The organism is Micromonospora sp. NPDC023814 (genome assembly GCF_040639595.1).
Taxonomy (GTDB): Bacteria; Actinomycetota; Actinomycetes; order Mycobacteriales; family Micromonosporaceae; genus Micromonospora.
The window spans coordinates 1-57,671 of the sequence record NZ_JBFAAF010000025.1 but is presented as its reverse complement, the minus strand read 5'-3'; the positions used below and the strand labels follow the sequence as shown (position 1 = coordinate 57,671).

43 protein-coding genes and 1 pseudogene (1 of these 44 running past the window's edge) are annotated in these 57,671 nt (G+C 73.7%); 21 read left to right on the top strand and 23 right to left on the bottom strand.

Translation table 11 applies throughout. The features are described from left to right. Both eccE and AB0G14_RS15785 read right to left on the bottom strand, forming a co-directional pair. A protein-coding gene (eccE, locus tag AB0G14_RS15790; protein WP_357697803.1) for a type VII secretion protein EccE crosses the window boundary here: on the bottom strand, nucleotides 1–622 show its 5' portion. Its footprint begins 854 nt before the window's first position; the window shows 622 of its 1,476 coding nt (coding positions 1–622); its start codon is at nucleotides 620–622; its stop codon lies beyond the left edge, outside the window. Nucleotides 623–710: 88 nt separating this feature from the next. Beyond that, nucleotides 711–2,390 carry a right-handed parallel beta-helix repeat-containing protein gene (locus tag AB0G14_RS15785; RefSeq protein ID WP_357697801.1) on the bottom strand — a complete coding sequence of 560 codons (1,680 nt, stop codon included), beginning with the start codon at nucleotides 2,388–2,390 and terminating at the stop codon, nucleotides 711–713. Nucleotides 2,391–2,700: 310 nt separating this feature from the next. On the opposite strand from AB0G14_RS15785, the gene AB0G14_RS15780 reads away from it, so the two are divergent. The 3 genes from AB0G14_RS15780 to AB0G14_RS15770 are packed head-to-tail and all read left to right on the top strand — an operon-like array spanning nucleotide 2,701 to nucleotide 4,807. Further along, complete coding sequence (locus AB0G14_RS15780) at nucleotides 2,701–3,069, top strand: YwqJ-related putative deaminase (RefSeq protein WP_357697898.1); 369 nt, start codon at nucleotides 2,701–2,703, stop codon at nucleotides 3,067–3,069. Further along, the gene (locus AB0G14_RS15775; protein WP_357697799.1) at nucleotides 3,066–3,551 is read left to right on the top strand and encodes an SUKH-3 domain-containing protein; all 486 of its coding nucleotides are present in this window, start codon (nucleotides 3,066–3,068) and stop codon (nucleotides 3,549–3,551) included. Before AB0G14_RS15780 ends, AB0G14_RS15775 begins: the two co-directional genes overlap by 4 nt. Continuing rightward, nucleotides 3,545–4,807, top strand: a complete 1,263-nt coding sequence (locus AB0G14_RS15770; RefSeq protein ID WP_357697797.1) for an SseB family protein — start codon at nucleotides 3,545–3,547, stop codon at nucleotides 4,805–4,807. Before AB0G14_RS15775 ends, AB0G14_RS15770 begins: the two co-directional genes overlap by 7 nt. Before the next feature lie 69 nt (nucleotides 4,808–4,876). On the opposite strand, the gene AB0G14_RS15765 is transcribed toward AB0G14_RS15770, so the two are convergent. The 6 genes from AB0G14_RS15765 to AB0G14_RS15740 all read right to left on the bottom strand — a co-directional run bounded on the left by AB0G14_RS15765 (nucleotide 4,877) and on the right by AB0G14_RS15740 (nucleotide 13,624). Continuing rightward, a complete protein-coding gene (locus tag AB0G14_RS15765) occupies nucleotides 4,877–5,389 on the bottom strand; it encodes a hypothetical protein (RefSeq protein WP_357697795.1) in 513 nt (170 codons plus the stop codon). A gap of 15 nt (nucleotides 5,390–5,404) precedes the next feature. Next, nucleotides 5,405–6,760: a type VII secretion-associated serine protease mycosin gene (mycP, locus tag AB0G14_RS15760; protein ID WP_357697793.1), complete on the bottom strand. Its 1,356-nt coding sequence runs from the start codon at nucleotides 6,758–6,760 to the stop codon at nucleotides 5,405–5,407. 100 nt (nucleotides 6,761–6,860) lie between these two features. Then, nucleotides 6,861–8,630 carry a hypothetical protein gene (locus tag AB0G14_RS15755; RefSeq protein ID WP_357697791.1) on the bottom strand — a complete coding sequence of 590 codons (1,770 nt, stop codon included), beginning with the start codon at nucleotides 8,628–8,630 and terminating at the stop codon, nucleotides 6,861–6,863. Between the two features lie 35 nt (nucleotides 8,631–8,665). After that, nucleotides 8,666–9,283, bottom strand: coding sequence for a hypothetical protein (locus AB0G14_RS15750; protein ID WP_357697789.1), 618 nt, complete (start codon nucleotides 9,281–9,283; stop codon nucleotides 8,666–8,668). 108 nt (nucleotides 9,284–9,391) lie between these two features. Continuing rightward, nucleotides 9,392–13,348, bottom strand: a complete 3,957-nt coding sequence (gene eccCa, locus AB0G14_RS15745) for a type VII secretion protein EccCa (RefSeq protein WP_357697787.1) — start codon at nucleotides 13,346–13,348, stop codon at nucleotides 9,392–9,394. Between the two features lie 138 nt (nucleotides 13,349–13,486). Continuing rightward, nucleotides 13,487–13,624, bottom strand: coding sequence for a hypothetical protein (locus tag AB0G14_RS15740; RefSeq protein WP_357697900.1), 138 nt, complete (start codon nucleotides 13,622–13,624; stop codon nucleotides 13,487–13,489). Between AB0G14_RS15740 and eccD the strand changes: the two genes are divergently transcribed. Continuing rightward, on the top strand, nucleotides 13,562–14,878 hold the full coding sequence (gene eccD / locus AB0G14_RS15735; protein WP_357697896.1) for a type VII secretion integral membrane protein EccD: 1,317 nt from the start codon (nucleotides 13,562–13,564) through the stop codon (nucleotides 14,876–14,878). The two genes, AB0G14_RS15740 and eccD, sit on opposite strands and share 63 nt — an antisense overlap. 49 nt (nucleotides 14,879–14,927) lie before the next feature. Here eccD and AB0G14_RS15730 read toward each other — a convergent pair whose 3' ends face one another. Beyond that, entirely contained in the window at nucleotides 14,928–15,674 is a 747-nt protein-coding gene (locus tag AB0G14_RS15730) for an SUKH-3 domain-containing protein (protein ID WP_357697785.1), read from the bottom strand. Nucleotides 15,675–15,814: 140 nt separating this feature from the next. Here AB0G14_RS15730 and eccB point away from each other — a divergent pair, with 140 nt between their 5' ends. The 3 genes from eccB to AB0G14_RS15715 all read left to right on the top strand — a co-directional run bounded on the left by eccB (nucleotide 15,815) and on the right by AB0G14_RS15715 (nucleotide 18,042). Next, nucleotides 15,815–17,242 (top strand): type VII secretion protein EccB, encoded by a 1,428-nt coding sequence (gene eccB, locus AB0G14_RS15725; RefSeq protein ID WP_357697783.1) that lies wholly within the window; start codon nucleotides 15,815–15,817, stop codon nucleotides 17,240–17,242. A gap of 165 nt (nucleotides 17,243–17,407) precedes the next feature. After that, nucleotides 17,408–17,737, top strand: a complete 330-nt coding sequence (locus AB0G14_RS15720; RefSeq protein ID WP_357697781.1) for a WXG100 family type VII secretion target — start codon at nucleotides 17,408–17,410, stop codon at nucleotides 17,735–17,737. Nucleotides 17,738–17,754: 17 nt separating this feature from the next. Continuing rightward, nucleotides 17,755–18,042 (top strand): WXG100 family type VII secretion target, encoded by a 288-nt coding sequence (locus AB0G14_RS15715; RefSeq protein WP_357697780.1) that lies wholly within the window; start codon nucleotides 17,755–17,757, stop codon nucleotides 18,040–18,042. 156 nt (nucleotides 18,043–18,198) lie between these two features. Here AB0G14_RS15715 and mycP (AB0G14_RS15710) read toward each other — a convergent pair whose 3' ends face one another. Beyond that, a complete protein-coding gene (mycP, locus tag AB0G14_RS15710; RefSeq protein ID WP_357697779.1) occupies nucleotides 18,199–19,494 on the bottom strand; it encodes a type VII secretion-associated serine protease mycosin in 1,296 nt (431 codons plus the stop codon). A 153-nt stretch (nucleotides 19,495–19,647) separates the two neighbouring features. Here mycP (AB0G14_RS15710) and AB0G14_RS15705 point away from each other — a divergent pair, with 153 nt between their 5' ends. The 6 genes from AB0G14_RS15705 to AB0G14_RS15680 are packed head-to-tail and all read left to right on the top strand — an operon-like array spanning nucleotide 19,648 to nucleotide 37,484. After that, entirely contained in the window at nucleotides 19,648–20,040 is a 393-nt protein-coding gene (locus AB0G14_RS15705; protein WP_357697777.1) for a YbaB/EbfC family nucleoid-associated protein, read from the top strand. Next, nucleotides 20,037–20,378: a hypothetical protein gene (locus tag AB0G14_RS15700; protein ID WP_357697775.1), complete on the top strand. Its 342-nt coding sequence runs from the start codon at nucleotides 20,037–20,039 to the stop codon at nucleotides 20,376–20,378. Before AB0G14_RS15705 ends, AB0G14_RS15700 begins: the two co-directional genes overlap by 4 nt. Before the next feature lie 45 nt (nucleotides 20,379–20,423). Continuing rightward, nucleotides 20,424–35,294: a toxin glutamine deamidase domain-containing protein gene (locus tag AB0G14_RS15695; RefSeq protein ID WP_357697773.1), complete on the top strand. Its 14,871-nt coding sequence runs from the start codon at nucleotides 20,424–20,426 to the stop codon at nucleotides 35,292–35,294. Nucleotides 35,295–35,347: 53 nt separating this feature from the next. After that, nucleotides 35,348–36,205, top strand: coding sequence for a DUF6406 domain-containing protein (locus AB0G14_RS15690; RefSeq protein ID WP_357697894.1), 858 nt, complete (start codon nucleotides 35,348–35,350; stop codon nucleotides 36,203–36,205). After that, complete coding sequence (locus tag AB0G14_RS15685; RefSeq protein WP_357697771.1) at nucleotides 36,202–36,834, top strand: hypothetical protein; 633 nt, start codon at nucleotides 36,202–36,204, stop codon at nucleotides 36,832–36,834. Before AB0G14_RS15690 ends, AB0G14_RS15685 begins: the two co-directional genes overlap by 4 nt. 23 nt (nucleotides 36,835–36,857) lie before the next feature. Next, nucleotides 36,858–37,484, top strand: a complete 627-nt coding sequence (locus tag AB0G14_RS15680) for a hypothetical protein (protein WP_357697892.1) — start codon at nucleotides 36,858–36,860, stop codon at nucleotides 37,482–37,484. 149 nt (nucleotides 37,485–37,633) lie between these two features. On the opposite strand, the gene AB0G14_RS15675 is transcribed toward AB0G14_RS15680, so the two are convergent. After that, nucleotides 37,634–38,170, bottom strand: a complete 537-nt coding sequence (locus AB0G14_RS15675; RefSeq protein WP_357697769.1) for a hypothetical protein — start codon at nucleotides 38,168–38,170, stop codon at nucleotides 37,634–37,636. A 671-nt stretch (nucleotides 38,171–38,841) separates the two neighbouring features. Further along, entirely contained in the window at nucleotides 38,842–39,108 is a 267-nt protein-coding gene (locus AB0G14_RS15670; RefSeq protein ID WP_357697767.1) for a hypothetical protein, read from the bottom strand. 287 nt (nucleotides 39,109–39,395) lie between these two features. Here AB0G14_RS15670 and AB0G14_RS15665 point away from each other — a divergent pair, with 287 nt between their 5' ends. The 5 genes from AB0G14_RS15665 (at nucleotide 39,396) to AB0G14_RS15645 (ending at nucleotide 43,504) form a co-directional block, all read left to right on the top strand. Beyond that, a complete protein-coding gene (locus AB0G14_RS15665) occupies nucleotides 39,396–39,755 on the top strand; it encodes a hypothetical protein (RefSeq protein WP_357697765.1) in 360 nt (119 codons plus the stop codon). A gap of 154 nt (nucleotides 39,756–39,909) precedes the next feature. Continuing rightward, nucleotides 39,910–40,791 (top strand): hypothetical protein, encoded by an 882-nt coding sequence (locus AB0G14_RS15660; RefSeq protein WP_357697763.1) that lies wholly within the window; start codon nucleotides 39,910–39,912, stop codon nucleotides 40,789–40,791. 124 nt (nucleotides 40,792–40,915) lie between these two features. Further along, nucleotides 40,916–41,248: a YkvA family protein gene (locus tag AB0G14_RS15655; RefSeq protein WP_357697761.1), complete on the top strand. Its 333-nt coding sequence runs from the start codon at nucleotides 40,916–40,918 to the stop codon at nucleotides 41,246–41,248. A gap of 467 nt (nucleotides 41,249–41,715) precedes the next feature. Continuing rightward, nucleotides 41,716–42,402: a C39 family peptidase gene (locus tag AB0G14_RS15650; RefSeq protein ID WP_357697759.1), complete on the top strand. Its 687-nt coding sequence runs from the start codon at nucleotides 41,716–41,718 to the stop codon at nucleotides 42,400–42,402. Between the two features lie 217 nt (nucleotides 42,403–42,619). Further along, complete coding sequence (locus AB0G14_RS15645) at nucleotides 42,620–43,504, top strand: aminoglycoside phosphotransferase family protein (RefSeq protein WP_357697890.1); 885 nt, start codon at nucleotides 42,620–42,622, stop codon at nucleotides 43,502–43,504. A 71-nt stretch (nucleotides 43,505–43,575) separates the two neighbouring features. On the opposite strand, the gene AB0G14_RS15640 is transcribed toward AB0G14_RS15645, so the two are convergent. The 3 genes from AB0G14_RS15640 to AB0G14_RS15630 all read right to left on the bottom strand — a co-directional run bounded on the left by AB0G14_RS15640 (nucleotide 43,576) and on the right by AB0G14_RS15630 (nucleotide 45,397). Further along, nucleotides 43,576–43,812, bottom strand: a complete 237-nt coding sequence (locus AB0G14_RS15640; RefSeq protein WP_357697757.1) for a ferredoxin — start codon at nucleotides 43,810–43,812, stop codon at nucleotides 43,576–43,578. Between the two features lie 4 nt (nucleotides 43,813–43,816). Beyond that, nucleotides 43,817–45,022, bottom strand: coding sequence for a cytochrome P450 (locus tag AB0G14_RS15635; RefSeq protein ID WP_357697755.1), 1,206 nt, complete (start codon nucleotides 45,020–45,022; stop codon nucleotides 43,817–43,819). A gap of 192 nt (nucleotides 45,023–45,214) precedes the next feature. Then, complete coding sequence (locus tag AB0G14_RS15630) at nucleotides 45,215–45,397, bottom strand: antitoxin (protein WP_357697753.1); 183 nt, start codon at nucleotides 45,395–45,397, stop codon at nucleotides 45,215–45,217. Nucleotides 45,398–45,667: 270 nt separating this feature from the next. On the opposite strand from AB0G14_RS15630, the gene AB0G14_RS15625 reads away from it, so the two are divergent. Further along, on the top strand, nucleotides 45,668–46,804 hold the full coding sequence (locus AB0G14_RS15625; protein ID WP_357697751.1) for an AI-2E family transporter: 1,137 nt from the start codon (nucleotides 45,668–45,670) through the stop codon (nucleotides 46,802–46,804). Between the two features lie 87 nt (nucleotides 46,805–46,891). On the opposite strand, the gene AB0G14_RS15620 is transcribed toward AB0G14_RS15625, so the two are convergent. Beyond that, nucleotides 46,892–47,557 carry a dienelactone hydrolase family protein gene (locus AB0G14_RS15620; RefSeq protein ID WP_357697749.1) on the bottom strand — a complete coding sequence of 222 codons (666 nt, stop codon included), beginning with the start codon at nucleotides 47,555–47,557 and terminating at the stop codon, nucleotides 46,892–46,894. Between the two features lie 210 nt (nucleotides 47,558–47,767). Here AB0G14_RS15620 and AB0G14_RS15615 point away from each other — a divergent pair, with 210 nt between their 5' ends. After that, nucleotides 47,768–47,944, top strand: a complete 177-nt coding sequence (locus AB0G14_RS15615) for a hypothetical protein (protein WP_350701680.1) — start codon at nucleotides 47,768–47,770, stop codon at nucleotides 47,942–47,944. Nucleotides 47,945–47,983: 39 nt separating this feature from the next. Here the strand turns inward: AB0G14_RS15615 and AB0G14_RS15610 are convergent, their stop codons facing one another. The 3 genes from AB0G14_RS15610 to AB0G14_RS15600 form a co-directional block, all read right to left on the bottom strand. Continuing rightward, nucleotides 47,984–50,356 carry a glycosyl hydrolase family 65 protein gene (locus AB0G14_RS15610; RefSeq protein ID WP_357697747.1) on the bottom strand — a complete coding sequence of 791 codons (2,373 nt, stop codon included), beginning with the start codon at nucleotides 50,354–50,356 and terminating at the stop codon, nucleotides 47,984–47,986. Continuing rightward, on the bottom strand, nucleotides 50,353–51,105 hold the full coding sequence (locus AB0G14_RS15605) for an HAD-IA family hydrolase (RefSeq protein WP_357697745.1): 753 nt from the start codon (nucleotides 51,103–51,105) through the stop codon (nucleotides 50,353–50,355). The genes AB0G14_RS15610 and AB0G14_RS15605 overlap by 4 nt, the downstream gene beginning before the upstream one ends. 63 nt (nucleotides 51,106–51,168) lie before the next feature. Then, nucleotides 51,169–51,633, bottom strand: a complete 465-nt coding sequence (locus tag AB0G14_RS15600; RefSeq protein WP_357697743.1) for a DUF4442 domain-containing protein — start codon at nucleotides 51,631–51,633, stop codon at nucleotides 51,169–51,171. A gap of 244 nt (nucleotides 51,634–51,877) precedes the next feature. On the opposite strand from AB0G14_RS15600, the gene AB0G14_RS15595 reads away from it, so the two are divergent. Next, nucleotides 51,878–52,060 carry a hypothetical protein gene (locus AB0G14_RS15595; RefSeq protein ID WP_357697741.1) on the top strand — a complete coding sequence of 61 codons (183 nt, stop codon included), beginning with the start codon at nucleotides 51,878–51,880 and terminating at the stop codon, nucleotides 52,058–52,060. A gap of 20 nt (nucleotides 52,061–52,080) precedes the next feature. Here the strand turns inward: AB0G14_RS15595 and AB0G14_RS15590 are convergent, their stop codons facing one another. The 4 genes and pseudogenes from AB0G14_RS15590 to AB0G14_RS15575 form a co-directional block, all read right to left on the bottom strand. Next, a complete protein-coding gene (locus tag AB0G14_RS15590) occupies nucleotides 52,081–52,263 on the bottom strand; it encodes a DUF397 domain-containing protein (RefSeq protein WP_357697888.1) in 183 nt (60 codons plus the stop codon). An 89-nt stretch (nucleotides 52,264–52,352) separates the two neighbouring features. Beyond that, nucleotides 52,353–53,648: an ABC transporter ATP-binding protein gene (locus tag AB0G14_RS15585; RefSeq protein WP_357697739.1), complete on the bottom strand. Its 1,296-nt coding sequence runs from the start codon at nucleotides 53,646–53,648 to the stop codon at nucleotides 52,353–52,355. A gap of 157 nt (nucleotides 53,649–53,805) precedes the next feature. Next, entirely contained in the window at nucleotides 53,806–56,013 is a 2,208-nt protein-coding gene (locus tag AB0G14_RS15580; RefSeq protein ID WP_357697737.1) for a bifunctional glycosyltransferase family 2 protein/CDP-glycerol:glycerophosphate glycerophosphotransferase, read from the bottom strand. A gap of 16 nt (nucleotides 56,014–56,029) precedes the next feature. After that, a pseudogene (locus tag AB0G14_RS15575) lies at nucleotides 56,030–57,547 on the bottom strand (DUF5941 domain-containing protein); the annotation flags it as partial. Nucleotides 57,548–57,671: the final 124 nt, after the last annotated feature.

The following is a 57,671-nucleotide window of genomic DNA, read 5'->3' as shown; positions in this document are numbered from 1 at the left end:
GCTCCAGATGGGCCAGCAGGTGCGCGGCCGCGTCCCCACCGGCGGCGGTGAGCTGCCGGCGGCGGCCCCGGAAACCCCACCAGACCGAAATCCACTGGTACAGCCACCGGCTGCGGAACCGGATCATCGTCGGGGTGAGCAGCAGCACCGCCCCGGTGGCCACCGTGGCGGTGAGCGGCACGCCGTGCGGGGAGGCGGCGAGCACCGCCGCTGCGCCGGCCTGCCATGCCACCAGTTGGGCGACGTTGATGCCGCCGATCCCCTGGGCGGCCTGGTGTGGTCGTACTGCTTGATTGGCTGCGGCCGTGGCCGCGACCGCCACGTCGGCGGCGGCAGCGGCAGCAGCGGGCTGGGGGGCGGGAGTGGCGGCGGCCCGCGGGGGCGGCGCGGCCTGCGCCGTGGCGGCGGCCTGTGCGGCCGTCGCGGCCCGTGCCGCACTGGCCGCCTGGCTGATGTACGCGGTGCCGACGGCTGCCCGGCCCTGCCCGCGCTGTGCCATCCCGTCCTGCCGCGGGCCGCTGCCGGCCCGGCTCACCGTCGGCGCGGGCGCCGCTACGCCGGCCTGCTGCGGTGGTGCCACCCGTGGCGCGGGCGGCACCTGCCGAGCCGGTTGGGCGGCCACACCCGGATGGTGCTGCCAACCCGGTTCACCCGGCCGTGCCGCACCCGGATGCGTCACCTCGCGTCCCTCCTCACCTGGGCCGGCCCGCTCAGCGACCGATCGCGGCGCGGATGTCGGCCACCGTCACGGTACGCAGCTCGTCGAGGCTGGGCCGTTGACCGGACTGACGCAGCCGTTGCGCCTGGGCCTTGCGAACGCCCTCGAAGAGCTTGCGGGCCTCGCGGGCGTTGCCGAAGTTCTGGTCCCGCTCGATGGTGGCGAAGTGCGCCTGGAGCAGATCGGAGACCCCGTCGGCGAGCAGATACTCGTCGCCGACGGCCATCCGCTCCACGATGACGACCAGTTGCTCGGGGCTGTAGTTGCCGAACTCGATGGTCTTTGCGAAGCGGGACGCCAGACCCGGGTTGGCGTCGAGGAACTGGAGCATCTCCCCGGTGTAGCCGGCGGCGATGACGGCCACCTCGTCGCGATGGTCCTCCATCAGCTTGACGAGCGTGTCGATGGCCTCCTGCCCGAAGTCGCCACCACTGCCGAAGGAGCGGGAGAGGGTGTACGCCTCGTCGATGAAGAGCACCCCGCCCCGGGCCAGGTCGAAGGCCGCGGCCGTCTTCTCGGCCGTATGGCCGAGGTACTGGCCGACGAGGTCCCGCCGGGACACCTCCCGGAACGCGCCGCCGGGCAGCGCGCCGAGCGCCGCCAGCAGCTCGCCGTAGATGCGGGCCACGGTGGTCTTGCCGGTTCCGGGTGCGCCCGCGAAGATCAGGTGGTGGCTGACCGTGCCGACCGGCAGGCCGGCACTGCGCCGCCACTCGTTCACCTGGATCTCGTCGATGAGCGCGCGGACCTCCTCCTTCACCGACTCCAGGCCGACCATCGCCTCGAGCTCGGCGAGCAGCTTGTCGGTGCGTGCGGTGTCCTGCTGCTTCACGGCCTGCGCCGCCTCGGCCCCGAAAGTGGCCCGCCGGCTGGCCACGCCCTCCGCGACGGTCGGTGCGGCGCCCTCGGCGACCTCGATCGCCGGCAGTGCGGTGTTCTCGGTGGTGCACTCCTCGACCGTGCCCTGACACCCGCGGGCGAAGGAGACGGCCGGGCCGCGGGTGTCGCGGATCCGGCAGCGGCGCAGTACGGGCGCGCTCTGGTGCACCACGGCGACTCCGGCGTGACCGGTCTGGGAGATGTCGCAGGCCTCGATGGTCGGGCGGCCGTACTGGTAGACGTAGATGCCACGGTTGCCGCAGCGGGTGACCGTGCTGGTCCGGATCGTCGGGGCGGCGCCGATCCGGACGATGATGCCGTCCTCGCTCAGGTCGCTGAACTCGCAGCCCTCCACGGTGCCGTCGGAGTCCTCGACCACCAGCCCGTAGCGGGCGCCGGTGACGCGACAGCGGGTCAACGTGAACTCCGACCGGCTGGCCACCGAGACGGCCGGGCCGAAACCGGCGCTCAGCTCACACCCGGTCATGGTGAGCGCCGCCCGGTCGACCGCCACGACCGGCGCGTCTCCGGCCTTGAGCACCAGATCGCGCAGCTCCAGCCGACCCGAGTTGCAGGACACCGTGGGGTACGCCCCGGACGAGGCGTCGATGGTGACCGTGCCGGCGCCCTGCGCGGCGACGATGATGATCCCGCGGTCGTTGACGAACAACGCCTCGTAGTAGGTGCCGGGGCTGACCGAGACGACGGCGTCGTCGTCCGCCGCCGCGAGCGCGTCACCGATGGACGGATAGGCGCCGGGCTGGTCCGGGGAGACGAGAAGGGTGCGCGTCATGGCTCCGGTCTTCATACGGCGAAGGGGCACGCCGACGATATCCCAGGCGGTCGACACGGCGGGAGCCCCGTCGCCGCGAGCCGAACCGTGCCACCCGGGACCCGTCCGGTGCGCGTCGGCGGGACCGGGCGCGTCGGCTGCTGGCGGAGCCGATCGGCGGTGCCGGCGAAGGTTTGGCGCGGCCGGGTCAGGTCGACGACGGGTCGGGCAGCCCGGTGCCGGCCCGAGCGGCACGGCGACGGGCCGCTAGGCTCGAACCCGGACCGATGGCTGGTACGCATGTGCGGGAGGACGGATGGCGGAACTCCGGATGTTGCCGCTCGCCGCAGGCGCGCTGCTGGTCGACGGGACCGTCCACACACACACCTCGATCCGCGGCGACCTCGCGCCCGACCTGCACCCGGTGATCCGGCGCTTCCTGCACGAGCTGCCGAGCGGCCAGCGGGAGCGCTTCGCCGGCTGGTGCGCCGAGTCGGTCCTGCTCTCCGACCGGCTGTACGCGGCCGAGGCCGACGGGGGGGCGCTCAGCCCGGCCCGGGCCCGGTCGCTGCTGTGGGGCGCGAAGGTGCGGGTGACCCGGGTCCGGGAGGAGGGCGACCCCCGCCACGGTGAGGTGCAGCCACCCTGCCGCTCGTGCGCGGCCCTGCTCGACTGGTTCGGCGTGGAGGCGCTGGCATGACCGCACGCTTCCCACCCCTGGTGGCCGAGACGCTCCAGGTCGCCGGCTGGGTTCCCGGCCGGCGCGACGACGAGCGGGCCCGGCGGTGGGCGCTGAGACTGGCCGCCGTCGCCGCGCCGGACGGCCGGCAGCACACCGTCGTCCGCGCCGCCGTCGAGGCATTCGCCGAATTCGGCGGCCTGCTGGTGCGCCCGCAGGGCGACGGAGAAGAGATCGCACCGAGCACGTTCCACCTGGACCCGTTCCTGGTGAACCACTCGGCGGCCACCCTCGCCGCGTTGGCCGGGGCCATCGGCGCGCCGCTCACGCCGCTGGGCGAGGAGGGCGACGGCACCGGCATCCTCGCGGTCGACGAGCCGGGGCGCGTGTTCGTGCTGGACCACGGCGGCGACTGGTATCTCGGCGAGCACCTCGACGAGGCGATCACCGCGTTGGTGCTCGGCCGGCAGCCCCGTCGGGTACGCCAGGACGGCAGGTGGTGACCGACTGGGGGCCCGCGACCCCGACCGAGGAGGCACTGCTGGCCGCCGCCGAGGCCGGGGACCGGGACAAGCTCCTGGCGACGCTGGCCACCGGACCGCTGCTGCTGCCGGTGTCCCCCGAGGCGGCAGCCGGCCGCGCGCCGGTGGCGTGGCCCACGGCCGGGTACGACGGGCGGACCCACGTCATCGCGTTCACCTCACCCGGGGCGATAGCCGCCTGCCTGCCTGGGCAGTCGGTCAGCTACCGCGTGCTCGCCCTTGCGGACCTGGCCGCCGACTGGCCGGACGACGACTGGCTGCTCGCGATCGACGCCGGGCTGCCGATCGGCGTCCGGCTCACCGCCGGGGAGGTGCGTGCGATCGCCGCGCCCGCCCTCGATGCTGAGCGGGAGCTACGCGAAGCGATCGGCCGGCAGGAGCCGGACGCCCTGATGGCGGCCCTGCTCCGGGCGGAGCTGCTGCTGCCGCTGCGGCCGGGCGGGTCCGAGTCGCGGGACCTGTCCGATCCGGACTTTCCGTGGTGGTGCCTCCCGGATGAGCAGGGGCAGCCCTGCCTGCCGGTCTTCACCGCCGAGGCCCGCCTGCGACAGGCCCTCGGCGACCACGATTTGGTCGCGGTCAGCAGCCTCCAGCTGGCCGAGCAGTGGCCGGACCCGTCGTGGCAGCTCCTGCTGAACCCCGGCACTCCGCTGGCGGCGGCGCTGCCCGGCGAGGCCGTGCGGACCCTGCGCGACTGGCTCGGTCAGCTACGGCAGGCGGTCAACGATGCCACCGAGGAGGAGCGTCAGCGCCTGGAGACGGCCGCGTACGCCGAGCCGGCCACGGTGGGCGTACCGGCACAACGGACAGCGCCGGACGAGGACGACGCCGAGTACGAGCCGGACCCGGACCTGCCGGTGCGGCTGCAGCTGGTCATCCCGCACCGGTACCTGCCGTCGTATCTGGAGGACGGCTATCAGCGGGCCGCCGGGCTGGTGCACGCCTGGGCCGGGCCGGGCCGGGACACGCCCACCCGGCTCTACCGGCGCCTCGGCCTGCTCGGCGAGGGCTCGCCGTTCGCGGAGTCCGACGAGTGGGTGGCCGTGCTGCGTTGGGAACCCGACGAGAGCACGCCCGAAGACTGGGGGCGCGGCCAGCCGCGGATGGAGTCGTTGGTGGTACCCGACGGGACGGGCCTGCACTGCCTGCACCACGACGGCCGCGACGAGCTGCTGGCCCGCTTCGACGCGGCCAGCGGGCGCTGGCTGCCGGCCTGACCGTCGGTCGGCTCGTGGCCCTGGCGCAGCCGCAGCCCGGGACGGCCGGGGCTGCGCCGGCAGCGCGCGTCAGCGTCGGTCGCCGCCGAACCAGTCCCTGGCCGACCGGCTCTTGAGCAGGGCGAGTGCCACCCCGGCGAGCCCGCCCACGACCAGCGGCGTGACCATCGTCGGTTGGAAGCTGAGCTTGCCCTGCACGAGCAGGCCGACCAGGGCGACGACGAAGAGCCCGAAGGTGAACGTGGCCGGCGTCCGCAGCCCCGCGGCGCCCGCCCGGCGCCAGGCGAGGACCATCCCACCCACCGTCATGGCCACCAGCAGCAGGCAGAGCGCGAGGATCAGCACGGCGATGACGATCAGGAAGGTCTTGCCGTCTCCGTCGCTCCTCGCCATCGCCACGAAGAAGGCGACGCCCGCGACGAGCCAGGTGAGGGCCGTGGGCACCATCAGGAGGATCGCCGCGACCACCGTGATCGGCCGCGGGGCGGCCGTGGGCGGCACCGGCGCACCGGACGGTCCGGCATGCGGGGGTGCGGCGCCGGGCGGTGGCGGGGGTACGGCACCGGGGAACTGGGCCGACATCTCGCCTCCTGTCCGTCAGGTGCCCGGCCGGCGCCAGCCGGCGTCGCCCGTCGGGTCGGTGGGGTGGGCCGGCTGCCCGCCCGCCGGGCCCGACGGCGGCACGCCCGGCCCGGCCGGATGCGTTCCCGCCACCGGCGGGTACGGCTCGCGCGGTGCCGGCGGGTACGGGGTTCCGCTCTCGGCGGGACTGGCGACCGCGGTGCGGACCTCCTCCGAGGATGCCGCGGTCCTCCGACGGAGGCGTCGCCACACCAGCAGCACCACCGTCACCACGAGGCCGAGGAAGAGGAGCACGACCGCCAACGAGACCACGAATTCGACGGTCTTGTTCGATGTCCCTGAGTTCTCCGCGCGCGCACGGGCCAGCGTCGGGTCGAGCGTGGGCTCCCGAGGTGCCTGTGTGCGGCTCAAGCGGTTGTCCGGCTCGCCGGTCAACGCCCGGCGCAGGTCGAGCTGGCCGTAGCCGTAGTCGAGGTCCTTACCCGGTTTGCCGGCGTCCCGCGTGGTCTCCAGCATCCGCTTGAACAGGTCGTGCGAGTTGAGGTTCGGGTACTTCGACTTCACCAGGGCGACCGCGCCGGAGACGAGCGCGGCAGAGCCGCTGCTCCCGGTGCTCATCGTGTACTGCCCGTCGGGCAGCGCGGCGAACAGGTCGTCGCCGGGTGCGGCGAGGTCGGTCTCCTCGGCGGGGATGGCGGCGATTCGGCTGGGGCGACCGTTGCGGTCGGTGCCGGTCACCGCGAGCGCGCCGGGGTGCCGGGCCGGGCTACCGATGATCGCGTCCTGCTTGTTGCCGACAGCGGCGACGACGATCACGTTCTTCTGGTACGCCCGTTTCACCGCCCGGTCCAGATCGGCGTCGGTCGAGCTGCCCAGGGAGACGTTGACGACGTCGGCGCCGTGGTCCACCGCCCAGTCGATCCCGGCCGCGAGCGCGTCCGGCGCGATGATCGCCTTGCCCTCGGCACCCTGCACGGTCACCGGCAGGAGCTTGGCCTTCGGGGCGACGCCGAGCACGCCCTCGCGGCCGCCCGGGCCGTGCCCGTGCCCGGCGATCAGGGACGCCATCGCGGTGCCGTGCCCCTGCCGGTCCTGGTGCCCCTTGCTCCGGTCGTCGTAGAGATCCACGCCGGGGAGCACGTTGTTCCTCAGGTCCGGGTGCCGGGCGTCCACTCCGGTGTCGACGACCGCGACCGTGATGCCCTCACCCTGGCTGACCTTGTGCAGCTCGGTCAGTTCGAGGGCGTCGAGGTGCCAGGCGTCCTTGCGGCTGTCGGCGGCCTGGGCCGGCGTGCCCGCCAGGGCCAGGGCCGCCAGGACGCTCAGCGCGGCCGTGGCCAGCGTGGCCGCCGGGCGGGGGGCGAGGAGCATCTGTGCGTACCTTCCTCTGTGGGCCGTCGATCGGCCGATGCACGGTCACCGCATGGTACGGGCCGGCCACCCATGGTGTGGTGACCGGCCCGCCCGTGTGTCAGCCCTGACCGAGCGCCTTGCCCTGCTGCCGCGGTCGGTGCTCCACCGGCGCCTCGATGGCGCCGGCCGCGGCCGACTCGGTGGCCCAGAGCTCGTCGTCGCCCTCGCCGTACTCCCAGGTCTCCGGCTCGTCCTCAGCCCGGTGTGCGACGCTGCGGGAGCCTGGGACGGCCGGGCCTCCCCGGCGTCCACCCAGCGACGGCGCCGGCCCGGTGGTGGGGGCCGGACGCGCCGCGCCCCCCGCGCCACGGCCCGTGAGATCCGGACGGGCACCCGTGCCAGGGGTGAGCAAACCACCGGCACGGGTGCCGCCGGTGCTCGGCGTGGCCGGGCGACCGGCACTCGGCGGTGTGCCGGGACGGCCGGTGGTCGGGGACCCGGCGCGCGGGCCGGACGTGGCGGGCGTGGCCGGGCCGGTGCCGCGCTGGCCGCCGAGGCTCGGCGGCGGCGACGCCGGCCGGGCCGGAGTGCTCCCCGCGCGCTTGGGGCCGGCGGTGCTGCCCGGCAGACGCGGGCTGGACGGCGGGGTCGCCGGACCGGTCGGCCGAGTGCCGAGGCCCGGCGCGCCGGAGCGGGGGCCACCCGGCCGGCCGGTGCCGGTGTTGCCGGGCAGGGTGGGTCGGTTCGGCGCGGCGCCGCGATTCGCCGGGTTCCCGCCGGGGCCGGGGTTGCCGGTGCCCGGCAGGGTGGGCCGGTTCGGCGCCGAGCTGCGGGTGCCCGGGGTGGGTGCCCCGGCACCCGGCAGGGTGGTGCGCGGGGTGCCCGGCCGGCTGGTGTTCGGCGCGTTCGGACGCAGGTTGCCCTGGCCGCCGGTCACCGGCAGCACCGGGGTGGGCGGGGGCGGGGGCGGGGTCGCCGGCGTGCCGGTGACCGGCGGCGCGGCGGGCGGGGGCCCGGGCGGCGCGGGAGGCACGGTCACGGTGCCGGCGAGCCTGACGTCGTCGGGCAGGCCGGGCGGCGGCGGCGTGGCGGTGGGCGTGGTGGTCGTGTCGGGCCGGTTGGGCATGTCCGGCCGGGTCGGCCGGTCGCCGGACATGGTCGGGGCGACCGGCTTCGGCCCGGCCGGTGCGCCGGGCCGAGTGGGCCGCGGGGCCAGCGAGGGGGTGTGCACGACCGCGTTCGTCGGCCCCTTGTACATGCCGCCGCGCGAGATGTTCGAGATGTAGACGTCGATGTAGAGGTCCGCGAGCGGCTTGACGATGTTCTTCGCCCGCTCGTGGAATTCCTTCTGCACGTCCTCGTACGACTTGGCGTTGTTGATCCCGAAGAGGTCGCTTACCTGGACGCCCTCGTCGTCCTTGCGCTTGTTGGCCTGGTGCTCCTGCTCGGCCTTGTACTCCAGCCAGAGCTCGCGCATGTCCCGCTGGGTCTGCGCGATCTTGCCGGCGATCTGCTCCAGACCGCTGGCCGTCTTGTCGGCGACATCCTTCCACTCGTCCAGCGAGTAGAGGGCCGCGCCCACCTTGCCCATGAAGACCCGGCCCGCCGGCGACCGCCACTTGGCGTCCAGCGCGTCGGCGTGCCGCTTGAGGTTCTCCCGCGTGGTCTGCAGCAGGCTGCTGGCGCGCCGCCAGGTTTCGGCGAGGGCGACGGTGCGCTCGTCGCTCTCCTTGCGGGCGTACTCCCACATCTCCTCGACGGTGACCCCGTCCCACGCCGTGGGTTCGTAGGGTGCGGCCTGGGCAGACCGCTCGGCGGCGTAGTCGTCGACGACGCCGGCGTAACCCGGGATGTACGTCGGCGTCCATCCGTAGTAGTTGTCACTCATCCCCGCTCCTCAGCGTTCCCGTCCCCTGCCCACCGTCAGGACCGCACGTCCGGGCGTGCCACCTCGTCGCCGTACATCTGCTCGTTGTCACCCTGGACCCGGTAGGAGCCGGAGCCCTCGCCGATGGTCTCCGGCTTGTCCACGTCCGGCGTCTCCTCCGAGTCGTCGTCCACAGTGCAGACGTCCGGGCCGTAGTAGGTCGCCGGGTCCGTGGCTTCCGGCGGGACCGCGTTGGCCGGGTCGGTTTGCTCGTTCCCGCCCTGCTGCCAGTAGTCGTTGAGCGTCTTCTGCCCGTCGACACCCGAGAAGGCGTTGTAGACGTCGTCGTTGGTGGCCTGGGCCAGCGCGTCCCCGGTGAGGTACTCGGCGGAGATCGACATCGCGGCCGTGCTGAGCGAGATCAGGCCCTTCATCGCGTCGCCGAGCATGTGCGCCACCGCCGAGCGGCTCTCGTCGTGCCGGCCCCGGAAGAACTTGCCCTCCTTGAGCCCACCTCCGCCGAACGGCGCCTGCACGGTGAGCATGGGGCGTACGCCGTTCTCGAAGCTGGGCCGGAAATTGGTGTCCAGCTCGTCCTGGATGGCCTTCGCGAAGTCCTTCAGCTGCTGGATGTCGACGTCGATGTTCTCGTCGACGAGCCACTCGTCGCCCATCTGCCTCCCCGTTCGCTCACACGCCAGCGGCGCGGCTGTGCCCCCAGCCGCGACCCCATACTTCCACTCTGGTGGACGATAGCCTCATCGGGCAACCCCGCGTGGTGCTCACGTCCGTGGCGGCAGGTTCACCAACTGCACGAGGCGGGTGCCCTCCCGCCGCGTGACCAGCCAGCCTCGGCCCGGCGGCAGCGGCCCGGGGCGGACGGTGCCGAGCAGCACACCCTCGTCCCGGTTGCCGGACATCACGATGCCCGGCGTGCTGATCTCCCGCAGCCGCATCAGCACCGGCTCGTACAGCGCCCGGCTCGCGCCGCCGGTGCGGCGGGCGATGACCAGGTGCAGACCGATGTCCCGGGCCTGCGGCAGGAACTCCAGCAGCGGGGTCAGCGGGTTGCTGCCCGCGCCCGCCACCAGGTCGTAGTCGTCGACCAGGACGTACAGGTCCGGCCCCTTCCACCAACTGCGGGCGCGCAGTTGGTCCGGCGTCACGTCGTTGGGTGGCAGCCGGTCCCGCATCACCCCTGCGACCTCGGCGATGATGCCCTCGGTGAGCTGGGCCGACGAGCCGTACCCGATCAGGTGCGGGGTGTTGATGTCGCCGAGCATGCTGCGGCGGTAGTCGACGATGACCAGCCGGGCCTCGGTCAGCTCGTTGCGGTCGACGATGGTCTGCGCCAGCGCCCGCAGGAACGTGCTCTTGCCGGACTCACCGTCGCCGAAGAGCAGGAAGTGCGGGTCGGCGGAGAAGTCCAGGTGCACCGGCTGGAGGTCCACCTCGGCGATGCCGATCGGCACCCCGGGCCGTCCGGTGGCCGGCAGGCTGTTGTACGGGACCACCGGCGGAAGCAGCCGGATCGGCGGAGCGCCCGGCCCCTGCCAGGCGCCGGCCAGGTCGTTGACCAGCTTGCGGGCCCCCTCGGGCAGGGTGTCCGTTTCCTGTGCGCCGTCGGTGCGGGGCAGGGCGGCGAGGAACTGCTGCCCGTCGGCGGTGATGCCCCGGCCGGGCGACTTCTCCGGCACGTTCATCGCGGCCCGACGGTCCAGGATGGAGTCCCCCGCGTCGGCCAGCCAGAGCTCCAGCCGGGTGCCGAAGACGTCCCGCACGGCAGGGCGCAGGTCCATCCAGCGGCCGGCGGTGACGACCAGGTGGATGCCGAAGGAGAGACCCCGGTTGGCGATGTCGTTGATGGTCGACTCGAGGTCCTCGAACTCGGCGCGGATGGTGGACCAGCCGTCGATGACCAGGAAGACGTCGCCGAACGGATCGTCGGTGTGCTGGCCGTGCCGGCGGGCCCGCCGGTACTCGGCCATCGAGTCGATCCCCCGCTCGGCGAACCGCCGCTCCCGCTCGCCCATCAGCAGTTGCATCTCGGCGACGGTCCGGCGGACCAGACCGCCGTCGAGCCGGGTGGCGACCGCGCCGACGTGCGGCAGGTCGCGCAGCGAGGAGAGCGCGCTGCTACCCAGGTCGAGGCAGTAGACCTGAGCCTCCCGGGGGGTGTGGGTCAGCGCCAGCGAGGCGACGATCGTACGCAGCAGCGTGCTCTTGCCGCTCTGCGGGCCGCCGACGACCACCGTGTGGCCGGCCGCGCCGGCCAGGTCGAACCAGAGCACGTCCCGGCGCTGGTCGAACGGCTTGTCGACGACGCCGACGGCCACCTGCAGCTCGCCCACCAGGCCGGCGTGCGCGACCGTCACGCCCCGGGCCGGGTCCGCGGTCAGCGGCGGCAGCAGCTGGTCCAGCGTCGGCGGCTCCGCCAGCGGGGGCAGCCATACCTGGTGGGCCGGCGCACCCCGGCCGGCGAGCCGGCCGACCAGGATGTCCAGCACGCTGTCGCCGCCCGTGTCGGCCGGCTCCGGTGTCGTCTCCTGGACCGTACGGGTCACCGGCGGCGCGACGTAGACGGTGCTGTACTCCCGCACGCGCTCCTCGCCGTCACCGGCGGCGACCGCCTCGGCCGTCTTGCTGCGGTAGGTGCCGGAGACGTACGCGGCCTTGAAGCGGACCAGTGGCTCGGTGCCGAAGCGCAGGTAGCCGTGGCCCGGCGAACGGGGCAGCTCGTACGCGTCGGTGGCGCCGAGCACCACCCGGCTCTCCATCGCCGAGAACGTCCGCAGACCGATCCGGTACGACAGGTGGGTGTCCAGGCCGCGCAGCCGGCCCTCCTCCAGCCGCTGCGAGGCGAGCAGCAGATGCACGCCGAGCGACCGGCCGACCCGGCCGATCTGCACGAACATGTCGATGAAGTCCGGCTTGGCGGTGAGCAGCTCGGAGAACTCGTCGCAGATGATGAGCAGGCTCGGCAGCGGCGCCAACGGGGCGCCCGCCGCCCGGGCCTTCTCGTAGTCGCGTTGCGAGGCGTAGTTGCCGGCCGCGCGCAGCAGCTCCTGCCGGCGCACCAGCTCACCGTTGATCGCGTCGGTCATCCGGTCGACCAGCGGCAGCTCGTCGGCCAGGTTGGTGATCACCGCGCTGGTGTGCGGCAGGGCGTCCAGCCGGGTGAAGGTCGCGCCACCCTTGAAGTCGACCAGGACGAAGTTCAGGCTCTCCGAGTTGTGCGTGGCGGCGAGCGCCAGCACCAGCGTGCGCAGCAGCTCGGACTTGCCGGAGCCGGTGGCGCCGATCAGCAGGCCGTGCGGGCCCATGCCGTCCTGCGCGGACTCCTTGAGGTCCAGCTCGACCGGAGCGCCGTCGGTGCCCACACCGATCGGCACCCGCAGCCGGTCCCGGTTCGGCCGGGGCTGCCAGGCCCGATCGACCTCGAAATCGTACGGGTCGCCGAGGTTGAGCAGTTCGGCCAGACCCAGCTCGGCGGTGAGCGGGGCATCGCCCCCTCGGGACGCGGCCGAGAGGCGCAGCGGGGCCAGCTGCATGGCGAGCGCCTCGATCTCCGCGATCCGGCAGTCGTCGGCCCGCCCGATCTCCGCCGAACCGTCCACCGTGGTGCTGTGCAGCCGCCGGTCGGCGGTCACGTCGAGCACCAGCCGGGCCCGGTCCAGCACCCGTGGCGCCGGGTGGGAGAGGTCGAGCAGGGTGACCCCCTCCACGCCACCCTCGGTCATCAGGTGGTCCGATCCGGCGGTGTCGCCGCCGTCGATGATGACCAGGACGTGCGGCCCGCCCACCTGAGGCGCACCGCCGGAGGAGTTGAACCGCGGTCGGCTCGCCAGCACGTCGTCGAGCATCGCCTCGAGCCCGGTGACCGAGGGTGCGACCAGCCGGAGCTGACCGAGCGCGTCGGTGCGGGTCGGGTGCAGCGCGTGCGGCAGCCACTTCGTCCACTCCCACGCGGCCCGCCGGTCGGCGGCCACGCAGACCGCGACGAGCATGTCGTCCGGCGCGTGGAACGCGGTGGCCTGGGCCAGCACCGACGTGACCAGCCCCCGCACCGCATCGTCGTCGCCACGCAGGTGAACCCGGGCGAAGCCGTTGAGCGCCATCGTCACCGGCAGGTCCGGCACCTCGCCGTAGGTGGTCAGGAATCGGCGCAGCGCCAGCGCGCACATCGGCTCCAGCTTCTCGAGCGACGTCGCGGGCGGCGGGACCAACGGCGTGGCCAGCTCCTGCGGACCGAGACCGATGCGTACGGTGGCGAAGTCCACGTCGCCGCGCCGGCGCTCCCACAGCCGCGGCCCGAGCGGGACGGACCAGAGCGCGTCCGGATCCGGGTGCCGGTAGAACGCCGCTTCCTGCTGCTTGCGGATCGTCTTGAGCACCCGGCGGCGCTGCCGCGACAGGTGCGTCATGTACTCGCGCCGCTTCTGCAGCATCTCCTGCTTGCTCGGGCCGCCGGAGTTGTTGGTGAGCTGGGAGGCGAGCATGCCGATCGCGGAAAGGCCGAAGAGTCCGCCGGTGACGTAACCGAGGGTGCTGCCGCCCCGGCCGGCGAACATCAGCGCCATGGCGAACGAGCCGGCGAGCATCGGCAGCAGCATCAGCATCTGGCCCCAGGCGCGTCCACTGGGCGCGGGCACCTCAGGTGGCGCCTCCAGCAGGACCTCGCCGGACGGGTACTCCGGCTCCGGCTGCCGGGCCGGACGTTTCACGACGACCGTGCTCACCTATCAGACCTCCCCGCTGGCGCGCCCGGACCCGATCGGACCGAACCGGCGCCCACGCCACCGGCACATGGTAGGTAGCCTCTTCTCGTCATGACAGCCGCGGGCCCTACCCGGTCCGCTCCTCGTCCCGAGGGGTCATCAGTGGTCACCCAGGCCGGAACCGGACTTGTGCGCATCGCCGTCGTCGCCCCGAACCGACGGCTCGATCTCGCCCTGCCCGAGCATCTGCCGCTCGTCGGGCTGCTCCCCGCCGTGCTGCGGCAGGCGGAAGAGCACCCGTCGGACGGGACGGCACACGGTGGCTGGATGCTGCGCCGCACCGACGGCACCGCCGTCGACCTGAACCGTACGCTCGCCGCGCAGAACGTCCGGGACGGCGAGACGCTGCACCTGGTGCCGCGCCGCACCGAGTGGCCCGAGCTGGCGTACGACGATCTGATGGAGGCTGTCGCGGACGGTGCCCGCCGGCGTGGTGTGGCCTGGAACCCGCTCGCGACCCGGCTGACCGGTCTGATCGTCGCCGGTGCGCTGCTGCTGCTCGGCCTGGCCGTCATCGTCGCATCCGACGAGCCCGGCTGGCTCGGTGGCGTGATCGCCCTCGGCACCGCCGGGGTGCTGCTGCTGGTCGGGATCGTGCTGTCCCGGGCGATGGCCGACTCCCTCGCCGGGGCCGTGGTCGCCGCCGCCGGTCTGCCGTACGCCTTCGTCGGCGGCACCCTGGTGATCGGCACCGGAGAGTCGGTCTGGGCGCTCGGCGCGCCACACGTGCTGCTCGGTTCCGCCGTCCTGCTCCTCACCGGCCTGCTCGGCTTCCTCGGTGTGGGCGACGCGACCCGGGTCTTCGTGGCGGCGGTCTTCGCCGGGTTCTGGGGCATGCTCGGCGGCCTCTTCGCCCTCGGCTCGATGGACGCGGCGCAGGGCGCGGCGATCGTGGTCAGCGCGGTGACCCTGCTGCTGCCGGCGATGCCGCTGCTCGCCGTGCGGCTCGGCAAGATGCCGATGCCGGCGCTGCCCCGCACCGCCGAGGACCTGCTGCGCGACGAGCCACAACCCCGGCGCGAGTTGGTCTATCAGGCCACCGCCCGGGCCGACGAGGTGCTCACCGGCATGATCTTCGGCTCGTTCGTGGTCACCGTCGGCTGCCTGATCGTGCTCACCGCACACGGCTCGGTCGCCGCCCTGCTGCTGACCGGAGTGGTCGCACTCGGTCACCTGCTGCGGGCCCGGCTGGTGCCGACCGTCCGGCACCGCGTGCCGCTGCTCGCCGTGGGCCTGGTCGGGCTGGCCCTGCTGCCCCTGGTCGGCGCGGCAGACGCCGGAACGGTGCTGCGGGTGCTGGCCGTGCTGCCGGTGGCGGTGGTCGCGGCCGGGTTCTCGGTCAGCGCCGGGCTCGCCTACAGCCGGCGTGCCCCGTCGCCCCGACTGGCCCGCCTCGGGGACCTTCTCGACATCCTGCTGCAACTGGCCGTGGTGCCGGTGGCCTGCAGCGTCCTGGGCCTGTACGCGTTCATGCGCGCGCTGAACGGCTGACGCCGGGCGCTAGCCATCGGTCCGTCGAGGTGTCCGGGGCGCCGAAGGCTCACAGGGTGACGTCGCTGACCGCCGGTGCCTTGCCGCCGCGGATGAGCGCGACGATCGCGGTGTCGATGTCCGGGCCGAGGAAGAAGTCGTCGGCCCAGTGCAGCTGGAAGACCCGCCCCTGAGCATCGATGACGAGTTCGGAGGGCCCGTCGGCGTTGTTGCCGAGCGGGAAGACCGGGTTGCCGTACTCCTCGGCGAAGATCTCGGAGCCCTCCGCCAACACACCGCCCCGGGTGGGATGGAGGGCGCTCCCGAAGCCGCCTCCCGGCTCGCCGTGCCCGCCGAACTGGGGCAGGCGCAGGCCGCCGAATTCGACCAGGGCGGCCCGTGCCGCCGGGAAGAACTCCAGCCCGGCCAGTTCGTCGGCGAAACGGGTCAGCCACAGGTCGACGGCGGCGGTCATGTCGCGGCCGGGGAACCAGCCGGCTTTCTCCAGCACCTCGCGGACGTCCGGCGGGAAGCGACCCTCGGCGGCGCGGTGCTTCGCGTACCGTTCCGCGATCGCCGGGGCGGGCAGCGACGGCCACTGGGACAGCTCCCCGGTCTCCCGGTCGATGACCGCTGTGGGTTGTCCGGTTGCCGCCGGTGGCCGGGGTGGCCCGTTCGCTGCCTCCGGCTCGGGTTCACGGCGAGAGGCGATGAAGCCCAGATCGAACTCGTACAGGTCGACCTCGGGTGCCGGTCCGGGGTGGCCGGCGACGGCCCATTGCCGGGCGCGGGCCAGCGCCTCCTCACGACTGATCATCGGAACTCCCTCGGGCCGTGGTCGTCCTGGTCGCCGGCTGCGACCGGGTGCCGGCACCACCGTGTTCGGCGCGGTGCCTATCGTAGGCACCGCGGTCCGGCGCTTCCGTCCGTGCCGACCGTACGCCAGGGGAGGATGCCATGCCGTCGCGGCGGGACCAGGTCCAGTCGTACCAGTTCTTCGTCCAGCGGATGACGTCCGCGCTCGTGGCGCGCGAACCTGATCCGGAGGCCGCGCCGTTCCGGCGGCTCGGTGGCGCCGGCTTCGCGGGCATCATGGTCGCGGTGCTCTGCCTCGCCGCAGTGGGCGTCTACGGCCTGCTGCGTCCCGGTGGCGCCACCAAGTGGAAGGCGGGCGGGGCGGTCGTCCTCGAGAAGGAGACCGGCACCCGATACGTCTACCGGGAGGGCCGGCTGCACCCGGTGGTCAACTACTCGTCCGCACTGTTGGCGATGGGGTCGGCGGTGCCCACCGTCTCCGTCTCCCGGAACTCGCTGGTCGGCACGCCGCGCGGCCCCCGGATCGGCATTCCGGACGCACCGGACGCCCTGCCCGACCCGAAGCGGATCCTCTCCGGGCCGTGGACGCTCTGCACCCAACCGGCCCGGAACCAGGCCGGTGGGACCGTGGCCACCACCGTGCTCACCGTCGGCCGGGCCCCCAGCGGCGGACGTGAGATGGGCGACAGCGCGCTGTTGGTCCGGGACACCAAGACGAGCCGGTTGCACCTGATCTGGCACGACCACCGGTACGAGATCCGCAACCAGAAGATCGTCCTCGAAGGGCTCATCATGACCGCGGAGCCGGTGGTCGAGGTGGGCGGGGCGTGGCTCAACGCGTTGCCCGCCGGCGAGCCGATCGGCACCCGGACGGTGGCCGGCCGGGGTGAGCCGTCGGACGCGCTGCGGGATGCCCGGGTCGGCCAGATCTTCGTCGTGGAGAGTCAGAACGGCAGCCGCCAGTACTACCTCGCCGACCGGGAGCGGCTGGCTCCGCTGACTCCGCTGCAGGCCGACGTGTTGCTGGCCGACCCGGAGACGCGGGGGTCGTATCCGGACGGGTCGACGCCCCGGGCGGTACCGCTCGCGGCCGGCACCGCCGCAGCCGCTCCCAAGGCGTCGGTCCCTGCGGAGGGGCGTCACCGCGCGCCCGACCAACGCCCCGAGGTCGCCCGGCTGACCGGCGACCAGCCGGCCGTCTGCGCCGGCTACCAACCGGGGCAGGACGAGCCGACCCTGCTGTTGGACGCCGAGGTGCAGCCGGTGAAGGAGCCGGTACGCACCGGCGAGCAGACCGGCGACGGCATCCCGCTCGCCGACCGGGTGGTCATCGAACCCGGGTACGGCGTGCTGGTCGCCGCCATGCCGTCGCCGGACGCCCCGACCGGCACCCTGAATCTGGTCACCGACCTGGGTTACCGGTATCCGTTGGCCTCCGAAGATGTGCCGGGGATGCTCGGCTACCAGGGTGCGCGGCCCGTCGAACTGCCGGCGAGTCTGGTCGTCCGGCTACCGGCCGGCCCCGCGCTCGACCCGGCGAGTGCGAAACGGGCGCTGGACCCGGAGTGACCGCACCTGCCACAGTGGCGCACGTTGCGGGTTCGAATGCAGACCGGCCTAGCGTCGGCTGGACGCGACCCGTTACGGTTCGTACGAGAAATGGTGCACGAGCGCCGTAACAATGGCTGCCCCCAGCGACGCGGGGCGATCGACGAGGACGGGGGTGACTCCACCATGACGATGCGTACCGACACCGGCTTGATGGTGAAGACCGAGGGTGACGTAGATGCCGTCGCCGACCGGCTCACCAGCAACCTGAACGGGCTGATGGACCAGCTCACGCCGCTGTACGACCAGTGGAAGGGTGCTGGTGCGGGCTCGTTCCAGCAGGTTCGCGAGCGGTTCGACCAGGACATGGCCCGGTTGAACGTGGCACTGCGGGCCATCGCCGAGGCCGTCGGGTCCGCCGGTAAGGACTACGACGTCAGCGACGACGAGATCCGGTCCGAGATGGACTCTGCCGGTGCCACCGCCGGCCAGATCACCGCCGCGCTCAAGCTCTGACGGGGAGGGGTTCCGAGATGGAGATTCGCTACAACTTCGGTGCGTTGAACGCCGCGGCGGACAGCTGCGGTGGTGCCATGAGAAACCTGACCGGCGAGCTCGACGGGCTCAAGTCCGGCATCGCGCCGCTGCTCGCGACCTGGGACGGTGACGCTCGCGAGGCGTACTTCCGTCGGCAGAGCGACTGGGAGTCGGCCGCCAACGACCTGCGTGACCTGCTCGGCCGGATCGAGAAGGCGCTGCGCGAGTCGGCGGTCAAGATGCAGGCCCGCGAGGCCGCGAACCGGGCGAAGTTCGGCGACTGAGCTCAACCGTTGAGTGTCGATGGCCCGGCCCCGTGCCGGGCCATCGTCGTTCCCGCCATCGTCTGACGACGCAGGCCCGGCCTCGGACGCGCTTTGACGACGCAGGCCCGGCCTCGGGCGTGCCCTGACGACGCAGGCCCGGCTTCGGGGTTGTCTTCAACCGCGGGGCAGCGAGGTGGGCACCCGGAAGAACGCCTCCTCGGGCTCGTCGACCTCCCGGACCGGGGGTGGCGGCGCCGCCGGCCGGGTCGGCCGCCACCGCAGGCGACGTCCGCGCGGCAGCAACGAGGCCGCCGCGCCGATGGCGAGCGCGATGGCCGCCACCACCAGCCCGCCCCAGAGCGCCACCCGGCCGAAGACGCTCCACCGCTGCGCGCGCTCCTGCGCCGCCGGGTCGTACGACGGGTCGGGCAGCGGGGGCTGGGCCACCGGAGCCCCCTTGGTCAGCCGCTCGGTGACCGCCCGGTACGGGTTCAGCACGCCCTGTCCGTAGCCCTGCTCCGGATTCCCGCGCGCCGGGTCCACCGTCGCGACCAGCCGGCGGGTGACCTCCTCCGCCGACAGGCCCGGCTCGGCGGAGCGGATCAGGGCGGCCGTCGCGCTCACCAGCGGGGCCGCGAAGCTGGTGCCGCTCCAGACCGCGTGGCCGGAGAGACGGGTCGCCGCCACCACCGCGCCGCCGGGCGCCACGAGATCGACGTACGGCCCGACCTGCGACTGCTTCACCCGCGCGCCCTGCTGGTCGATCGCGCCGACCCCGATCACACCCTCGTAGGCGGCGGGATAGGGCACCGGGTCGGGACGCTCGCCGTCCTGGTGCAGGTTGCCGGCGGCGGCGATCAGCACCACGTCCTTCTCCCGCGCGTAGCGGATCGCGCTCTCGACGGCGGGGTCGGGGCGGTAGAGCGTCACGGACATGTTCACCACGTCCGCGCCATCGTCGACCGCCCGGCGGATGGCCTGCGCGAAGACCGCCGTGGAGACGCTTCCGCCCTGGTCCTCCCCGCCCTCGTTGCCGGCCCGTTCGCTGACCCGGATCGGGACGATCGTGGCGTCCGGGGCCAGGCCGTGGAAGCCGACGCCGTCCTGCGGACGGGCGGCGATGAGGCTGGCGACCGCCGTGCCGTGCGAGACGCAGTCGACGTCGCCGCCGGCGGTGCCGCGCAGCGCGTCGAAGCCCTTGGCCACCCGGCCGCTCAACTGGGCGTGGTTGCCGTCGGAGCCGGAGTCGATGACCGCCACCCGCACCCTCGCGCCCGTGCTGAACGGCCACACCCGTTGCGGCGCGAGCCACTGCTGGTGCCACGGGGTCGCGCTGATGACCTGCCCCGGATCGCTCGGGTTGTCACAGACCGCCGGGGCCGCCACGGCCCGCGCCGGCGTGCCGAGGATGGTCGTGCCCGTCAGCGCCACCACCAGGGCAGCAGCGGACGTACGACGGCCGAGGGCCATTCCGCGCTCACCTCCAGTCTGCACGGCGTCGGTGCATCGTAGCGATGCTCGGACCTGGACCGGATACCCGATGTCGCGCCGGTTCAGTATGGTCGACCTGTCACGCCGTCGGTCGGATCGCGGCGGCGCATGGACGTGCAGGGGGAGGACGTCATGGACACGCAGGCGCTGCGCGCCCGGGCCGACGAGCTGATGGCCCAGTTCGAGCGGATGCGTTCGGGCGTGGGTGACCTCCAGCAACGACTCAAGGCCGTGAACGCCACCGTCACCTCCGACGACGGATTCGTCACCGTCACCGTGGGCCCCCGAGGCCAGGTGGTCAAGGTGGAGTTCGACCCACGCATCTACCGGCGGCCGAACTCGAAGGAACTCTCCGCCACGGTCACCGACACGATCCGGCGGGCAACCGAGAAGGCGATGGCCGACGTCGAGGAGCTGTTGCGGCCCTTCGTGCCGGACAGCCAGTTCCAGGCGTACATGGACCACGACCTGGACGGCATCTTCCGTCAGCTGGACAGCGAACTTCCACGGGAGGACGACCGATGAGTGACCCGAACGAGACCTTCGTCAACCCCGACGGCGCGCGGGACGGCGGCCGTCAGCTCGGTGTCGCCGGCTCGACGCTGGCCAGCCGCTGGGCGCAGCACGCGGCCACCATCTCCTCGCTCAACGCCTCGGCCCCCTGGGGCACGGACGAGCCGGGCAAGGAGTTCAACAAGCACTACCTGGAGGGTAAGGACGCCCCCGCCACCAGCGTCCTCACCGGCGGCAAGACCATCGTCGACCTGGTCAAGGTGCTGGGTCCCGACGTGACCAGCGCCGTCGACGGCACCGTCGAGGTCGACGACATGGTCGACAAGTGGTTCGGCGGCGAGGACAAGTAACCTCCCACTCTCGGGCGGTCGAATCAGGGCGGAAGGGCACAACAGGTGGCGGTACCGAATCCCAAGGCCTCGCTCGGCGAGTACGCGTGGGTCTGGGACGCCATCTGCTGGGTCAGCGCCGGTGAAGCGTGGCCCACCGGCGACGAGGACCGGATGCGCGACCTCGCCGACGCGTGGAACAACCTCGCCGAGACGATCAACGACGCTCTCGCCGACGCCGACCCGGCCGCCATGAAGATCCTCCAGAACTGGGGCGGCGGCGCCGGCGAGGCGTTCGGCCAGCTCTGGAACCAGCTCGGCGTCGATCCGGGCACCGGCCTGCCGCTGATCCAGGAGGCAGCGTCCGCCTTCGCCAGCGGCTGCGACAACGCAGCCATGGAAATCGAGTACGCGAAGCTGACGGTCCTCATCGCCGTGATGATCACCGTGATCGCGGTCTTCGTGGCGCTGCTGATGGCCTGGCTGGGTGGGGTGTCGGCCGGAGCGATCCCGGGCATCCTCGCCGCCGGCCGGCAGGCCGTGACGGTCGCGTTCCGGCGGCTGATCGCGCAGATGGGCCGGCAACTCCTCACCCGCGCCGGGATGCAGGCGGCCCTGCGCACCGTCGGCACCCAGATCACTCGGCGGGTCACCAGCGAGGCGCTACGCAACGCCGGACGGCGGTTTGCCCTCGAACTCGCCGAGGAGGTCGGCGAGGAACTCATCATCGACATCGGCGCCCAGGCGTACCAGATGAACGCCGGCACGCGGACGGAGTGGGACGTCAAACGTACCGCCACCGCGGGCATCGGCGGGGCCTACGGTGCGGTCCTCGGCACCGGCCTGAACGCCGGCACCCGCTTCGCCCGCAACAACGTGGCGCCCCGGATGCCGGTCTCGTTCAGCCCTCCCTCGATGAACTTCCGAGGTGCCGGGGTCGTCCGCTGGGGTGGCAACTCGCTCGCCGCCGGCCTGCAGAACGCGGTCATCTCTCCAGCCGCCAGCGTTCTGGCCAACGCCACCATGACCGGGCAGTGGAACATGCCCGGGGCTGACGCGTTCCTCGGCGGCTTCGCCAGCGGCGCCGGTCGCGGCGGGGCCACGATGGCAGCCAGCAACCTCGGCAGCGGCATGGCGAACCTGCACAACCGGCTCGCCGGCTTCGACCCCGGCGCCGCGACCGGCACCGGCAACGGCACCGGGACTGGCACGGGTACCGGGAACCCGGCAGTCGGCGGGGCGAACCTCGGCAACCTCGGCAACGGCGCGGGGACCGGCGCCGGCACGGGAACGGGCAGCGGGGCCGGCAGCGGCGGCGCGGGCTCGACCTCGGGTTCCGGTTCGGGCAGCGGCTCGGGTTCGGGGTCGGGTAGTGGCTCGGGGTCGGGCTCCGGTTCAGGGTCGGGCAGTGGGTCCGGCTCGGGTTCGGGTTCCGGTAGCAGCTCGGGTTCGGGTAGTGGGTCGGGCTCCGGCTCGGGCAGTGGGTCCGGCTCGGGCAGTGGGTCCGGCTCGGGTTCGGGCAGCGGTTCGAGCGGCAGCAGCCAGGGCGACGGGAGCGCCGACGCCGGCCCGAGCAACGCGCCGACCACCGGGTCCGGATCGATCTCGCTCGCCCCACCGACGGCCGACGCCGGCGCCCCGCCGGCCGCGGACACGTCCGACACGTCGGCCACGGGCACGTCCGACACGGGCACCAGCCAGGGCACCGATCCGGGCACGAGCGACGGTACGCCGGCCGCCGGTACCCCGGTCACCGCCGATGGGCCGGGCACTGGCCTGGTCACCGACCAGGGCTCCGCCGACGCCGGTACGGGCACGGGCTCCGACTCGACCCCCTCGACCACCGGCGGCATCCAGGACGGGTCGTCCACGACCAACGTCGGCAATTCCGTGGGGCCGTCCTCGGAGTCCACCGTGGATGTTCCGCCGTCGCAAACCACCGACCACTCCGGGACGAGCGACACCACGTCGGACTCCGCGGCTGATCCGCTCGCCGGCGACCAGGCACCCGCGGTCGTACCTGGCACGACGGTGGGCACCTCCGTAGCCGGTGGACCTCCCGGCACCGTGCCGGCGGCGCCGAGCAGCGGCGGCACCACCACGAACCCGGCCGTGGTCGGGTCGACGGCAGCGACGACCGCACAGCCCACTGCCACCACGAACGCTCCCGCCACGAACGCGCCGACCGCAAACGCCCCCACCACGAACGCGCCCACCACGAACGCGCCAGGCACGGGCACGAGCAGCCAGACCGGGACGGGCACCCAGGCCGCGCCGGCGACCAACACCGGTACGAACACACAGCCGACCACCGGCCGCCCGACACCCACCGTCAACCCGACCACGGCGAACTCGGCCGGCTCCATCTCGCTGGGGCCCGCCACCACGCCGTCGACCAGCGCCCCGACGACGAGCACCGCGCCGGCCAGCGACACCAACCAGGGCACCCCGAACCAGCAGGGCGCAACGAACCAGCAGGGCACGCCGGCGCAGCAGGGCACGACCAGCCAGCCCGGCACCGGCCAGGCCGACCCGTCCGGACGGCCCGAGGGGCGTACCCCGCTGGTCGGTGTCGGGCCCACGGACGTCGCCGCGGCGCCGGACGGCTCGACCCGCCCGGACACCACGCCGGCCGTCCCCGACGCGACCGGGAGCAACCCGTCGAACACGCCTGACCCCTCGGCAGGCCCGGACGCCAACACCGACGCGACGACGGACCCGGCGGATGCCGTTCCGGCCCAGCGGACCTCCGCCGACGGCGTCGTGGTCGTCCCGGTGTCGACCGGCAACAGCCCTAACAGCGGCACTCCGACCGCGCCGAACGCCAACAACGGGACGGTCGACCCGACCACGCTGACCCGCTCCACCAGCCCGACCGGGCGTGGCACCTACAGCTGGCACCTCGACCCGATCACCGTCCCCGGCGACCCGAGCGGCCCGGACGCCGAGCGGATGCTCATCGAGGCGTCCCGGACGCTGGCCGAGACCGTCCGGACGGCGGTCAAGGCCAAGACGATCTCCAAGGGCAAGATGCCGGGCATGGCGGGCGCGCTGATGATGCCGAACGGCGACATCACCACCCACACCAGCATGAGGCCCGACAAGGGCACCAAGCCGCCGACCCAGCCGGCGGTGCACCCGCTCGCTCAGGCTGCCCTCGGCCGGACCGCAACCGCCTTGGGCAACAGAACTGGCGCCGGCCACGGCCAGTGCGCCGAGGTCGCGCTGGTATCGGATCAGCTCTACCGGCTTGAGCAGCAGTGGCGGGCGGCTGGCGAGCCAGGGACCTTCGAGCAGTACGCCCTGGACGCCTTCCAAGGGTCGAAGATCGTCACACACCAGGTCGCCACCGGCTTCGATGACACCGGGGTTCGGTACGACCTGGGCCACTACCGGGCCCCGTGCCGCTCCTGCACGCACTTCCTGCCGCAGTTCAACGTCGATCCGATCACCGATCCGGACAGATCGCCGTCGGTCTACCAGCCGCCGGTGCCCGGAGTGGTGGGCAACGGGCGACCGCTGAGCGACGCCCGTCCGTACGGGGATCCGCAGGGCCTGGTGCCGCCGGACCAGGCCGACCAGCAGGCGCTGGACGATGCTGTGCCCCGCGACCCGGACACCGGCCGGCCGGAGGTGCACCCTGACCCCCGCGTGGGCAACTGGGCGGGCCTGGTCAACGACGGAGGCCCGACGGTCCCCGGCCGGGACCGGAACTGCGCCGACGCCGGTCTCTCCTTCCTGTCCACCTGGTTCGGCCGGCCCGAGGTGGCAGCGGCCACGGCGGACGCGACGACCGTCGAGCGCGACAGCACTGCCCGGCAGGAACAGGCGTTGCGCACCACCTTCAGCCACCGCGGCACCGGCACGTCCGGACTGACCGAGATCGCCGCCGCTCTTCAGGACGCCGGCCACGGCTCGGCTGCCCTCATCATCACCACCTCCACGGACGCCAGCGGCCGGGCGCACACCTGGAACGCGGTGAACCACAACGGGACGATCGTGTGGGTCGACGTCCAGGCGCGGACGGTCTCCGACACCGGCCCGATCTACAGCGCCGGTGTCGACAACGTCTGGTCCATCACGCTCGATGCCCAAGGTGACCCGATCACGCCGGGCGTCACCCGGACCGACACGGACGCCCCGACCGCCGGGCCGGACCCGGTGCCGCCGCACTCCACCGCACCGGCGGACCAGAACTCCGACATGAGCGCCGGCGACCCCACGGCCGCCCAGGACCAGTCGGGCGCCACAGAGGGCGACTACCTGAGCGAGCTGTCGGGCGCCGAACAGACGACGCTGCTCGACGCCGTCGCCGCGGCCCAGCAGGACGCCGACCAGATCCTCGCCGAGCTGCAGGGCGTCGCCGCCGACGTCAACGCGCAGCTCGGGCTGACCGGCGAGGACGCGCTGCGGACGCTGGGCGAGGAACACCGGGTCAAGGGTGCGGAATCGCTGGCCCGCAAGTTCCGCACCGAGCTGGCGCCGATGGGCTATGACCTGGACAGCGCGCTGCAAACCGTCAACGACGTCGTGCGTTTCTCGGTTCGCGGCCCGGAGTCCGAGGCGTACGGACCGGCCGTCGACCAACTGCTCAGCACGCTGGAAGCCAACGGCTACCAGGTCACCGACCTGAAGAACTTCTGGCATTCCGGTAACCGGTTCTTCGGGCTGAACTGCACGCTGGTGTCCCCGAACGGCCGTACCTTCGAACTGCAGTTCCCGACAGCGACCAGCTACGCCATCGGTAAGCAGACCCACGTCCCGTACGAGGTGATGCGGGATCCCGCCTCGCCCGTCGTCGCGCAGGTCCACGCGTACCTCGACATCTTGGCGATCAACAAGGCGAACGGTGCGGCGGCGGCCATGCCCGGGGGCATGGACAGTCGGCCGGAGCGATTCGGTACGCCGAAGGACACCAGCTTCGCGGCCTGGGCTGCCAAGCCGGCCCAGGCGGATCTCTTGCAGGAGTACGCCGCCGAGTTGGCCGCGCAGGGCCGTACGTTCCAGGAAGCCCTCGCCGAGCGAGGGTTGGACGCCTCCGACCTGCCCGGCTTCGATCCCGCCTCTCTGGGGAGCACAGATGGCCGAACCCAACTTCCGATACCACCTGTTGTTCCGCCCGGACAATCCGGAAGTGCCGGTCAACGTGATCGCGCTGCTCCGGAGCAGCGGACCGACCCAGGCCGTCATCTGGGATCGGCCGACCAAAACGTGGAACTTCCGACCGGACGTGGCGACGGCGATCCTGTACGCGAATCCGGAGCGCCATCTGACCCGAGCGGTCGACCGGGCCACGGCGGAACGGGAGACGGCCCACTTCACGACGGTTCCGCTGCCGACGGAAGCGGAGTTGACGGAGATCTGCCGCCAGGCGACCTGACCGTCGACGACCCGGCGGCCGAGGAGACGGCCGACACGTCGACCGAGGAGACAGCCGGCGAGCAGACCGTCGAGGAGCCGCCCGGGGACGATCAGACCCAGGGCTACCCGGACATGCAGGGCTGGCCGATGCCGGACACCCGGCGTTTCGGGCCGGACGAGCTGACGCCGCTGGAGGACCCCCAGTTCCAGGACGATGTCGCCGACAGCCTCTGGACCCCCGACGGGTACGCCGTCTTCGCGGATCCGTCCACCCACCCGTACGGCCAGCTGATCAACGACGGCGGGGTGGGCCAGCCCGGCCGGAGCAACAACTGCATCGACTGCGCCCTGGCGGCGCTGGCCAGCTTCTTCGGCGATCCCCAGGTGGCCCTGCCGCGCTGGCCGGACCAGCTCGAGGACGGCTCCGTCGACACCGTGACCGGTGAGCTGGACGGCTTCGGCCGGGTGCAGAGCTGGATCGGCGGCGAGTGGACCGGCGACAGCGACGCGATGCCGTCCACTCCCGCCGAACGCGCTGCGGCGGTGGCCGACCGGTACGAACAGCTCTACCAGCGGATCCACGATGCCGGGCCGGGGTCGGCCGCGGTCGTCGTCGTCGAGTGGCTCGCCTTCGACGAGGACACCGGCGAGCCCCAGATCGACGAGGACGGCAACGTGCGCGGGGCCGCGCAACACGCCTTCCTGATCGTCTACCCAGAGGGCGCGGACGGGCCGGTCTGGTGGGATCCGCAGCAGGGCGACACCATCTCGGACGTGCTGCCCGGCGACTACGTTGAAGGGACGTACGACCTATGGTCGATGGAGGTGCAGCCGAGCGATGCCGATGACCAGGGAGGAAGCCCGGCAACTGATGACCCGCCTGCTGGGGACCAGCAACCCGGTGGCGGTGTTCCCGTTCGAGTTCGGCTGGGCGGCCCAGGAGAAGCTCTCTCCGCAGGAGCGGGCGCAGGGCAGGCATCTGGGCCAGGGGGTCTTCATCATCGACGAGACGGGAGTGGTGACGGCCCATCCCAGCCTGCCGCCACCCCTGGTGATGAAGCGGTACGCGGCGGCACGCCGGGAGGGCCGGGTGACCGGGCGCCAGGTGTGGCCGAAGGTGGACCAGCCGGACTGACCTCGGCCGACGTCGGCGCCGACACGACCGCACCGGGTCTCGACACCGACACCGACCACGCCGCGCATCCAGCGACCCCGGGCAACAGCGACACGTCCACCGACGGCAGCGTGGCGACGCGCGAACCGATCACCGCGAGCGCACTGCCCGGCACGGCCTTCCACGGCGAGGGACGGGCGCAGGCCGATCCTGACGCCGTCCTCGACCGGGCGCGGGCCGCGTTGCCCGGCGTGGCCGCCCACGCCGGCGTGCAGGCCGTGACCGCCCTGACCGACGGGACGTACCAGGTCACCCGCGCCGACGGCAGTCAGTTCAACCTCCGGGTGACCAGCGCCCCGGTCCCCGACCGTGCGGTCGCGGCCAGCGCGTTCGACACCGACGGTACGGCCGTGGTGACCGTCTCCGACCGGGCCGCCGACGCAGTGATCGGGCGTGCGCTGGCGCACGAGGTTGCCGAGCTGGCCGCCCTCGGGCAGCCGCTGGCGGAGGGCGCGTCGGTCGTCACGCCGCTCACCCGCGCCGACGTGGCCGAGCTGGTGACGGCCGCGCACCAGGTCCGGACCGCGGACAAGTGGTCCCGGTCGGCTGCGCGACGCGAGCTGGCCGCCATCGTGGACCGGCTGGGCCTGCGTGACGGCATGCTCGGCGCCGAGCAGCGAATCGCGGCCCTGCCCGCCGAGGCGCGGGCCGCGCTGGCCGACGCGACCAGCCAGCGCTCGGCCCGGACGAGCGAGCGCTCCCGGCTGCGCGCCGACCGCCGCGCCACCGAGGCGGAATCGAACGCCCGCCCCCTCGGTCTCCCCCGGATGCGGACGTACCTGGTCACGCATCTCACCGTGAACTCCCTCCTGGCCGCGCTGGCGGCGAAGCTCACCCTGGACGCCGGCGGCCGGCCGGAGGTCGCCCTGATGCTGGGCGCCGGCGCGCTCGTCGGGGCGATCGCCACCGGACCGGCGAAGTGGCTGGCCAAGCGGGCCGGCCTGGTTGCCGAGGACCGACGGGCGCGGTACGACGCCCGTCAGGACGCCCGCAGCGCCGCGGAGACGGACACCACCACCGGGGAGGCGCTCGCCGCCCGCACCGGCGACGCGACCTCGGCGCTCCAGGAGCTGGGCGAGGCGGTGACCGGGCTCGGCGAGCAGGCCGCGGCCGTCCAGGAGCAGCTGCGCCAGAACGAGCGCCGGCACCGGCTGATGGGCCGGCCCCGCCGGTTCGCGCCGGTCGGCGGGGACCCTTCGGCGGCGACCGGCCGCGACCCCGGCAGCGGCACGCCGACGTCGACCGACGGCCAGAGTGGTCCGCCCGCCGTCGGGTTGACCCCGCACGAGCACGGGCGGCTCGCCGAGTTGCGCAGTCTCGTCGCCCGTCACGACGGGGCGCGGCCGTGGTCCCGGCTCAGCACGGGCCGGGAGATCCGGGCGCTGCTCGACAACCTCGGGCTGCGGCAGGGGACGCCGGGTGCGAACCAGCGCCGGGACCTGCTGCCGGCCGACGTGCGGCCGCTCGTCGACCGGTTCGGCGACTCGCGGGCGACCGCGGTCCGGGAACGGGCCCGGGTCGTCATCGGCCGCCAACCAACCGACGGGCAGCGGCCGGGCAAGGTCGCGCCCTGGTGGATCTCGGTGGCGGAGACCGCGCCGAACCTGCTGACGGCTGCCACCATCGCGGGGGTCGGTGACCTCCTCGGCCAGCTGAAGTTCGGCTGGTTCGGCATCGCGGGCGCGCTGGCCGCGGCGGCGACCGGCGCGGCGGTCGACCCGGTGATCTCCCGCAAGGAGGCCGCCGCCAAGGACGCCCGGGACACCTGGGACGCGGAACACCCGGCGCTGCCGGCGGAGGCGCTGCTGTCCCAGGCGGCCGAGGCGCTCGCCGACCCGATCAGCGCGGTGGCCGACCGCGCCGCGACCGCCGCCCGACGGACGGCCGACCTGGAGCAGCGCCTGGCCGACCTGGAGCGCCGGCTCGCCGAGTCGCAGCGCCGCAACGGCCTCGCCGACTCGTTCCGCCGCCTGCTCTTCGGTGACCCGGCCTGGGCGGGGCTGGCCGCGCCGGACGTCACGACGACCCCCGAGCCCCGCGCGTCGACCGACCCGGCGACGTCGACCGATCCGACGACGTCGACCGATCCGGCCGCTGCCGGGTCCCGCGACCCGCGCGACACGGCATCGCTGCAACGGCTTGCCGAGCTTGCCGCGCGGCACGAGGCCGTGGGCCTGCTGGCCCGCCCGTCGGTGGCCCGGCAGCTGCGGGTCCTGGTGGACCAGCTCGGTCTGCGCGAGGGCACGCCGGGCGCGGATCAGCGCCGTGAGCTGCTGCCGGCGGAGCTGCGGCCGGTGGTCGAACGGCACGGGCGTCCGGGCCTGACCGACCGGGCGGCACGGCTGCTCACCCGCCCACCGGCACACGCGACGGACAGCGACCAACGGCCGAGCAACGTGCCGAGCATCGGGGTCTACGCAGTCGAGCAGACGCCCGGCCCGTTGGTTCAGGCCGGGGCGACGGTCGGGGTGGCCAAGGCCCTCCAGCTCGCCGCCGGGGCCGGGCCGGTCAACATGCTGGCCGGTGCGCTCGTCGGTCCGCTCCGCGACCTGCTGCTCAAGCGCGTCGAGGCCCGGATCAAGGACGCCCGCCGGGCCTGGGACCTGGCCAACCCCAACCCGGCGACGGACCCGACGTCACGGGTGGAGGGGCTCGCCGGCCCGTCGACGACGGCCGTGACCGACGCCGCCCGGCAGCTCGACGCGGCTTCGCGGCGCCTCGACGACATCAACGCGACCATGGACCGGCTGGCGCAGAGGCACACCGCCTCGCCCGGGTCGACCGAGACCTCGACCACGCCCGGTAGCACGACCACGCCCGACCCGGCCGCCGGCGCGCCGGATCCGGCAGCCACACCGGACCCGGCAGCCGCACCGGACCCGGGCGGGACGCCCGATGCGACCGGTCCGGAACGGCTGAGCAGGGCCGACGCCTGGGAGTTGCAGACGGCCGCGCACCAGGTGCGTACCGCTGATCCCGTCTCGCTGAAGCCGGCCCTGCGCGAACTGCACGCGGTGATCGACCGGCTGGGTCTGCGGGATGGCATGCTCGGGGCGCCGGACCGGATCGCGCAGCTGCCCCCCGAGGCCCGGCAGGTGGTCGCGGAGTTCGGCGGCGACCGCGCCGGCCGGACGCGGCAGCTCCGCACGCTCCGGGCCGAACGGCGGACCGCCGAGGACGCCCGTCCACCGGGCATTCCCCGCCTGCGCACCTACCTCGTGTCGAGTGTGCTGACCACCGGGGCGACCGCCGCCGCGGCGACCGCAGTCGCCTTCGCGGTGGCCAGTCCGCTGGCGCCGGTGATCCCCATCGCCGCGGTGGCCGCCGCGCCGGTGATCGGGGTGGCGAAGTGGCACGCCAAGCGGCAGGGTCTCGCCGCCGACGACGTGCGCAGCCGGTTCGACGCGCGCAGCGACGCCCGGTCCGCCGCCGACCGGGTGGACCAGGTCGTCGACCGGCTGAACGAGCCGATCGCCGAGCTGGAGCGGGCCGCCGACCGGCTCGAGGGCCGCCTGAGCGCCGCCGAGTCGACCACCGGCCGGCTGGCCGAGCGGCTGGCGGAGACGCACCGCCGCACCGGTCTGCTCTCCCGCCTCTTCGGCACCGTCGGCAGCGGCCGGACGGACCCGGCCGCGACCGGTCCGGAGAACGGCACCGGCCCGGCGGCCGGCCCGAACCCGGAGAGCAGCGGCGACCCGGACAACGGCGCCGACCCTGGGCGGATCACGGCGGCGGCGGTACCGAACTCGGGTTTCCACGGTCTGGGGCGGCCGGCGGCCGACCCGGCCGCGGTGCTGGACCTCGCCCGGGCCGCGTTGCCGCAGGTGGCCCCGTACGCCGGGGTGGACGAGGTCGCGGCGGTCGCGCCGGACCGCTTCGAGGTGCGCGCAGCCGGCCTGTTCCCGCTGCGGGTGGAGCTGACCGTCGGCCCGCTGACCGACGGGGTGGTGGCCCAGTCGACGCGCAATCCGGACGGGTCGTTCACGGTGACCGTCTCGGACCGGGCCGTGGACGGCGTCATCGCCCGGGCGCTCGCGCACGAGGTCGCGGAGCTGGTGGCGCTGCACGAGTCCGGGCAGGCCCTGGTCGGACCGCTCGACCCGGGCAACGTCGACGGGCTGATCGACCCGGCCGGACTCACCGCGCACGACCGGGGCCGGATGGCCGAGATCCGCCTGCTCGCCGCCGAGTACGAGGCCGGCGACCAGGCCACCCGGCTCGCCGTACGCGCCGAGATCGACGCCCTCGTCGACCACCTCGGCCTGCGGGTGGGCGATTTCGCCGCACCCGCGCGGTGGGCCGCCATCCCGCGGGATGTGTTCACGCACCTGGTGCGCCTGAGCGTGCCGTCGGTGACGCCCGAGTCGGTCACCCAGGTGCTGCAGGGCGGCCCGGCGCTCACCGACGTCGAGCGGTTCCGGATGTTCGACTATCGGGCCCGACTCGCCCCGGACTTCCAGGTGCCGTCGACCACCGAACTCGACGCGCGGCTGCGCGAGCTGGCGATGCAGGGCGAGCAGGCCCAGAGCAGCCTGCCGCGGATGCCCGCGTACGCCGGGCAGATCATCGCCATGCCGCCGGCTCACCTGGACCTCATCCGGCAGGTGGATCCGCAGCTCGCCGACCGGATCGCCGCCGAGGGCGTGTACGTCGACCTGACCGGCCAGTTCGACCTGCGACCGTACGCGGTGGACAGCCAGCCCGAGATCGACCTGGGTGACGCGCGGCCGGCGTTCGACCTGGGTACGCCGGCCGGCCGGCAGGCCCTGCTGGTCGAGGACCGGGTCCGGGCACGCGCCGCGCTACGTGGTCTCGCCGGTGGCCAGCCGGTCCCCCTGCTCGCCACCCACGACTTCCACTACCTGGGCGCGGGCCGGGTGATGGGCCTGGTGCCGGACACCCTGACCCAGGTGCTGCGCGGGTTCAGCCCGATCGCCGAGGCAACGACCGGGGAGACCACCGCCACCGCCTCCGGCCCCGTGGAGACCGCCGCGGTCGCCGACCGGGTCACCCTGCCGGCCACCGAGGCGGGCACCCCGGCCGTGGCGTACGGGCAGGCGCTCGACGGCCAGACCGGCCAGCCGCCGCCGCTGTTCGACGGGCCGCCCAAGCGCGAGGACGTGCAGCAGGGCATGCTCGGCGACTGCGGCATGATCGCGGTGATCGGCGCGGTGGCCGGCCACCTGCCCGCCGCGCTCGCCGACCTGTTCCACGTCAATTCGGACGGCACGGTGGACGTGCTACTGCACGAGAGCAGCCTGCCCGGCCGGTCGGTGACGCCGACCGGGCGGCGGCTGCGGATCACCGTGCAGCCGGACGTGCCGCTGCGACCCGGCCCGGACGGTCGGACGGCCTACGCGGACCAGTCGTCGGTGGGCGTGGCCTGGGCCTCGCTGCTGGAGAAGGCGATCGCCGCGATCGACCGGACCTGGACGCAGGAACGCCACGACCAGTGGCAGCAGCAGTGGACCAACCGACCCGGCGTGGCCGACACCCAGGCCGCCCCGCTCGGCTACGCGCGGCTGAACAACGGCAGCTCGCGACTGGTGCAGGCGGAGCTGCTCACCCAGCTGACCGGCCTGCCGACGTCGGTGGACCAGCTGGACACCGCGCCCGGTCAGGAGGCCGTCGCCGAGGCCCGGCTGGCGGAACTGCTGGCCGCCGGCAGTCCGGTGATCACCGGCACCCGGCCGGCGTCGGCGTACCAGACCGCGAAGCTTCCCCACGGCCTGTACGCCGGGCACGCCTACGAGGTGGTCGGCGTCGCCAACGGTCAGGTGCAGCTGCGTAACCCGTGGAACAGCAGCCACCCCACGCCGATGTCGGTGCGCGCCTTCCTCGACCTGATGAGCCCCTGGTACGCGCACGTCGAGCTGGCCCGTACCGCTACCACCGCGGTGCCGAACTCGTCGTTCGACGGGCTCGGTCGGCCGACGGCTGACGCCGCAGCGGTGGTGGACGCGGCCCGGGCCGCGCTGCCCACGGTGGCTGGCGCTGCGCGGGCGGACCAGATCGTCGCGGTCACCCCGGACCGGTTCGAGGTGCGGGTGGCCGGCCTGGACCCGCTGTCGCTGGGCGTGGCGGCCGGCCCGCTCGCCGACGGCGTGGTGGCCCAGACGGTGCGGAACCTGGACGGCTCGTTCACGCTCACCGTGTCGGACCGGGCGACTGACGCCGCGGTCACCCGGGCGCTGGCGCACGAGGTGGCGGAGCTGGTGGCGCTGCACGAATCCGGCCAGGCACTGGTCGGTCAGCTGGACGCCGACCACCACGACGGGCCGATCGACCCGGCCGGTCTGACCGCGCAGGACCACGGCCGCCTGGCCGAGCTGCGGATGCTCGCCGCGTCGTACGCCGGCGCGGATCCGGCGACCCGGCTCACCCTCCGGGCCGAGATCGACGCCCTGGTCGACCATCTCGGGCTGCGCCTGGGCACCCCGGACGCGCCCGCCCGCTGGGGCGTCCTCCCCGGCGACGTGGCCACCCACCTGATGCAGTTGAGCGTGCCGCTGGTGACTCCGCAGTCGATCACCGATGTGCTCGGCGGCATCCCGACGAGCACCGTCGAGCGCTTCCGCGCGATCGACTACGGGGCCCGGCTGGCCGCGGGCTCCCAGGTGCCGTCGGCAGCCGAGGTGGATGCCCGGCTGCGTGCGCTGGCCGTCCAGGGTGAGCAGGCGCAGTCCAGCCTGCCCCGGATGCCGGCCTGCGCCGGGCAGATCATCGCCATGCCGCCGGCACAGCTGGACCTGATCCGGCAGGTGGATCCGCAGCTCGCCGACCGGATCGCCGCCGAGGGCGTGTACGTCGACCTGACCGGCCGGTTCGACCTGCGCCCGTACGTGCTCGACCGCGCGCCGGAGTTCTGGCTGGCGGAGTCGCGGTCTGCCTTCGACCTGGGCACGGAGGTGGGGCGGCAGTCGCTGCTGGCCGAGGACCGGGTTCGCGCCCGGGTCGCGTTCCGGGCCGAGTACGGCGCGAACCCCGCCGCCATGGCGGTGCTGAACACGCACGACTTCCACTACCTGACCAACGCCCGGGTGCTGGCCCTGGTGCCGGACGTACTCACCCGCGCGCTGCACGGGCTGGTGCCCGGCGCGCCGCCACTGGACGTGGAGGTCGACGCGACCGTCACGGCCGGCGAGACCGTGGTGGTCGCCGACCGGGTCACGCTGCCGGCCGCGGAGCCGGGCCAGCCCGTCCCCGATTACGGCCGGGCACACCACGCGCAGACCGGCCAGACCGTTCCGACCTTCGACGGGCCGCCCCGCCGGGAGCAGGTGCGGCAGGGCATGCTCGGCGACTGCGGGATGCTGGCCAGCATGGCCGCCGTCGCCGCCCACCGTCCGGATGCCATCGCCGGGCTGTTCCAGCCCAATCCGGACGGCACGGTCGACGTGCTGCTGCACGAAAGTTCCCTGCTCGGGGACTCGATCAACCCGACGGGCCGGCGACTGCGGATCACTGTGCACCCGGACGTGCCGCTTCGCCCTGGCTACAACGGCGCGACCGCCTACGCTGATCAGTCGGTGAACGGCAGCTCCTGGGCGTCGCTGTTGGAGAAGGCGCTCGCGGCGGTCGACCGCACCTGGAGCACCGAACGGCACGAGCAGTGGCAGCGCGACTGGCGGTCGTGGCACAGCCCGAAGGATCCGCACGTGGCCGCGCCGACCGGCTACGCCCGGCTGGACGTCGGCAGCACCTCGCGGATGCAGGCCGAGCTGCTAACCCAGCTCACCGGAGTGCCGAGTCGCGCCGAACAGTTCGACACGACGCCGGGACGGGAGGCAGCCGTCGAAGCCCGGCTGGCCGCACTGCTGGCCGCCGGCAGCCCGGTGATCACCGGCACCAAGTCGGAAACGGACTACCCCGCATCGATCCGTCAGAAGCTTCCGCACGGGCTCTACGCCGGTCACGCCTACGAGGTGGTCGCGGTAGGCAACGGTCAGGTGCAGCTGCGCAACCCGTGGAACAGGGACCACCCGACGCCGATGACCGTGCGGGAGTTCCTCGACCTGATGAGCAGGGACTTTGCCCACCTGGAGCCGCAGCCGACCCCGCCGCCACCGATGGCAGGTCCGCCAGCGGCGCCGCCGGCCGTCCCCACGCCGCCGATCGCCACGTCGGACCCGCACACCCTGGGCCGCACCGATCTGGAGGACGAGCGATACACCCTCGTCTACTACGCCCTGCTGGCCACCGACGGTACGGTGAGTGGCCTGGGGGTGGTCGAGTCGTCTGAGCGGGGACAACGCTCGGCCCACTGGACGGCGGGCGGGGCACCGCCCGGTCCGGGGGGCTCGTTGCCGGTCGGCCGAGCGGAGGCCGAGCGGATCGCCCGGGAGGTGCTCGGCTTCGCGCTGCCCGACGAGGCGACGCTGCAGGACATGCTGACCGGGTGACCGTGCCGAGAAGAGAGCTGGGAGGAGAGCCGTTGCGCTCCTACACGGACGTCATGTCCATCCGCAACAACGTGCCGTCGGACATCGGGCCGGCCCGGCTCGGCGTCCGGTGGATCAATGAGGGCCCCCCGGTCCGGTGCGAAATCGCCGTCATGCCCCAGTGGAGCGAGGAATCCCCCCACTACGAGGTCGCTCTCGGCGAGACCTTCCCGGTGGGCGACGAGACCTGGCGCTTCGCGGACGTCGACATGAAGAACGCGGACGAGTGGCGGGTGATCGTCCGACGGGTCGACGAGAACGAGGTGATGACGCCACCAACCGGCCACGTCTGGAAGTCCGCCCGGCTGCGGCCCTACGGTCAGCTCGACGAAGCGCAGCTACGAGCAGTGGAGGCCGAACTCGGCATTTCGCTGCCGCCGAGCTACCGCGACTGGCTGCGTGACAACAACGGGGCACAGCCCGAGGTCGAGCACCACGTTCCCGGCCTGCCCTTCACCATGTTGCCGGAACGTCCCCTGCTCGGCGTTCATCCCCAGTACCCGCCGTTCGATCTGGTGCACGCTCAGCGCATACACCGGGACCCCTGGCTGTCGCCGGACTGGCTGGTCATCGCGAACCTCTCCGGCGGTCTGCTGGTGCTCTCGCTGCGGCCGCGCGACATGGCGGAGGAGGGTGTCTACTTCCTGCCGGAGGCCTGTATGACCGGGCCGATCGGTCCTGAGGGTGCCGCCGGGCGCGAGCGGCACCTGGTTCCGGTGGCCCGATCGATGGGGTACTTCCTTGGCAAGCTGACTCCGATCGACCTGTCCGACCTGCCGCCGGCGCAGATCATCCGGCCCGGTGAGCCCGGCCACTCCCAGCATGACGACCAGCCGTGGTGGGCCACGCGACCTGAGGATCAGCAGCGATGACGACGACACACACCGCGCAGGCCCTGCTGCTGCCGGTCGGGCAGTTCTTCGGCACCTTCCACCCGGTGGCCGGTTCGACCGAGCGCTACCACCGGGTCCGCCTCGGCGACGAGGTGTGGGAGCTGGACGACCAGCGCTTCACCCTGTGGGCACTGGCGCACGGCGCCGGCGACCAACCGGCTGAGCAGCCCTGGACCCTGCCCGCGGTACGCGACGCGGCCGCCGCGCAGCTGCCCGCTGTCGACAGCGCCCCGCTGCTGCACGGGCTGCTGGCCGAAGGGCTCGCCGTCGAGGTCGCCCCCGGCGAAGCGGTGGAGTTCGCTCGCCGGCACCGGGTCGGTGCCCGCATGCTCGGGTTGGGCAACAGCGCCGAGCAACCCTGGCTCTGGTCGATCGGCTTCTTCGAGCACCCAGTGGTGAGCGTCACGCGCACGGTCTACGACCTGTGGGAACGGTGCCCGTCCGGGGAGAGCCTCTGGACGATGTGCCGGGCCATCGCCGACGAGGAGCGGGAGGCCGGCGGCACCGACCCGGACCTGGTCGACCCGGAACGGCTGCTCACCGCGTTCCTCCGTACCGCCCACCTGCTGCTCGCGGCCAGCGTCGTCTACCTGGAGCCGCTGCCGTGACCGATTCGACGAGGAACCCCGAGATGGCCGATCCGCTGATCCTGCCGGTAGGGCGCTACACCGGGGAGTTCCACCCGGCCGTGGGTGCCCCGGTGAAGTACCACTCGCTGAGCATCGGCCGTCTCTCGGTGACCCTGGAGGACCCGCAGGCCTTCGCGGTCTGGGCCGCGGCGCACCGCCCGGTGGACCGGCCCGACGCGATCTGGGACCGGACCGCCGTGACCGATGCCGCCAGGCAGCTCGGCGTGGCCGACCCGGACCGCATCGTCGCGGAGTTCCTGGAGGACGGCCTGCTGGTGGAGATCACGCCGGACGCGCCGGACGTGGTGGACTTCGCCCGCGCGCATCGGGTGCTCCCACTCATGGTGTCGCTGGGCAACACCCCCGACGACCCGCTGCGCTACGGCATCGGCATCTTCGGCACCGCGCCGGTGTTGCGGCTGCCGGCGTTGGTGCACGACGTGTGGCAGTGGAGCAGCGTGGGCGCCAGCCTCTGGGACGTCTGTCAGGTCTTCGCCGACGCCGGCGCGCGGGCCGAGGTGGTGGACACCCGCGAGCACGACCCCCGGCACGTGCTGCGCGAGTTCCTGGCCGCCCTCCCCCTGCTGGTCGGCGCGAACGCCGCCTGTCTCGACGAGGCCCGCCGGTGAGGATCGCCGCACCCGGGACCTGGCGGGCCTGAGAACCGACCGCACTGGACGGCATCGCTGCTGGAAGGGCTCGGCGTGACGCGGCCGGCATCCCGGCCGCGGGTCGCGCCGGTGCCGTGGGGGGTTGTCGAGGACGACGCGGCGTTCGCTCAGACGGCCTGCCGCAGCATCCCGGCGTACGTGTCGCGGACCGCGGCCAGCCGGTCGCGCCGGAAGCGGCCCGGCTCCCGCCGGCGCAGGTCGCGTCCCCACTCGCTGGTGCAGGCTGCGGCGGGCACCACGTCCTCGCCGGGCGGGATGAACTTGAGCACCTCGTCCAACGCCGCGACGGCCCGGATCAGCGTGGCCCGGGCCCGCTGCCCCGCGTCCCCGTCCGCCGGCACCGACCTGGCGTACGTGTCGGCCACCTGGAGCCACTCGCCGGGATCGAGCAGCTGCGACGGCTCGTCCCCGCCGTAGCGGAAGCCACCGGCGGGGGCCACGGCAGGCTCGGCCGGCAGCCGGAAGGTGAATTCGCGCGGCTGGCCGCAGGCGGGGCAGGCACCGGTGTAGCGGGCGGCCAGGTCGCCGTCCTCGAGCGCCACGACCGCGCTCTGCCGGGCGAACCGCGCCTCCCCGCAGGAGCAGGGCCGCAGGTCCATGTAGAGGTGCGCCTCCGCGCTCGTACGGCTGGGGGGCAGGATCATGCGCTCCACCGTACCGATCCTCCGCCCTCCCCGGCGCTCCGGTGCCGCCGACGCGAGCCGACGCGGCGGATCGGCCGTACCGTCGCTCAGGCCGGCGCGGCCACGGCCCGGCGGCACCGCTCCGCTCTCCGTCGCACCGGGCTGTACGCGCTGGTCAGGCGGCAGCAGGCCACCACCGCGACCGGGCCGCGACACCAGGACCGCCAGTGAGCCCGGAGCACACCCTGACCGTACGCCCCGAGGCCGGGACGCACGGGCGCCCACAGCACCGGGCGGGTCACGCCGGCTGAGCACTCGCCCCCGCTGACGAGCGGCGTCGCCATCCGGCTGCCGGACGAAGACCACTGCGCCCTCAGACCACAGTTTCTGAGCGGGCGGGACAGAGCCGGCCCGCCGTCCCGGGCGCGGTACCCGCGCCGTCCGCTCTGGAGTAGCCGCAGTCCTGCCCGGCACCGCCGTCGTCGCTCCGACGCCCGCCTCCGCGGCGGTCCCCCGCTGCGGCCCTGCCGGCGCGGCCGCTTTCGCCGAGAAGCCGTGGCCGCTGCGCCGGCTGGAACCGGAACCGGCCTGACGGCTCTCCCAGGGTGCCGGTGTCACGGTTGCTCATCTCGGTGCTGACGTGGTTCTCGCGCGCAGCACTGGTCCGGCGTCGGTCGCCCCACGCGGTCGGATCAGGACCGTGACCGGGACTTGTCCCGCAACATCCACGGTGTCACGGCAAGCATCCCGGCCAGCAGCGCGGCCGGGATCCAGTTCACCGGCTCGTCCAACCCGGCGACGACGAAAACCGGCAGCATCAGCCCGGCCCCGGCCAGGACGAGCACGTGGAACGCCCGCTTCAGCGCGACCGAGGGGCGGAGCCGCTCGTACATGCCGAGCAGGAGGCCCACCGTCACCGCCAGGAGTGACGCCACGAAGAGCCACGACATCCACATCATCAGCGCAACCTAACGTCACTTGTTTCCGGTGGCTTCCGGTAGAACTGCAAGCCCGCACCCAGTCAATCATGATGTCGGTGATCTGCGGGTCGGCCGCGGCCCGGCCCGGCCGCGAGTCCGAGAGGAAGGCGAACGTGCTGTTGCCGCGGGCCGGGACGGCGGGAAAGACAGCCGCCGCCGCTCCCGCCAGACGGGACAGCGTCCACTCCGGACAACGTGGTGGCGGTCACCCGGTCCGATGCCGCCGCCGCGCTGCGCCGGCCGCGCACGGGCGATAGGTTGGACGGGTGCCGTCCGTAGCGTCCACCGACCCGTTCTGGTCGGCCACGCTGCGTTTACTGCGCGAGCTGACCCGACTGGCCGTCGCCGCGCTGGTGCTCGCCGTCGGCCTCGGCGGCGTGACCACCGCACCGGCACCGTCTGTCCCCACCCTCGGCCCGGCCGCGAGCGCACCCGTCGCCGCGAACGCACCGGTCGACCGGCCGCTGCCGCGCCGGGAGCCTGCTGCCGAGCGGACGGTCGACGCGGCCACCCCGCCGGCCGTCCGCCGGGCCGAGAACCCGGTCGCGTCGATCGTCCGCCTGGACGTGCCGACCCGCGACCCCGGTCGGGGCGTCCCCACCCGGCGCGGTCCGCCGACCGCCTGACCCGTCGGCCACGTCCCGAGGCGATCGGCCGCTGCGGCGGACCTCCTCCCGCCGCACGAGGCCGTCCGACCGGGCCGCCTTTCGGCACTCCGGCCGCCACGGCTCCGGCCCGCCTGAGACGACCACCTGCCGCAGTACGCCGCAAGCGTCCACGATGCCCACCCGCCCGTCCGCCGGGCACGACCAACGTCGATATCCGCCGATCGACCGCGAGGTGCTGACCATGCAGACCATGCTCTCCTCCGTCCTGCTCGATGTACCGCGGGCCGCCGTGATCTGGCTGAGCCTGCTCGGCGTCGTCGCCGTCACCGTCGCCGGCCTGTTGCTGCGGCCGGGCCGGCTCCGCTTCGACGCGGGGGTTCTGATCCGCCGCGCCGCGATGCCGAGCGAGCTGGAACGGGCCGAGGAGCAGCGCGAACGGTCCCGGTACGCGGAGGAGGTCGCGGTGGCCGCGGAGCGGGCCGCCACGACCGCCGCCCGCCTGCGGGCAGAGTGGCTGACCGCGCAGGAGGCGGTCGAGACGGCCTGGCAGGCGTACGAGGCCGCCGAGGCGGACGTCCGACGGCTGGCGAGCGCCGAGGCGATGCCCCTGCCGCGTACCGGCCGGACCCCCGCCGAGTACGCCGAGCGCGAGCGCTTCCTGCACCGGGCCGCGCTGGACGCGTACTGGCGCACGGAGCTGTCGGTGGAGCAGCTCAGCGACGTCTTCGCGCACCGCAACGGGTGGGACCCGCGGCTGCACCCGGTCGAGCAGGAGCTGGCGCTGCGCCGGGCGGTACGGGACAACCTGTTCGCCCGGCAGCAGGCCGCCCGGGAGCGGGAGCAGGCCGCCTGGCGCGCCGCCGAACTCGCCGCCGAGTCGGCGCGCAGCCTGCGGGACGAGGCGTTCGCCGCGGTCAACCACCAGCCCGAGGAGTCGCCGTCCCTGCTGCCGCTGATCGAGGGGCCGGTGGAGCAGACCCGGGAACTTCCAGCGGTGTCCGGCCGGGAGGTTCCGCCGGTGGCCCGGGGTCGGGCGGCCGTCGCCGCGTACTGACCGGCGCGATCGGGGTGGCCGTCGCCGCGTACTGACCGGCGCGATCGGGGTGGCCGTCGCCGCGTACCGACCGGCCGGCCGACGGATCCGGGCGGAGCTGGCCCGGCTGGGCTAGCGTGGCCGTATGTCCAGGGAGGCGTGGGTCCTCGTCGGTGTCGTGGCGGTCGTCACGCTGGTCGGCGCGGTGCTGCTGGCCGTTCGCGTGATCCGCACCCGCCGGCTGCTCGGCACGCTCGGGGTGAAGGGCAAGGTCGCCTTCTACGGGGCGCTGCTCTACACCGTGCTCCCGATCGACGCGCTGCCCGACCCGATCTACCTCGACGACATGGCCGTGCTGACCGGCGCGCTGATCTACCTCGGTCGGCTGGTCCGGCACCGGCGCGCCGGCAGTCCCCCGCTGCCCGGCCGACCGGTCACCCGGCCGGAACCGGACCGGAACCGCCGCCGCGTGCCCTGACCCGCCGAGCGGTACCGGACACCGCGCCCCGATCCCGACCGGGTCGTCACCGAGCTCACCGTGACGCGCCTGCTGGGAAGTCTCCGACGGTCTGACCGGTTCGCCGCCGACTCGCCCGGCCTGCCGACGTCGGCCCGGTAGACAGCCGGCCACCGCTGCCGGTAGGCAGCCGACCACCGCTGTCCGGGGCACCGCCGGCACGAGCCCGAGGAGCCCGTCGCACGTCGTGGGTGTGACGAGCCGCATCCGTACGCCGGAATCCTGCTGCCCCTGGCGCCGTTGCATCTCATCGTGCCGCCGAACCCCCGGCCCCTGCCCCGGAATGCCCCGTGGAGCAGGGCCGTTGGATCCCTGGTACGCCCGGCCACGGACGCGCTCCGGGCCGTCGAATCCCTCCAGGCGAGCGCCTGTCCCGGTGCTTGCGCCTCCGCCTCCCGGAGGCGTCAACCCCCGATTGGAGCCCGACCATGAAGCCGATCATCCACAAGAGCGGTCTCTCCGTCGCCGGCCTGCTGGTGGCGGGCGGTTGCATCGCCGGACCCGCGATGGCCGCCCAGGCCGCGCCGGTGGCCACCGCCCCGGTCGCCTCGGTGCACACCGACAAGGGCGGGCGGGCCGACAAGGCCGACAAGAACGGCCGCCCCGACAAGCGGGCCGAGCGCACGGTGGGCATCGAGTACCAGGCGCAGCCCAACTTCTACTACTGCGGCCCGGCCGCGACGCGGATGGCCCTGTCCGCGCAGGGCAAGGTCCTCTCGCAGGACGAGGTCGCGAAGCTGCTGGGCACCACGGAGGCCGGGACCGACTCGGCCCTGGACACCACGCGGGTGCTCAACGAGCTGACCGGCGGCCGGTACCGGACCACGGAGATTCCGGGCCCGGTGGCCAAGCCGGAGCAGGTCGACAAGCTGCGGGCCGACGTGGTCGCCGCCCTGGACGAGGGCCGGCCGGTGGTGGCCAACGTCAAGGGCACCGCGGTCGACACCGACGGCCACCCGCAGTCGTACGAGGGCGGGCACTACCTGACCCTGGTGGGCTACCGGGACGGCGGTGACCTGATCCGGATCGCCGACCCGGCCTCTCCCGAGGGCGAGTACTGGATGACCCTGGAGAAGGTCGCCAACTGGATCGCCGAGCGCGGCTACTCGTCCTGATCCGACGCACCGGCGAGGGCCGGTCTCCCCGCACGGGGGGACCGGCCCTCGCGCGTACCACCCCTTGCCCGTCCCCACCGGCGCTTGCGCGCGTTCCTGCGGTGCCTCGCCGGGCCCACGCCCGGTTCGGCGGGCACCCCGGGTGCCGGTCGCTGGCATGCCCGGTGAAAACCGGTCGCCCTGTCCCCGGGCCGGCGGCAGGATCGGCCCGGTGAGGATGCATGCCGACCAGGTCGACGTCACCGCGGACGTCGTCACCGCCCTCGTCGCCGACCAGTTCCCCCGCTGGCGCGGGCTTCCGGTGCGCCCGGTCACCTCGTACGGCACCGTGAACGCGCTGTTCCGCCTCGGCGAGGACATCGTGCTGCGCTTCCCGCTGCAACCCGGCATCGACCCGGAGTTCCGCGACGACCTGCGGCGCGAGCAGGAGGACGCGCGCCGCCTCGCCCCACACGTGCCGCTGCCGGTACCCGAGCCGGTGGCCCTCGGCGAGCCGGGCGCGGGCTACCCGGGCCCGTGGACGGCGTACCGCTGGATCCCCGGGGAGACCGCCGGCGACCGGAGCATCGGCGATCCGGACGAGTTCGCCCGCGACCTCGCCGGGTTCGTCCGCGCGCTGCACGACGTGGACACCGGCGGCCGGGCGTGGAACGGACGCACCCGGGGCGGCCCGCTGCCCGCCCGGGACGAGTACGTCCGTAGCTGCCTGGCCGAGAGCACCCACCTGACCGACACCGCCCGGGTCGCCCGGGTCTGGGCGGAGTGCCGCGACGCGCCCGCGCACGACGGGCCGGACGTGTGGATCCACGCCGACCTGATGCCGGGCAACCTGCTGGTCCGCGGCGGCCGGCTCGCCGCGGTCATCGACCTCGGGGCGGTCTGCGTCGGCGACCCGGCGGTCGACCTCATGCCGGCGTGGAACCTGTTGCCGCCCGGCGCCCGGGAGACCTACCGCCGGGCGCTGGGGACCGATGACGCTACCTGGGCGCGCGGGCGGGGCTGGGCGATCGTCCAGGCCGTCGGCGCCCTCCCCTACTACGTCGACACCAACCCGGTGATGGCCGACACCGCCCGCCGCACCCTGGACGCGGTCCTCGACTGAAGCCTTGGGAGCGGCCCAGACGCCCGCCGGCACGCCCCGCCGGACTCACGGCTCCGGCACGCGCACGCGGCTCACGGCTCCGGCGCGATCCGGCGCAGGCTGTCCACCTCGGACACGATGACCGCCTCCATGGGGCACGAGTCCGCGGCGTCCACCAGCGCGTCGTCGGGCGCCACCCGCTCGGCCAGCGGGCGGGACAGCCCGTCCACCAGCACGAAGTGCCCCGGCGCGGTGCCCGCGCAGATTCCCGACCCGATACACCGGGCCCGGTCCACGTACACGCGCCACTGCTCGTCCGGCCCGCTCACCGCGTCACCAGCTCACCGGCATGGCCACCAGGCCCCGCACCAGCAGGCCGCTCTTCCAGGTCAGCTCCGACTCGGGCACCGCCAGGCGCAGGCCGGGGGTGCGGGCGACCAGGGTCTCCAGGACGACCTGGAGCTCCATCCGGGCGAGCTGCGCGCCGACGCAGTGGTGCACCCCGTGCCCGAAGCCGAGGTGCGGGTTGGCCTGCCGGGCCAGGTCGAGCCGGTCGGGCTCGGCGAAGACCGTCTCGTCCCTGTTGGCCGACGGGATCGACACCACGACCGGCTCGCCGGCACGCACCAGCACGCCGCCGAGCTCGACGTCCTCCAGGGCGTAGCGGGCGAAGGCCGACGACGCGCCGAGCGGGACGAAGCGCATCAGCTCCTCCACGGCGCCCGGCACCAGCGCCGGCTCGGCCCGCAGCCGTACCCACTCGGCCGGGTGGGTGAGCAGCACGTACACGAAGTTGGGAATCTGGGTCACGGTCGTCTCGTGCCCGGCGGCGAGCAGCCCGGCGGCCAGCCGCACGACCTCGTCCGCCGCGAGCCGGTCGTCGGCGTCCCGGGCCCGGACCATCGCGCCGAGCAGGTCGTCGGTGGGTTCGCGGTGCCGCCGCGCGATCAGCTCCCCCATGTACGCGAACAGGTTGTCGATGTACTGCTGGGCCTGTTCCGGGCTCAGCGAAGTGGTCGACACGATCGCCTCGGACCAGGTGTGGAAGCGGTCCTGGTCGGCCACGGGCACGCCGAGCAGGTCGCAGATGACCCGGATCGGCAGCGGGGTGGCCAGGTGCTCCACCAGGTCGGCCGGCGGGCCGGCGGCGAGCATGCCGTTGACCAGTTCGTCGGCGGCCCTCCTGGTGCGGGGGCGGAGCTCCTCCACCCGGCGGGCGGTGAAGGCCTTCGCCACCAACCGGCGCAGCCGGGTGTGCTCCGGCGGGTCCATGGCCAGGATCCCGGTGTCCTGCTGCCGTGGCGTGTTGCGGGGCTCGTCCCGGCCCACCGCGGCGGCCCGGCTGAACCGGGGGTCGCCGAGCACCGTACGCACGTCGGCGTGCCGGGTGGCCAGCCAGGCCGGCTCCCCGAAGGGCATCCGGATCCGGGTGAGCGGTTCGTCCCGGCGCAGCCGGGCGTAGCGCGGGTCGAGGTTGAGCCGGTCGGGGTCGCTGAACGGGTAGCGCTGGGGGACGGTCGTCTCGGGTGCCTCGGTCACCGGCTGACTTCCTCTCGTCGCGGCGTCCGCAGAGGACACCGGTCCGGCCGGGGGCGACTCGACGGTGAGTCATCTTCCGACTGCGGATAGTAGCGAGAATGGTCGATGCTTGGCTAGCGGTGACCGTCGATCAGCCGGAAACGACGCTCCCGGGTCGCCGACGCGCGGCGACCCGGGAGCGGACCGAGGAGGTCAGCGGACCTGGTCACCCTCGCCCGTACGGGCCTGGGCCTGGTCGACGCCCTTGTCGATCTGGTCGTCGTACTTCCCGCCGGTGCGCTTGTCTGCCATGTCGCCGCCCTTCTCCATGCCCTGGTCGACCTGCTTGTCGTGCTTGTCGGCGAGGTCCTTGGCCTTGTCCATGAAGTCGCTCATCGGGTCCTCCTCGGGTCGGAATTCGATCTCTGCCTTCCCTGGGGCCCCGGGCACAAACGCGACCGGGCAGCCCCTCGCCGACCGGACGGGCCGGCGCGGAGCGCCACAGCAGGCCGTGGAGCGGACAGGCCGGCGGGAACGCCACGGGACGGCGCTCGGCCGCCGACTGGCCCTCCCGGCGCCGGGTGCGGCATCCAGGTTGAAAGGGGGCACGGGTGTCGGGAGGACGCTCGCCGGGTACCGACTCGCGGGAGATCGAGGAGGACCGACGTGGCCGCAGACGGTGCCGGGCGGACGCCCGAGGGGACGACGGACCGGGCCGCGGGGCCCCGACAGGCCTGGGCGGCGCTGCCCTGGCCGGTCCGCTCGGCCGTGGTGTGGAGCGCCTGCCTGGTGGTGGTCGTCGCCGGGCTGTACCTGCTGGGAAAGATCGCGGTGCTGCTCGCGCCGCTGGCCATCGCGCTGGCCGCCACCGTCTTCCTCACCGCACTGCTCGACCCGGTGCAGCTCGCGCTGCGCCGGCTCCGGCTGCCCGCGTCGCTGGCCGCCCTGCTCACCGTGCTGCTGCTGCTCGGCGTGCTGTTCGGGGTCAGCGCGCTGGTGTGGAACCTGACCGCCAGCCAGTTCAGCGAGCTGAGCCAGGAGCTGAGCCAGGGCCTGCAACGGACCCGGGAGTTCGTGACCTCCACGCTGCCGGTCAGCGACCAGCAGCTCGACCGGCTGCTCGACCAGGCCCGGCAGGGCCTCGGTCAGGGCTCGGTCGACCCGGTGTCGGGGGCTCGGACGGCCGCCGAGGTGCTCGGCTCGGCGCTGCTCGCGCTCGTGCTGCTGTTCTTCCTGCTCAAGGACGGCCGGTCGATGTGGCACTGGGTGCTGGCCCGGATGACCGGCCCGAACCGGTCGGTGACCGCCGAGGCGGGCCGAGTGGGCTGGCGGACGTTGGGCGCGTACAGCCGGGGCACCATGATGATCGCCGCGATCGACGCGATCGGCATCGGCCTGGCCCTGGTGCTGCTCCGGGTGCCGCTGGCCTTTCCGCTGGCGCTGATCACGTTCTTCGGCGGCTTCGTCCCGATCATCGGCGCGACCGTGGCCGGCGCGGTCGCGGTACTCGTCGCGCTCGCGGCGAAGGGGCCGGTCACCGCGCTGCTGGCCCTGGCCGCCGTGATCGCCGTGCAGCAGATCGAGGGCAACCTGCTGGAGCCGCTCATCATGAAGCGCCAGGTGCGGCTGCACCCGGCGGTGATCCTGGTGGCGGTCACCGCCGGCACCCTGATCGCCGGCATCGCCGGCGCCTTCGTCTCGGTGCCGATCACCGCCGTCGTCTGGCGCGTCATCGACACCGTCCAGCAGCACCGCGAGCACCCCACCCCGGACGCCAGGGCGACGCCGCCGGCCCCCGCCTGAGCGGGGCCTGTCAGGAGGGCGGTGCCGCCGGCCGAGCCGTCCACGGGGCCGGCACCCGCACGAACCGGCCGTCCACCGGGCCGGTGCTCAGGCCGGGCGGGGCACGGCGAGGTGGGCGGTGAACCAGTCGGCGGCGCAGTGGGCGACCTGCTCCAGCTTGCCGGGCTCCTCGAAGAGGTGCGTGGCGCCGGGGATCACCGTCAGCTCGGCGCTCTCCGGCAACGCCTCCTGCGCCTGCTCGTTGAGGGCGATCACCTGCTCGTCCAAGCCGCCGACCAGCAGCAGCGTGGGCGCGCGCACCTCCCCGAGGGCCGGGCCGGCCAGGTCGGGCCGGCCGCCCCGCGAGACGACCGCGCCGACGAGGTCCGGCCTGGCGGCCGCCGCCACCAGGGCGGCGGCGGCCCCGGTGCTGGCCCCGAACAGGCCGATCGGCACCCGGCCGAAGGGCCGCTCCGCCGCCAGCCAGTCCACGACCGCCGCGAGCCGGCCGGCGAGCATGGGAATGTCGAAGCGCAGCTCGGCGGTCCGGACGTCCACCCGGTCCTCGGCCGGGGTCAGCAGGTCGACCTGCACGGTGCCGAAGGCGTCGCGGTTGAGCACGTGCGCCACGGCGGTGTTGCGCGGGCTGTGCCGGGAACTGCCGCTGCCGTGGGCGAAGAGCACCACGCCGGCCGGCTCGGCCGGGACCAGCAGATCGGCCGGGAGTTCCGCGTCCCCCGCCGGGATCGTCACCTCGCTGCTGCGCACGTCCATCTCCGCCTCCGTCCCGTACGTCGTCGGCCAGGACCGGTCGTCCGGCTCACCGGACCACGGCCCCCTCCCGGCGGCTCGCATACCCGCCCGCACGGCCGGCAAGCGGGCTGGCCGCGCCGGCGTTTGCCACCGGGGGCGGCGGGTAGGCGGCGGGTGACCGCAGACCGTACCGGCGCAAGACCGCGCCCCCGACGGATCGCGAGGATCGCCATGGCGCAGCAGCGAGAGTCCCGCCAGCAGACCGCCGACCGGGAACGGCGCGAACAGGACGCCGAACGCGGCCGGGACTGGGCGGACGAGGCGGCCCAGGCACGCACGGCCGACGACCCGCGGGCGATGACGCCCCGCGACGCGGCCGGCCGCCCCTCACAGGGCAGGCCGCTCTGACCGACGCCGCCGGCCCGCCGAGCGCGGGCCGGCGGCGGGTCACGGCTCGTTCTCGGGCAGGCGGAGCAGCGGGGCCCGGCCCGGCGCCTGCTCCGGGGCCGGTCCGGAGACCTCCAGCGGCGGGATCGGCACGGTGACGGGCTCGTCGCAGGTGACCCGGACCGTCTCGCCGTGGTGGCGCAGCTCCAGCACGTCCTCCGGGTCACCGTTGCGCAGCGCGTACGTGGTCTCGTGCGGCCGGACGTCCACCCGCAGCCGCATCCCGCGCCACTGGAGCGAGAACTCCAGCCGCCCGAGCCGGCTGGACAGGCGTGGCGCGAACGACAGCGTGCCGTCGTGGTCGCGGAGCCCGCCGAACCCGGCCACCAACGCGATCCACGCCCCCGCGAGCGACGCCATGTGCACGCCGTCGCGCGTGTTCTCGTTGAGGTCGTGCAGGTCCATCAGCGCGGCCTCACGCAGGTATATGTGCGCCAGCTCCGGGTGGCCCACCTCGGCCGCCAGCACCGCCTGGGTGCACGCCGACAGCGACGAGTCCCGCACCGTCCGGCGCTCGTAGTAGAGGAAGTTGCGCAGCTTCTCCTCCGGGGTGAACGCGTCGCCCCGCCAGTGCATGGCGAGGACCAGGTCCGCCTGCTTGACCACCTGCTTGCGGTAGAGGTCGAAGTACGGGTAGTGCAGCAGCAGCGGGTACTTCTCCGGCGGCGTGTGCCCGAAGTCCCACTCCTGGAGCCGGGTGAAGCCCTCCACCTGCTCGTGGACGTCGACCTCCTCGTCGTACGGGATGTGCATGGAGGCCGCCGCGTCCCGCCAGGCAGCCGCCTCCTCGTCGGTCACGCCGAGGTGGAACGCCTCGTCCCGGTAGCGCATCACCGCGTCGGCGGCGGTGATCAGGTTCCGCTGCGCCATCAGGTTGGTGTAGACATTGTCGTTCTTCACCGCCGTGTACTCGTCGGGGCCGGTCACCCCGTCGATGTGGAACTGGCCGTGCCGGTCGTGGTGGCCCAACGACCGCCACAGCCGGGCGGTCTCCACCAGCAGTTCCAGCCCGATCTCGCGTTCCAGCTCGGTGTCCTGGGTGACCTGGACGTAGCGCCGCAGCGCGTCGGCGACGCCGGCCGCGATGTGGAAGGCCGCGGTACCCGCCGGCCAGTACGCCGACGACTCCGGTCCCTCGATGGTGCGCCAGGGGAACGCCGCGCCCTCCAGGTTGAGCATCCGGGCCCGCTCGTGCGCGGCGGCCAGCGTGCGGTGCCGCCAGTGCAGCGCGTCCCGCACGGCGGCCGGGTGGGTGTAGGTGAGCACCGGCAGGACGAACATCTCGGTGTCCCAGAACGCGTGCCCGTCGTACCCCGGGCCGGTCAGGCCCTTCGCGGCGATCGGCCGCTGCTCCGCCCGGGTGCCCGCCTGGAGGACGTGGAACATGCCGAACCGGACGGCCTGCTGGACCTCCGGGTCGCCCTCCACCACCACGTCGGCGGCGTCCCAGAACTCGTCGAGGTATTCCCGCTGCTCCCGGTGGAGCCCGTCCCAGCCGTCCAGCCGCGCCCCCGTCAGGGCGGCCTCGACCTGGTCGCGCATCGCCGGCAGCGACCGGCGGCTCGACCAGCCGTACGCGAGGTACTTGACCACGCGCAGCGTCTCGCCCGGCTTGAGCACGCACCCGATCGTGGTACGCACCCAGTCCTCGTACCCCTCGGACTCGATGGTCTTGCGCGCCGGGGCGTACACCTCGTGCTCCATCGCGGCGGCGACCCGCAGCCCGGAGAGCTTGGTCCGGTGGATCAGCAGCCCGCCGTCGTCGGTGGTGAGTTCCTCCTCGGCCTGCAACGGCGACTCCAGCACGGCCGCGACCCGGGGGTCCCGGCTCTGCGCGGGCAGCGTCTCGTTCGCGACGAGTTCCGACTGGAGGATCAGCCGCAGCGGGCCGTCGACCGCCTCCACCTCGTAGTTGATCGCCGCGACGGAGCGCTGGGTGAAGGAGACCAGCCGGGTGCTGCGGACCTTGACCTCGCGGCCGGCCGGCGACCGCCAGTGCAGCTCGCGGTGCAGGGTGCCGGCGCGCAGGTCGAGGACCCGCTGGTGGGAGAGGAGTTCGCCGTACCGGACGTCGAGCGGCTCGTCGTCGACCAGCAGCCGGATCAGCTTGCCGTTGGTGACGTTGACGATGGTCTGGCCGGATTCCGGGAACCCGAACCCGGCCTCCGCGTACGGCAGCGGGCGCAGCTCGTAGAAGGAGTTGAGGTACGTGCCGGGCAGGCCGTGCGGCTCGCCCTCGTCCAGGTTGCCGCGCAACCCGACGTGCCCGTTGGAGAGCGCGAACACCGACTCGGACTGGGCCAGGACGTCCATGTCCAGCCGGATCTCCCGGACGTGCCACGGCTCGACGGGATAGGCCCGTTCCCTGATCACGCGGGCCGCCCGGTGTCGAGCAGGTCGGCGAGGTCGGTGACCACGACGTCGGCGCCGTGGGCAAGCAGCTCGGCCGCCTGGCCGACCCGGTCGACCCCGACCACGTAGCCGAACCCGCCGGCCCGGCCGGCGGCCACCCCGGCCAGCGCGTCCTCGAAGACGGCGGCGTGGGCCGGGTCGACCCCGAGCAGCCCGGCCCCGGCCAGGAAGGTGTCCGGGTGTGGCTTGCCGCGCAGCCCCTCGGCGCGGGCGACCAGCCCGTCGACCCGCGCCTCCAGCAGCGGTTCCAGGCCGGCGGCGGCAACCACCTCCCGGCCGTTCGCGCTGGCCGTGACGACCGCGCGGCGCAGGCCGGCGGCGGCCGCGGCCTTCAGGTAGGCGACCGAGCCGGGATAGACGTCCACGCCGCGGGTGCGCAGCCGATCCAGCAGCAGCACGTTCTTCCGGTTGCCGACCCCGTGGACCGTGTCGGCGTCCGGGGGGTCGTCGGGCGCACCCTCGGGCAGCACGATCCCCCGCGAGGCGAGGAAGGTGCGCACCCCGTCGGCGCGGGGCCGGCCGTCGACGTACCGGTTGTAGTCCGGCCCTGGGTCGAAGGGGCGGAACGGCTCGCCGGTGGCGGCGGCACGCTGGCGCAGGAAGCCGTCGAACGTCTCGGTCCACGCGGCGTTGTGCACCCGGGCGGTCTGCGTCAGCACCCCGTCCAGATCGAAGAGACAGGCGGTCACATGAGCAGGCAGGCCCAGCACGGTACGAATCTATCCAGACGTCCGCGCCGGCAAACCGGTTTCGGCCCGGTTGCCCGGGACGGCTCAGTGCGGGCGAAGCGTCCAGACGACCGTCATCGCGCCGGTGGCCTTCCCCTCCTCGGTGGCGATCTCCACCTGCACCGGGAACTCCGGCCGCTGGCCGGCCTCCAGCTCGGCGACCACCCCGGCGGGGGGCCGGCCGAGTCGCGCCGTCGCCAGCACCGGGCCCATGGCGAGCTTCCGGTACGCGATCTCGGCCCGCACCGCCAGCGGCGTGGCCCGGTCGAGCAGCTGCGCGAACGCGGCCAGCACGACCGCGCCGGAGGCGGTCTCGCCGAGGGTGAACATGGCCCCGGCGTGCGGCCCGCCGACGTGGTTGTGGGTGGCCGGCGAGTCGGGCAGGCGGACGACCGCCCGCACCCCGCCCTCCGCCTCGGGGGCCACCTCGACGAATTCGATGCCGAGCGTACGCGCGAACGGCACGGCCTCCAGCATGCCGGCCGCCACCTGGCGCGAGTCGATGGTCATGCCCCGACGTTACTAGTCGGTAACTTCGCCAGCAAGGGCCCGCAACAGGCACACGCAATCTTGGACAGTTGCCGTTCGCGTGAAACGACAACTGTCCAAGATCTCCCGTTGACCAGGCCCGGAGTCGCCGCGTGGGGTACAGCCGCCAGACGCGAGTGCGCTTCGGCTCCTCGCCGGCCTGCCCGGCATCACCGTCACCGGCACGGTCGTCGACCGGGCCGGACGCACCGGCGAAGCCTTCTCGATGATCTCCGACTACAGCGGACTGCCCACCCAATACACGATCATCATCGACCCGGTCGCCGGGAGCATTCTCGGCTACGAGGAGGTACTCACCACAACACCAGGCTGGCTCAACGTTCAGATCCCCGCCGTGGTCTCCAGCCGGTCCTACCTGGTCGCCGAGTACGCCCCGATGCCCCGGTAGCGCGGCGAGCGGCAGGAGCGCTAGTGCTGCTTGGCGAACTCCACGAACGCCTTCCAGGTGGTCGGCTCGAAGGTGAGCACCGGCCCCGGCCGGTCCTTGCTGTCCCGGACGCCGACCACGCCCGGCAGGTTGTCGGCCACCTCCACGCAGTCACCCTGGTTGCCGCTGCTCCGGGTGCTCTTGTGCCAGATCGCGCCGGTCAGGTCCCCGAACGACCCTTTCCTCAGGTTCGTCGCCTGGGGCCCGTACCGGCGGCCGATCGTGGACGTGCCCAGGTGACGGACCGGCCAGGTCAGCGCCAGCCGACGTCGATGCGGTCACCCCGCTCGTCGAAGAAGTGCAGCGCGTCCATGCGCACGGAGACGGCCAGGGGGTGACCGGCGGAGACCGCGGGGTACGGCGCGAGCCGGACCGCCAGCTCGGCCGGGCGGCGGTGGTGCCGGCCCGGGTCGTTCAGCACACTGGTCCGGGTGCCGGGGGCCGGGGCGCGCTCGTCCTCCGCCGCGCGCCCGGTCAGCCGCTGCATCACCTGGCCGAACCGGCGCAGACCGCGCTGGTCGACCGGGGCGTCGACGGGGGTGCCCATCTCGTCCACCACGATCGCGGTGGCCCCGATGTCGACGAACGCGAGCGACTCGTGACCGTGGTGCTCCAGGTAGCGGATCCGGCCGTGGAGCACGTCGCCCGGCGTGTCCGGGGCGACCGGGGTGAGCGCCTCGGCCCGCATCCCGACCACGATCCGCTCGCCGTGGTAGTGCGCGACCGCCCGGCTGCGGATGTCGTCCCAGGGCAGGTGCAGCGCCTGCTCGCCGAGGGTGAGGGTGACGTAGCGGTCCAGGTGGACGTAGACCGACGCCTCCAGCAGGTTCATCCGCGGGCTGCCGAGGAACGCGGCCACGTAGAGGGTGGCGGGGCGGCCGTAGACCTGGGTCGGGGTCCCCACGTCCTGGAGGACGCCCCTGCGCATGATGGCGACCCGGTCGGCCATGGTCAGCGCCTCGGCCTGGTCGTGGGTGACGTAGATGGTGGTGACGCCCAGCTCGCGGGTGAGCCCGGAGATCTCGGCGCGCAGCTCGGCCCGGAGCCCGCTGTCGAGGTTGGACAGCGGCTCGTCCATCAGGAACAGGCCGGGGCGGCGGACGATCGCCCGGCCCATCGCGACCCGCTGGCGCTGCCCACCGGAGAGCTGGTTGGGCCTGCGGCCGAGCACGTCGCCGATGCCGAGCGCGCTGGCCACGTCGGTGACCCGCTCGGCGCGCGGCTCCGGATCCATGCCGCCCAGCCGGAGCGGGAAGGCGATGTTGTCGCCGACCGTCATGTGCGGATAGAGCGCGAAGTCCTGGAAGACCATGGCGATCTTCCGTTCCCGGGGCGACAGGTCGTTGGCCAGCTCGCCGTCGAGCAGCACCGCGCCCGACGTCGGGTCCTCCAGCCCGGCGACCATCCGCAGCACCGTGGACTTCCCGCAGCCCGACGGGCCGAGCAGCACCATGAACTCGCCGTCGTTGACGTCCAGGTTGACGCTGTCGACGGCGAGGGTGCCGTCCCTGAACACCTTCGTGACATCCTTGAGCGCGACGGTGGTCACCGTCCCTCCCCCCAGCTCGTCGACCGAACCCCGAATGACTGTGACGAGGATCATTCGATCCGGATATCGGGTAAACGTGCCATGTTCGACTCGTGACGTTCCTGTTGCGCCCATCGGGCGGGAGGGGCGGGCGACCCGGGGGCGCGGGCGGTCGCGGTCAGCGGCAGCGGGGCTGCGGCTGCTCGCCGAGGAAGACCCGGCGGACCACCCGTTCGGCGGCGTGGCCGTCCTCGAGCGCGCAGAACCGGGCCCGAAATCGCTGCCGGGCCCTCGTCGCCTCCGCCGAGTCGACCCCGCCGGCGCGGAACAGGTCGAGCAGGTCGGCGAAGCTGGTGGCCACCGCGCCGGGCGGCTCCGCGAGCAGGTCGAAGTAGACGCCGCGGGCCAGCCGGTACGCCTCCCAGTCCGGGGCGTAGACCACGATCGGCCGGTCCAGCACGGCGTAGTCGAACATCGCCGACGAGTAGTCCGTGACCAGCACGTCCGCCACGAGGTAGAGGTCCTCGACGCGCGGGTGGCCGCTGACGTCGCGTACCCGGTCCCGGTCCACCGGGCGCCGGGCCCGCCGCTCCCGGTCGTGGAAGTAGTGGCTGCGCATCAGCAGTCGGCCGGCCGGGCCGAGCACGTCGAGCAGCCGCCCCGGGTCGAACGGCGGCCGGTAGCCGGGCAGGTGTTCCCGGTGCGTCGGGGCGTACAGGACGACCCGCTCGCCGAGGCCGAGGCCGAACTCCGCGCGCAGCCGGAGCACCTCCTCGGCGGTGGCGTTGACCAGCCGGTCGTTGCGCGGGTAGCCCACCTCCAAGGTGGTGTACGTCGCCGGATAGGCCCGCTCCCACATCTGGGTGGAGAAGCTGTTCGCGCTGATGCTGAAGTCCCACCGGTCCACCCGGCGCAGCAGCCCGGCGAAGTCCATCCCCACCGCGCCGATCGGGTACCGCTGCTGGTCGAGCCCCATCACCTTCACCGGCGTGCCGTGGTGGGTCTGCACGTGCACCGACCCGGGCCGCTTGCGGACGTAGTCCGGGAAGTTCACGTTGTTGACCAGCCACCGCGCCCGCGCCAGCGCCCGGTAGTACGCGGGGGTGCCGGCCACCACGTACTCGACGCCCTCGGGCATGGTGTGCACCCGGTCCCGCCGGACGATCCACACCCCCCGGACCTGCGGCGCCAGCCGCCGCGCCGCCTCGTGGACCGCGGCCGGGTTGTCCGCGTAGCCGCGGTACCAGTAGGCCGCGTACACGGCCAGCGTCGGGTCGACGGGTCGGCGCAGCTCGGCCCGGTAGTACTCGCGCAGCAGCGTGTCCCGGGCCAGCCGGGCGGCCCGCCGGGCCCGGGGCGCGACCCGGCGCTTCGTCGTCCGCGCGGTACGCCGGGCGGTGTCCCGCGCCCGGTAGGCGGTGCGCAGGGCGCTGAACGTGCGCCAGCGACCGGCGGCCACCAGCCGGTGCTTGAGCCCCTCCGCGCCCCCGGGGGCCGGGTAGCCGCCGGGCGGCAGCCAGCGTGCGTAGTCGGCGGTGATCTGGGCGAAGAAGGTGGGCCGCAGCTCCGGCGCGATCCGCTGCCCGTTGCCGAGCACGGTCAGGTAGTGCCAGATCATCCGCTCGAAGACCGCCGGGCGCAGGTCGTCGACCGCCGACCCCCAGGAGTCCATCAGCCGGAACACCCGGTGCCACTGGTGGAAGACCTCGAAGTGCCGGTCGCCCCGCGTCCTGGTGATCGCGCCGGCCCGCCGCTGGCGGTAGTTGACGCAGACCCGGTCCAGCACGCCGATCCGCTCGGCGGCCATCAGCACCGGGTAGCTGAACGAGACGTCCTCGTACCAACCGGGGGCGAAGCGCAGCGCCAGGTCGCGCAGGAACTGCCGGCGGACCAGCCGGTTCCAGGCGGTGTGCAGCACCCGCAGCGTCTCGGGCCGGTCCCGCAGCCGGAAGGTGCCCTCACCGGGTGGCTCGGGGAACACCTCCGCCATGGCGCTGCGGGTCACGGCGTTGTTCCAGTGCGCCCGGACGTGGTCGACCAGGAGCACGTCCGGGCGGGTGGCGCGGAGGCGCTCGGCCACCTCCACCAGGCACTCGGGGGCGAGCCAGTCGTCGCCGTCGACGAACCAGACGTACTCGCCGACGGCCCGGTCCAGCCCGACGTTGCGGGCCGGACCGAGCCCGACGTTCTCCGTCAGCCGGACGGCGTGCACCCGCCCGTCGCGGGCGGCGTACTCGGCGAGGATCTCGCCACCGTCGTCCGGCGAGCAGTCGTCGACGCCGATCACCTCGATGTCGGCGACGGGCTGGGCGAGGATGGAGTCCAGGCATTCGCGCAGGTAGCCCTGCACCCGGAAGGCCGGCACGACGAAACTGATCAGTGTCATCCGGCCGGCCCCTCCGTCAGCCCGGCGAGCGGCCTCCCGCACCGGCCAGGCCCACCGACGCCCGCGCGGCGCGGGCGGGCAGGACGACCCAGGCGAGGACGACACTCCCCACGAAAACCATGAGAAGGTACGTACCGAGTGTAGCCATCCCGATACCCGCAATTCCGACGATCGCCGCCAGGGCCAGCAGCACGGACCGCCCCTCCCAGCCGAGCGTGAGTCCGTGCAGCGGCGGCGCGGACTGCCGCTTCTCCAGCCGGGCGGTCAGGTCGTAGTGGTGCAGGGTCAGCACGAAGACGTACCCGAAGACCAGCCACGGCGGCACGTCGCCGACCACCCCGACCGCGATGGCGAAGAGGTACTCCCCCGCCCGCAGCGCGGCCGGCACCAGCCAGTCCAGCGGCCCGTTGTGCGCCGCGCCCGCCCCCAGGCCGCCGACCAGGAGCACCAGCAGCGCGACCGGCACCGCCCAGCCCAGGCCCGCCGCCCTGGTGCCGTCCCGGGTGAGCAGGGCCGCCACCAGCAGCGCCGCCGGCCCCAGCGCCGCGACGACCGCCAGCGTCAGCGGGCCCATCGGGCGGACCACCGGCAACCGACGGGCCAGCGGGCCGTCGTCGCGGTGCAGGGTGGCGTCGACCGTGTCCAGCACCGGCACCCACATCCAGCGCGCGCGCAGGGTGCGCAGCGCCCCGGTGTACGCGAACGCCAGCACCCCCCACGCCAGCACCACGTACAGGCTGACCAGCGGGCCGAACAGCGCCACGGTCAGCGCGATCAGCGCCCACCGCTCCCCGATCGGGAAGACCACCGTCCGCTTGAGCCAGTACGACAGCGACCCCGTGTCGGCCTGCACCCGGTTCGAGGCGGCGTTCAGCTTGTCGCCGATGCCGCCGCCGGAGGTGCCGACGGCCTTCGGCCGGCGTGCCGCCTCGTCGTGCAGCACGCCGTACCACGTGTCCGTCATGTGCCGGACGGTCTGCAGCGTCATCGCGGCGATCGCCAGCGCCCAGCCGTACCGGAACCCGGCCTGGGTCGCCCCGTAGCCGAGGCCGGCGTAGACCACGTACTCCTTCGCGCGGTCGGCCATCGTGTCCAGCCAGCCGCCCCAGGCGCTGAAGTGCCGCGTGTAGCGGGCGAGCTGGCCGTCCACGCAGTCGAGCACGAAGCCGAGGTAGAGCAGCACCGCCCCGGCGACCAGCGCCGGCCGGCCGCCGACGCCGAACAGCACGGCGGCGGCCACCGCGAAGGCCACCGAGATCATCGTGACGGCCGTCGGGCCGAGCCCGAGCCGGGCGGACGCCTTCGTGACGTACGGGGACCAGGTGCTGACGAAGAAGGTGGTGAAGAAGTCGTCCCGCTCCTTCACCGAGAGCCGCAGCTCCGCCCGGTCCTCGTCGACGGCGGCCACGGCCGCCTCCGCGGCGGCCAGCCCCGCCGGGTCGGTCACCCGGTGCGCGACGAGCAGGCGTACGCGGTGGGCGAAGGTCAGCGCGCCGAGCCCGGTGAGGCCGGCGAAGAGCCGGTCCACGGCGGGCCCGGCCGGCGGCGGCGCGGCGGCCGACGGCGCGCCGACGATCGTCAGTTCCGGTTCAGCGGGGACCGTTGGTTGCCCTGGCGACGTCACACCCTAAGACTACCATTCCGATAGGATAACCGGG

What these genes read in the sequence shown, in the direction of transcription:
- AB0G14_RS15785 (WP_357697801.1), bottom strand. Translation starts at nt 2,390, where the DNA reads ATGACGCGCACCCTTCTCGTCTCCCCGGACCAGCCCGGCGCCTATCCG.
- AB0G14_RS15780 (WP_357697898.1), top strand. Translation starts at nt 2,701, where the DNA reads ATGTTGCCGCTCGCCGCAGGCGCGCTGCTGGTCGACGGGACCGTCCAC.
- AB0G14_RS15775 (WP_357697799.1), top strand. Translation starts at nt 3,066, where the DNA reads ATGACCGCACGCTTCCCACCCCTGGTGGCCGAGACGCTCCAGGTCGCC.
- AB0G14_RS15765 (WP_357697795.1), bottom strand. Translation starts at nt 5,389, where the DNA reads ATGTCGGCCCAGTTCCCCGGTGCCGTACCCCCGCCACCGCCCGGCGCC.
- mycP (WP_357697793.1), bottom strand. Translation starts at nt 6,760, where the DNA reads ATGCTCCTCGCCCCCCGCCCGGCGGCCACGCTGGCCACGGCCGCGCTG.
- AB0G14_RS15755 (WP_357697791.1), bottom strand. Translation starts at nt 8,630, where the DNA reads ATGAGTGACAACTACTACGGATGGACGCCGACGTACATCCCGGGTTAC.
- AB0G14_RS15750 (WP_357697789.1), bottom strand. Translation starts at nt 9,283, where the DNA reads ATGGGCGACGAGTGGCTCGTCGACGAGAACATCGACGTCGACATCCAG.
- AB0G14_RS15730 (WP_357697785.1), bottom strand. Translation starts at nt 15,674, where the DNA reads ATGATCAGTCGTGAGGAGGCGCTGGCCCGCGCCCGGCAATGGGCCGTC.
- eccB (WP_357697783.1), top strand. Translation starts at nt 15,815, where the DNA reads ATGCCGTCGCGGCGGGACCAGGTCCAGTCGTACCAGTTCTTCGTCCAG.
- AB0G14_RS15720 (WP_357697781.1), top strand. Translation starts at nt 17,408, where the DNA reads ATGACGATGCGTACCGACACCGGCTTGATGGTGAAGACCGAGGGTGAC.
- AB0G14_RS15715 (WP_357697780.1), top strand. Translation starts at nt 17,755, where the DNA reads ATGGAGATTCGCTACAACTTCGGTGCGTTGAACGCCGCGGCGGACAGC.
- mycP (WP_357697779.1), bottom strand. Translation starts at nt 19,494, where the DNA reads ATGGCCCTCGGCCGTCGTACGTCCGCTGCTGCCCTGGTGGTGGCGCTG.
- AB0G14_RS15705 (WP_357697777.1), top strand. Translation starts at nt 19,648, where the DNA reads ATGGACACGCAGGCGCTGCGCGCCCGGGCCGACGAGCTGATGGCCCAG.
- AB0G14_RS15700 (WP_357697775.1), top strand. Translation starts at nt 20,037, where the DNA reads ATGAGTGACCCGAACGAGACCTTCGTCAACCCCGACGGCGCGCGGGAC.
- AB0G14_RS15690 (WP_357697894.1), top strand. Translation starts at nt 35,348, where the DNA reads ATGTCCATCCGCAACAACGTGCCGTCGGACATCGGGCCGGCCCGGCTC.
- AB0G14_RS15685 (WP_357697771.1), top strand. Translation starts at nt 36,202, where the DNA reads ATGACGACGACACACACCGCGCAGGCCCTGCTGCTGCCGGTCGGGCAG.
- AB0G14_RS15680 (WP_357697892.1), top strand. Translation starts at nt 36,858, where the DNA reads ATGGCCGATCCGCTGATCCTGCCGGTAGGGCGCTACACCGGGGAGTTC.
- AB0G14_RS15675 (WP_357697769.1), bottom strand. Translation starts at nt 38,170, where the DNA reads ATGATCCTGCCCCCCAGCCGTACGAGCGCGGAGGCGCACCTCTACATG.
- AB0G14_RS15670 (WP_357697767.1), bottom strand. Translation starts at nt 39,108, where the DNA reads ATGATGTGGATGTCGTGGCTCTTCGTGGCGTCACTCCTGGCGGTGACG.
- AB0G14_RS15660 (WP_357697763.1), top strand. Translation starts at nt 39,910, where the DNA reads ATGCCCACCCGCCCGTCCGCCGGGCACGACCAACGTCGATATCCGCCG.
- AB0G14_RS15655 (WP_357697761.1), top strand. Translation starts at nt 40,916, where the DNA reads ATGTCCAGGGAGGCGTGGGTCCTCGTCGGTGTCGTGGCGGTCGTCACG.
- AB0G14_RS15650 (WP_357697759.1), top strand. Translation starts at nt 41,716, where the DNA reads ATGAAGCCGATCATCCACAAGAGCGGTCTCTCCGTCGCCGGCCTGCTG.
- AB0G14_RS15645 (WP_357697890.1), top strand. Translation starts at nt 42,620, where the DNA reads ATGCATGCCGACCAGGTCGACGTCACCGCGGACGTCGTCACCGCCCTC.
- AB0G14_RS15630 (WP_357697753.1), bottom strand. Translation starts at nt 45,397, where the DNA reads ATGAGCGACTTCATGGACAAGGCCAAGGACCTCGCCGACAAGCACGAC.
- AB0G14_RS15620 (WP_357697749.1), bottom strand. Translation starts at nt 47,557, where the DNA reads ATGGACGTGCGCAGCAGCGAGGTGACGATCCCGGCGGGGGACGCGGAA.
- AB0G14_RS15615 (WP_350701680.1), top strand. Translation starts at nt 47,768, where the DNA reads ATGGCGCAGCAGCGAGAGTCCCGCCAGCAGACCGCCGACCGGGAACGG.
- AB0G14_RS15600 (WP_357697743.1), bottom strand. Translation starts at nt 51,633, where the DNA reads ATGACCATCGACTCGCGCCAGGTGGCGGCCGGCATGCTGGAGGCCGTG.
- AB0G14_RS15595 (WP_357697741.1), top strand. Translation starts at nt 51,878, where the DNA reads ATGATCTCCGACTACAGCGGACTGCCCACCCAATACACGATCATCATC.
- AB0G14_RS15580 (WP_357697737.1), bottom strand. Translation starts at nt 56,013, where the DNA reads ATGACACTGATCAGTTTCGTCGTGCCGGCCTTCCGGGTGCAGGGCTAC.